The sequence below is a fragment of the Streptomyces avidinii genome (assembly GCF_014650695.1).
Lineage (GTDB): Bacteria > Actinomycetota > Actinomycetes > Streptomycetales > Streptomycetaceae > Streptomyces > Streptomyces avidinii.
This window is the reverse complement of the sequence record NZ_BMVL01000020.1, coordinates 62,553-115,904: the sequence shown is the minus strand read 5'-3', so window position 1 is coordinate 115,904 and position 53,352 is coordinate 62,553. Positions and strand designations below refer to the sequence as shown.

The window sequence follows — 53,352 nt, the reverse complement described above, 5'->3', positions numbered from 1 at the left end:
ACGGACGCGGGAGACCTGATCGGAGATCAGGCACCCATCGCGTGCAGGCCGCCGTCCACGTGGACGATCTCGCCGGTGGTCTTCGGGAACCAGTCCGAGAGCAGGGCGACGACGCCCTTGCCCGTCGGCTCCGGGTCGCTCATGTCCCACTCCAGCATCGAGCGGGAGTTCCAGACGTCCGCCAGCTCCGAGAAGCCCGGGATGGACTTCGCGGCCATCGAGCCGATCGGACCGGCCGAGACCAGGTTGCAGCGGATGTTCTCCTTGCCCAGGTCACGGGCGAGGTAGCGGCTGGTGGCCTCCAGGGCGGCCTTGGCCGGGCCCATCCAGTCGTACTGCGGCCAGGCGAACTGCGCGTCGAAGGTGAGGCCGACGACGGCCGCGCCCTCCGCCGGGAACAGCGGCTTGCACGCCATGGTCAGCGACTTCAGCGAGAACGCCGAGACGTGCATGGCCGTGGCCACCGACTCGAACGGCGTGTTCAGGAAGTTGCCGCCGAGGGCGTCCTGCGGCGCGAAGCCGATCGAGTGGACGACGCCGTCGAGGCCACCGAGCTCGTCGCGGACGAGGCCCTCCAGGCGGGCCAGGTGCTCGTCGTTGGTGACGTCGAGCTCGATCACCTTGACCGGCTTGGGCAGCTTCTTGGCGATGCGCTCGGTCAGGCTCGGGCGCGGCCAGGCGGTGAGGATGACCTCGGCGCCCTGCTCCTGGGCCAGCCGGGCGGTGTGGAAGGCGATGGACGACTCCATCAGCACACCCGTGATGAGGATGCGCTTGCCGTCGAGAATTCCGCTCATGGTGATCAGTGACCCATGCCCAATCCGCCGTCAACGGGAATGACGGCTCCTGTGATGTACGCGGCGTCGTCGGACGCCAGGAAGCTCACGGCTGCCGCGATCTCCTCGGGCTGCGCGTAACGGCCGAGCGGGACCTGGCCCACGATGCCGGCGCGCTGCTCGTCGGTGAGCACCTTCGTCATGTCGGTGTCCACGAAACCGGGGGCGACGACGTTGAAGGTGATGTTGCGCGAACCCAGCTCGCGGGCGAGCGAGCGGGCGAAACCGACCAGCGCGGCCTTGGAGGCGGCGTAGTTGGCCTGGCCCGCCGAGCCCATGAGCCCGACGACAGAGGAGATCAGGACGACGCGACCCTTCTTGGCACGGAGCATGCCACGGTTCGCCCGCTTGACCACCCGGAACGTGCCGGTGAGGTTGGTGTCGAGGACCGACGTGAAGTCCTCCTCGGACATGCGCATCAGCAGCGTGTCCTTGGTGATGCCGGCGTTGGCCACCAGCACCTCGACCGCACCGTGCTTGTCCTCGATCTCCTTGTAGGCCTGCTCCACCTGCTCGGAGTCGGTGATATCGCACCGCACCGCCAGAACACCGAGTGCGGCGAGCGCCTCCGGCGGCTCACCCGACCGGTACGTGATCGCGACCTTGTCGCCGGCCTCCGCGAAGGCTCGGGCGATGGCGAGGCCGATGCCCCGGTTTCCTCCGGTGACGAGAACCGAGCGGCTCAACGGATCACCCTTTCGCTAGCGGTCTTGAATACCAAAAACCTATAGGTCGCATCGCTCGTACGGAGAATCGACCCCCGACAGGGCCTTGCGACGGGCTCTGTCGAATCCCTACAGAAAGATGTAGGCACAAGGGCCCCGATCGCGACATGATCGGTGCGACCGGCTCCGACCACGGGAGGACTTCCGTGCCCCATTCCATCGACGCGGCCTTCACCGCGCTGCCCCTGCGGGCGCTCGCCGACGCGGCGCTCGCCCGGGCCCGCGCGCTGGGCGCCGACCATGCCGACTTCCGGCTGGAGCGGATCCGCAGCGCCTCCTGGCGCCTGCGGGACGCCAAGCCGTCCGGCGGGTCCGACACCACCGACCTCGGATACGCGGTCCGGGTCGTGCACGGGGGCAGTTGGGGATTCGCCTCCGGTGTGGACCTGACCATGGACGCCGCCGCCAAGGTGGCCTCGCAGGCCGTGGCCATGGCGAAGCTGTCCGCCCAGGTGATCAAGGCCGCCGGTTCGGACGAGCGCGTGGAGCTCGCCGACGAGCCGGTGCACGCCGACCGGACGTGGATCTCCGCGTACGACGTGAACCCCTTCGAGGTACCGGACGCCGAGAAGGCGGCGCTGCTCGCCGACTGGAGCGCGCGCCTGCTGGCGGCCGACGGGGTGGCCCACGTGGACGCCTCGCTGCTCGCCGTGCACGAGAACAAGTTCTACGCCGACACCGCGGGCACCTCGACCACGCAGCAGCGGGTCCGGATCCACCCGCAGCTCACCGCGGTCGCCGTGAACGGCACGACCGGCGAGTTCGACTCGATGCGCACCATCGCCCCGCCGGCGGGCCGCGGCTGGGAGTACCTGACCGGCACCGGCTGGGACTGGAACTCCGAGCTGGAGCAGATCCCGGGGCTGCTCGCCGAGAAGATGCGGGCCCCCAGCGTCGAGGCCGGGCGCTACGACCTGGTGGTGGACCCGTCCAACCTGTGGCTCACCATCCACGAGTCCATCGGCCACGCCACCGAGCTGGACCGGGCGCTGGGCTACGAGGCGGCGTACGCGGGGACCTCCTTCGCCACCTTCGACCAGCTGGGCAAGCTCAAGTACGGCTCCCCGATCATGAACGTGACGGGTGACCGCACCGCCGAGCACGGGCTGGCCACCGTCGGCTTCGACGACGAGGGCGTCCAGGCGCAGAGCTGGGACCTGGTCAAGGACGGCACCCTGGTCGGCTACCAGCTGGACCGGCGGATCGCGAAGCTGACCGGCCTCGGGCGGTCCAACGGCTGCGCCTTCGCCGACTCCCCCGGCCACGTGCCCGTCCAGCGGATGGCGAACGTGTCCCTCCAGCCGGATCCGGGCGGGCTGTCGACCGAGGACCTGATCGGCGGGGTCGAGCGCGGGATCTACGTGGTCGGCGACCGCTCCTGGTCGATCGACATGCAGCGCTACAACTTCCAGTTCACCGGGCAGCGGTTCTTCCGGATCGAGAACGGCAGGCTGGCCGGGCAGCTGCGCGATGTCGCGTACCAGGCCACCACCACCGATTTCTGGGGCTCGATGGAGAAGGTCGGCGGTCCGCAGACCTACGTCCTGGGCGGCGCCTTCAACTGCGGCAAGGCCCAGCCGGGCCAGGTGGCGGCGGTCTCGCACGGCTGCCCGTCCGCGCTGTTCCGCGACGTGAACATCCTGAACACCACGCAGGAGGCCGGGCGATGAGCTCGTCGATTCGCATCACCAAGCCCCATGAGATCGTCGAGCGGGCGCTGGAGCTGTCCACCACCGACGGGTGCGTCGTCATCGCCGACGAAGGGTCGACCGCCAATCTGCGCTGGGCGGGCAACGCCCTGACGACGAACGGCGTGACCCGCGGCCGGACCCTCACGGTCATCGCCACGGTCGACGGCAAGGAGGGCACGGCCTCGGGGGTCGTGTCGCGCTCGGCCGTGACCGCGGACGATCTGGAGCCGCTGGTCCGGGCCGCCGAGGCGGCTGCCCGCGGAGCGGGCCCGGCCGAGGACGCCCAGCCGCTGGTCACCGGGACGCCGGCCTCGCCGGACTTCACCGACGCCCCGGCCGAGACGAGCTCGGCGGTGTTCTCGGACTTCGCTCCGGCGCTCGGCGAGGCCTTCGCCCGGGCCCGCGAGGGCGGCCGGGAGCTGTACGGCTTCGCCAACCACGAGCTGGTCTCCACGTACGTGGGCACCTCGACGGGCCTGCGGCTGCGGCACGACCAGCCGAAGGGCACCCTGGAGCTCAACGCGAAGTCCCCGGACCGGCAGCGCTCCGCCTGGGCGGGCCGCTCGACCCGGGACTTCAAGGACGTGGACCCGACCGTGCTGGACGCGGAGCTCGCCGTACGGCTCGGCTGGGCGGAGCGGAAGATCGACCTGCCCGCCGGCCGGTACGAGACCCTGCTGCCGCCGACCGCCGTGGCGGACCTGCTGATCTACCAGATGTGGTCGGCCGCGGCCCGGGACGCGGTGGAGGGCCGTACGGTCTTCTCCAAGCCCGGCGGCGGCACCCGGCTCGGCGAGAAGCTGTCCGGGCTGCCGCTCTCCCTGCGCAGCGACCCGAACGCACCCGGCCTGGAGTCCGCGCCGTTCGTGATCGCGCACAGCTCCGGCGACGACGCCTCGGTGTTCGACAACGGCCTGCCGGTCCCGGCGACCGAGTGGATCGCGGACGGTCACCTGAACCGGCTGACCACGACCCGGCACTCCGCGGGGCTGACCGGGATGCAGCTCTCGCCCGGCTTCGGAAACCTGATCCTGGACGCGGGAGGCGAGAAGTCGCTGGAGGAGATGGTCGCCGGCACCGAGCGCGGCCTGCTGCTGACCTGCCTCTGGTACATCCGCGAGGTGGACCCGGCGACGCTGCTGCTCACCGGCCTGACCCGGGACGGGGTCTACCTGGTGGAGAACGGGCAGGTGGTCGGCGAGGTCAACAACTTCCGGTTCAACGAGTCCCCGGTGGACCTGCTGTCGCGGGCCTCGGAGGCGGGCCGGACCGAGAAGACCCTGCCGCGCGAGTGGAGCGACTGGTTCACGCGGGCTGCGATGCCGGCCCTGCGTATCCCCGATTTCAACATGAGTTCGGTAAGCAAGGGCGTCTGACCACCTAGAATGTGCGGGTAGACCCCTCATCCGCATCCCTACTCACTCCATCTCTCAAGGAGAGTCACGACCGTGACTGACATCGTCGACGAACTGAAGTGGCGCGGGCTCTTCGCCCAGTCCACCGACGAAGAAGCGCTGCGCAAGGCCTTCGCGGACGGTCCGGTCACCTTCTATTGCGGCTTCGACCCGACCGCGGCCTCGCTGCACGTGGGGCACCTGGTCCAGGTGCTCACCGTGCGCCGGCTCCAGCAGGCCGGGAACCGGCCGCTGGCGCTGGTCGGCGGGGCCACCGGGCAGATCGGCGACCCGCGACCGACGGCCGAGCGGACCCTGAACGACCCGGAGACCGTCGCGAACTGGGTGACCCGGCTGCGCACCCAGATCGAACCGTTCCTGTCCTTCGAGGGCGAGAACGCGGCGCTCATGGTGAACAACCTGGACTGGACGGCGGGCATGTCCGCCATCGAGTTCCTGCGGGACATCGGCAAGCACTTCCGGGTCAACAAGATGCTGACGAAGGACTCGGTCGCCAAGCGGCTCGACTCCGACCAGGGCATCAGCTACACCGAGTTCAGCTACCAGCTGCTCCAGGGCATGGACTTCCTGGAGCTGTACCGGCGCTACGGCTGCGTGCTCCAGCAGGGCGGCTCCGACCAGTGGGGCAACCTGACGGCCGGACTCGACCTGATCCACCGGGTCGAGCCGGGCGCGGTCGTGCACGCGTTGGCGACCCCGCTGATGGTCAAGGCGGACGGCACCAAGTTCGGCAAGTCCGAGAGCGGGGCCGTGTGGCTCGACCCGGAGATGACCACGCCGTACGCGTTCTACCAGTTCTGGCTGAATGTGGACGACCGGGACATCTCCACCTACATGCGGATCCTTTCCTTCAAGTCCCGCGAGGAGCTTGAGGAGCTGGAGGCGCAGACCGCCGAGCGGCCGCAGGCGCGCGCCGCCCAGCGGGCGCTGGCGGAGGAGCTGACCGCGCTCGTGCACGGCGCCGACCAGTGCGCGGCCGTGATCGCCGCGTCGAAGGCGCTGTTCGGGCAGGGCGACCTGGCGGAGCTGGACGAGGCCACGCTCGCCGCGGCCCTGTCCGAGCTGCCGCACGCCCGGGTGGAGGAACTCGGCCTCGTGGTGGACCTGCTCGCCGAGACCGGCCTGGTCGCGAGCAAGTCGGCGGGCCGCCGGACCGTGAAGGAGGGCGGCGCCTACGTGAACAACACGAAGGTCACCGCCGAGGACGCGGTACCCCCCAAGGAGGAGCTGCTGCACGGGCGCTGGCTGGTGCTGCGCCGGGGCAAGAAGAACCTGGCCGCGGTGGAGGTCACCGGCGCCTGACGCGCCGTAGGCCACCACGACACGCCGCGGAGCACGGCGGAGGGGCCGGTTCGGACTCAAGGTCCGGCCGGCCCCTTCGTCATGACCCGCGCGTGTCACGTCACTGCCGCTTGCCCTTGATCGCTCCGTACATCATCTCGCCGAGTCCGACGATGACGACCGCGCCGATCAGCTGCAGCAGGTGCCGGGTCCAGTCGATGCCCTTGGTCTCGCCGACGCCGATCCAGGTGGCGACGGCATTGCCGAGGACGGCGCCGGCGATACCGAAGAGGGTGGTCAGCCACAGTGGCTGGTGCTGCTTGCCCGGCAGGATGGCCTTGGCTATCAGCCCCAGCACGAAACCGACGATGATCGCCCACAACCAACTCATGACCAGCCTCCTCCTGGCGCCTTGTGCGCACGTGGGGCCAGTCTCGACCCGTCCGGCGTACGGCGCATTTCGGACGGCGCCGTCGGGGGGTCCCCCCTCTCCTCTCGGCGCGGGGGCGGGCGTACCGTGGGAGGGTCCGGGCCGGGAGTGCCCGGTGGGCGATCGGGTGGTGGAGCGTGGAGCGGACGAAGCGGCAGAAGCGGAACGGGGCCGAGGTCTTCCGGATCACCGGTGCGCGCATGGGTCTCGCCGAGGACGTGCGGGGCCGCCAGCGGCGATACGTGATCTCGATGGGAATCAGGACCCTGTCGGTCATCGCGACCGTGCTGTTGTGGAACGTTCAGCGGCCGGTGGCGATCGTGACGCTCGTCGCGGGCGCCCTGCTCCCCTACATTGCCGTGGTCATCGCGAACGCCGGGCGCGAGTCGACTCCCTCGCTGCCCTCGCACTTCGTACCGGCCCCCGTACGACCGGCACTCGACGCGGGAAACCTCAAGAAAAGCTCAGATCAATCATGAAGTTCCGGTGCACTGCACCGGGTCCTGCGTGACATACTGCTCACGCGCTCCGCATCCCCCGTCGGAGCGACGGACCGACGCCGGGCAGCTCCCCCCGTGGCTGCTCGGCGTCGCCATTCCGTTCTAATGTGGGGCTGTGAATTCCTCCAACGCCCCCGGCTCCGACGAGACTCCCACCTGCTCCGCCAAGGGCTGCCGCGACGCGGCCGAGTGGGTGCTGGCGTGGAACAACCCGACGCTGCACACGCCGGAACGGCGCAAGACCTGGCTGGCGTGCGAGGAGCACCGCGAACACCTCTCCCAGTTCCTGGGGGTCCGCGGTTTCCTCAAGGACGTCGTGAAGCTGGACGAGTGGGTGCAGCCGGAGGGCTCGGAACGCCCCCGCTGAACCGCTCCCGCGCCCGCGCGGCCGACCGGATCAGCCGCCGATCGCGGACATCGGGCGGTCGGGCTGCAGGAACGACGGGTCGTCGAGGCCGGACCCGGCCTTCTTGCCCCACATCGCGACCTTCCAGAGCCGGGCGATCTCCTCGTCCGGGGCGCCCGAGCGCAGGGCGGCGCGCAGGTCCGACTCCTCGGTGGCGAACAGGCACGTGCGCACCTGGCCGTCGGCCGTGAGCCTCGTACGGTCGCAGGCTCCGCAGAACGGGCGGGTGACCGAGGCGATGACGCCGACGGTGGCGGGGCCGCCGTCGACCACCCAGCGCTCGGCCGGGGCGGAGCCGCGCTCGGCGGCGCCCTCCTCGGTGAGGGTGAAGCGGGTGCGCAGGGACTCCAGGATGTCCCCGGCGGTGATCATGCCGTCGCGCTTCCAGCCGTGCTGGGCATCGAGCGGCATCTGCTCGATGAAGCGCAGCTCGTACTCGTTCGCCACGGCCCAGGCGAGCAGGTCGGGGGCCTCGTCGTCGTTGAGGCCGGGCATGAGGACGGCATTGACCTTGACGGGGGTGAGGCCGGCCTCGCGGGCGGCGGCCATGCCCTCGATGACGTCCTTGTGCCGGTCGCGGCGGGTGAGGGTCTTGAAGACCTCGGGCCGCAGGGTGTCCAGGGACACGTTGACCCGGTCCAGGCCGGCGGCCTTCAGGGCCTGCGCGGTGCGCTTGAGACCGATGCCGTTGGTGGTCAGCGACATTCTGGGGCGGGGCTCCAGGGCCGCGCACTGCTCGACGATGCCGACCAGGCCCGGCCGGAGCAGCGGCTCGCCGCCGGTGAAGCGGACCTCGGTGATACCGAGCTGTGTGACCGCGATGCGGATCAGCCGGACGATCTCCTCGTCACTGAGCAGGTCCGACTTGCCGAGCCACTGCAGCCCCTCTTCGGGCATGCAGTAGGTACACCGCAGGTTGCACCGGTCGGTCAGTGAGACGCGCAGGTCAGTGGCCACGCGGCCGTAGGTATCGAGAAGCACTGTGGGCCCCCTCCCCTGTCCGGAAGTAGCGGTACGCGCGGGCATGGGATCTACTTCACGCGTTCTATTTCGAGACTACGTGACGGGTGTGTCATCCAGAGGTCCCCGAATGAACGAGACGTGACGTGGCCGCGTCGTAGGGATCTACGACGCGGCCACGCTGGGTGTTCGGACGATGTCAGTGCGCCCCTGTTCCGGTCAGGGAGCGGACCTCCAGCTCGGCGAACTTCTGGGGGTCGGCCTTTTCCTTGGAGAGGACGGTTCCCAGCCAGCCGAGCAGGAAGCCGAGGGGAATCGAGATGATGCCCGGGTTCTCCAGCGGGAACCAGAAGAAGTCGGCGTCCTTGAACATCGAGGTGGGCTTGCCGGAGACGACCGGGGAGAACAGCACCAGGCCGACGGCCGAGATCAGTCCGCCGTAGATGGACCAGAGCGCGCCCCGCGTGGTGAAGCGCTTCCAGAAGAGGCTGTAGAGGATGGTCGGGAGGTTCGCGGAGGCGGCGACCGCGAAGGCGAGCGCGACCAGGCCGGCCACGTTCAGGTCGCGGGCGAGCGCGCCCAGGCCGATGGCGATGGCGCCGATGACGACGGTGGACCAGCGGGCCGCGCGCATCTCCTCCTTCTCGGTGGCCTTGCCCTTGCGAATCACGTTCACGTACAGGTCGTGCGCGAAGGACGAGGAGGAGGCGAGGGTGAGGCCCGCGACGACGGCCAGGATGGTGGCGAAGGCGACCGCGGAGATCACGGCCAGCAGGATGGCACCGCCGGTGGAGTCGGGGCCGCCGCCGACGGCCTGGGCGAGCAGCGGTGCGGCGGTGTTGCCCGCCTTGTTGGACTTGATGATCTCGGCGCGGTCGAGCAGCGCCGCGGCGCCGAAGCCGAGCGCGATGGTCATCAGGTAGAAGCCGCCGATGATGCCGATGGCCCAGAGGACGGACTTACGGGCGGCCTGGGCGGTGGGCACGGTGTAGAAGCGGATCAGGATGTGCGGAAGCCCCGCGGTGCCGAGGACGAGGGCGAGGCCGAGCGAGATGAAGTCCAGCTTCGAGGTCGAGTCCTTGCCGTACTTGAGCCCGGGTTCGAGGAACTTCACCCCCTGTCCGCTGTTGTCGGCGGCCGTGCCGAGCAGGTCGGAGATGTTGAAGTTGAACTTCAGCAGCACCAGGAAGGTGATCAGCAGGGCGCCCGCGATCAGCAGCACCGCCTTGATCATCTGGACCCAGGTGGTCCCCTTCATGCCGCCGATGGTCACGTAGAGGATCATCAGTACGCCGACCAGGGCGACGACGGCCACCTTGCCGCCGTCACTGGTGATGCCGAGGAGCAGCGAGACGAGCACGCCGGCACCGGCCATCTGGGCGAGCAGGTAGAAGATCGAGACCACGATGGTGGAGGTGCCGGCGGCGGTGCGGACGGGCCGCTGGCGCATCCGGTACGCGAGGACGTCGCCCATCGTGTAGCGGCCGGAGTTGCGCAGCGGCTCGGCGACGAGCAGCAGGGCGACCAGCCAGGCGACGAGGAATCCGATGGAGTAGAGGAAGCCGTCGTAGCCGAAGAGGGCGATGGCTCCGGCGATGCCGAGGAAGGACGCGGCGGACATGTAGTCGCCGGAGATGGCCAGGCCGTTCTGGAAGCCGGTGAACTGGCGGCCGCCCGCGTAGAAGTCGGCGGCGCCCCGGGTCTGGCGGCCGGCCCAGACCGTGATGATCAGGGTGGCGACGACGAACAGCCCGAACAGGGTGATGATCAGCGGCCGGTGCTCGGAGGCTCCCGCGGCGAGTGTCGTCAGGTGGTGCGTGCCGCTCATTCGGCGGCCTCCATCCGCGCCTTGATGGCCTCGGCCTTGGGGTCGAGATTCGCGGCGGCGTGCCGTGCGTAGAGCCAGGCGATCAGGAAGGTCGTCGCGAACTGGGCGAGGCCGAGCACGAGGGCGACGTTGATGTTGCCGAAGAGCTTGGTCCCCATGAAGCCGCCCGCGTAGTTGGACAGCAGGACGTAGAGCAGGTACCAGGCGATGAAGGCCACGGTGAGCGGGAAGGCGAAGGAGCGGTAGGAGCTGCGCAGTTCGCCGAATTCCGCGCTCTGCTGGACGCTCGTGTAGTCATCTGCCGTGGGGCCCGCCAGTGGCGTTCCCGCGCTGCCCGGCGGCGGCGCTGCTTCGGTGGTCACGGGGGGATCTCCTTGTGACGCGGGTGCGGTGGGGACGACGGACAAAACAACCTCCGTGTGGGGGACGGTGGCGCTGAGCCCCCCTGTCAACGGCACGGCCGGCGCGTCGGGACGGTTCAACACCCGGTGATTCTTGAGGGAACTGATTTCTCGAACTGATGGCGCAGAGGGGAACGCCGGCACTAGGTTCGCTTGTCATGCACCCGCCCGACGCGACCGCGTGCGGGCGGCTCTCGAAGATGATCTGGAGAACCCATGGATCAGCTGGGGTCACGTGCGCCCAAGAAGCGCAGTCGTGCTCTCGCCGTACCGGTCGGCCTGGCGCTCACCGCTTCGCTCGCCTTCCTGCCCGCGGTCTCGGCCTCGGCCGCCCCGCTGGGCACCGCGGCCGACGCGGCGGCGGCCTCGAAGGCCGACACCTCCGGCCCCAAGCTGTCGTACGTGGCCAACCTGAACGCCTATGCCACCGTGAAGGCGGCGAAGAAGGCGATCGAGCGGGCCGGTGGAACGGTGGTGACGGCCCATGAGCAGATCGGGGTCGTCGTCGCGCACTCGCAGAACCCGGACTTCGCCAAGCAGCTGCGGGCCCAGCGCGGCCTCTTCGTGTCGGTCGGCGCCACCCGGACGGCCCCCATGTCGGCGGTGCAGACCACCGAGGAGGGGACGACCCAGCAGCTGAGCTCGGCGGATGCCGCGAAGGCGGCGGCAGCGGCCCAGGAGGGTCAGGAGCCGCTGGAGCCCAACCAGTGGGACCTGCGGACGATCAAGGCCGACGAGGCTCACAAGATCAACGATGGCAGCCGGAACGTCACGGTGGGCATCATCGACACGGGTGTCGACGACACCCACCCCGATCTCGCCCCGAACTTCTCCAAGAGCCAGTCGGCCAACTGCGTGGGCGGCGTCGCCGACACCACCGAGGGCGCCTGGCGCCCGTACGCCGACGGCAGCGACCACGGCACGCACGTGGCCGGCACCATCGGAGCCGCGCGCAACGGCATAGGCGTCAGCGGTGTCGCGCCGGGCGTGAAGATCGCCGCGATCAAGGTGAGCGAGCCCGGGACCAGCCTCTTCTACACCGAGGCGGTCGTCTGCGGCTTCATGTTCGCCGCCGAGAAGGGGATCGAGGTGACCAACAACAGCTACTACGTCGACCCCTGGCTCTTCAACTGCAAGTCCGACGACGACCAGAAGGCCCTGGTGGAGGCCATCGGGCGGGCCACCAAGTACGCCGAGCGCAAGGGCACGCTCCACGTGGCCTCGGCCGGCAACTCCAACCAGGACCTGGCGGCCGACTCCCTCGTCGACGAGACCAGCCCGAACGACACCACCCCGGTTCCGCGCACCATCGACCCCAGGGTCTGCCTGGACCTGCCGACGCAGCTGCCGGGTGTGGTGACCGTCTCGGCGACCGGCGACAAGGGCCTGCGCTCGTACTACTCCAGCTACGGCCTCGGCGTCGTGGACGTCGCCGCCCCCGGCGGCGACAAGTGGCAGGTCCCGAACACCCCGGACGCCAACGGCCGCGTGCTGTCGACCGTCCCGGGCGGGCTCTACGGTTACAAGCAGGGCACCTCGATGGCCGCCCCGCACGTCGCGGGCGTCGCCGCGCTCCTCAAGAGCGCCCACCCGTCGGCCACGCCCGCACAGCTCCAGGCGATGCTCAAGGCCCAGTCCACGAAGGCGTCCTGCCCGACGCAGATCTACGACGCCGCGGGCACCCTGATCGACGCCACCACCTGCAACAGCAAGTGGGGCCAGACGGGCTACTACGGCTACGGCGTGATCGACGCGCTCAAGGCCGTGAAGTAGGACCGTCCGCACGGCAGGGGCAGAGCGGACGGGCCGGGCGGGGGATCCCCCGCCCGGCCCGTCCGCTCATCCAGTCACCCGTTCAATGCGGATGCGTTCAGGGCTTGATCATCACCTTGAGCGCGCTGCGGTCGTCCATCGCCCGGTAGCCGTCCGGGACCTCGTCCAGGGACACGGCCCGGTCGAAGACGGGCGCCGGGTCGATCGCGCCGCTGAGCACGTCCTCCAGCAGCTCCGGAATGTAGGCGCGGACCGGGGCCACGCCACCGCGCAGGGTGATGTTGCGGTCGAACATGACCCCGAGGTCGAGGCCGGTGCCGCTGCCGTGCGGAACGCCGACGTAGCCGATGGACCCGCCGTCGCGGGTGATGTTCACGGCGGTGCGCATGGACTGCTCCGTGCCGACCGCCTCGATGACCGCGTGCGCGCCCCGGCCCCCGAGGAGCTCGCGCACGGCCGCCTCGGCCGCCTCGCCGCGCTCGGCGACGACATCGGTGGCCCCGAAGAGCTTGGCGATGTCGGTACGTGCGGTGTGGCGGCCCAGTGCGATGATCCGCTCGGCGCCCAGGCGCTTGGCGGCGAGGACGCCGCACAGGCCCACCGCGCCGTCACCGACGACTGCGACCGTGGAGCCCTCGCGCACGCCCGCGCCCAGCGCCGCGTGGTGACCCGTGCCCATGACGTCGGACAGCGCGAGCAGCCCGGTCAGCAGGTGGTCGTCGGAGACGGCCTCGGCGGGCAGCTTCACCAGGGTGCCGTCGGCGTGCGGGACGCGGACGGCCTCGCCCTGGCCCCCGTCGTGACCGACCGAACCCCAGAAGCCGCCGTGCTCGCAGGAGGTGAACAGCCCCTCGGCGCAGTACTCGCAGGTGCCGTCCGACCACATGAAGGGCGCGACGACGAGGTCTCCGGCGCGCAGGCCGGACACGGCGGACCCGGTCTCCTCGACGATGCCCAGGAACTCGTGGCCGATGCGCTGGCCGGGCTGACGGGCGGCCTCGCCGCGGTAGGCCCACAGGTCGCTGCCGCATATGCAGGCACGCAGGACGCGGACGACGGCGTCCTCGGGGCGCTGGATCGCAGCGTCGGGCACCTCCTCCACGCGGATGTCGAGCGGGGCGTGGATGACGGTGGCGCGCATGGTGGTGCAGTCCTCCGGGTCGGGATTGTTCAGTCTTGTACGACTGTGGAACCGTCCTACCGTACGCCTGCTTCCCGAGTGGTCGCGCCAGTGGCCAGCAGGTACTGGGCGGCCAGGTAGGTGGCCATGATCCAGAAGTCCGGGCGGGGCAGCTGGGGCCAGTCCGCGACTCCGGTGGCGATGAGGGTGTCGGAGAGCAGGAACAGCGCTCCACCGATCCCGGCGCGCAGGCCGAGGGCGCTGGAGCGGAACGCCATGGCGGTGAGCAGCAGGCTGTAGCCGGCCACCGGGATCCGCAGGTCGGCCGGGAGATCGGACCACAGCAGGGCGACGGTGCCGAGGAGCGCGAGCAGGTACGCGCCCCCGAGCAGCGGGTTCGCGGGGCGCTTGCCGAACAGGACGAGGTAGCAGACGTGCCCGACGGCGAAGGAGCCCATGCCGATGAGGAAGGCGGGCTCTGCGTCGAAGAGCAGGGCCAGGTCCCCGCCCCAGCCGAAGAGCAGCGCGGCGAGCAGCAGGCGGGGTGCCCCGCGGGTGGCCATGTGGGTCACCAGCAGCGGCATCAGCAGCGGCTTGGCGATGACGTGGCCGAGGTGCCAGCCGGCCAGCAGTGACCCGAGGTCGACGGCGGCGGCCACGGCGAAGGCCACGAGGGCGAGGCGGCCGAGACGCTGCCGTCCGGCGGGCTCGCGGTCGGCGACCCAGGAGGGAGCGGGCCGGTCGGGGGACTCGGCGGTGCTGTCTGCGGTGCTCACGCGGTGGTCTCCTGCACGGACGGGGTCTCCTGCACGGACGGCCGGGTCTCGGCGGCGGCTTCCCGGCCTGGGGTGGGGGCGGGTGCCGGGGCGGATGCCGGGGCAGGGGCGGATGCCGGGGCGGCGCTCTGCCGGGCCGACGCCGGCTGCCAGCCGGGGCCGCGGAACACCCGGCCGGCGCGCTCGCTCCAGCTCCCGGCGGCGCGTACGTCGCGGGCGATGGCGGCGTACTCGTGGGTGGCCACGCGCAGCGGGTTGTGGGTGGTGATGTTCTTGGTGAGCCCGTAGACGGGCCGGTCGGTCTCCCCGACCCAGGACCCGAACATCCGGTCCCAGACGATCAGGATGCCGCCGAAGTTGCGGTCCAGGTAGCCGCCCTGCGAGGCGTGGTGGACGCGGTGGTGGGAGGGGGTGTTGAACACGTACTCGTAGGGCCGGGGCAGCTTGCCGATGCGCTCGGTGTGGACCCAGAACTGGTAGAGCAGGTTGATTCCGTAGCAGAACGGGATCGCCGCCGGGTGCACGCCGAGGGCCACCATGGGCAGGTAGAACCACCAGGTGGTGGCGCTGGTCCAGGGCTGGCGCAGGGCGGTGGTGAGGTTGAACCGCTTGCTGCTGTGGTGCACCACGTGGCAGGCCCACAGGATGCGGATGACGTGGTGGAGACGGTGCTGCCAGTAGTAGAGGAAGTCCTGGACGAGCAGCATCAGCAGGGCGGTCCACCACAGGAACGGCACGCGCAGCGGGGTCAGTTCGTAGACCGCGGTGAAGACCGCCACGACCGGGATCTTCCAGAGCAGGTCGAACCCGATGCTGCCGAGGCCCATGGTGACGCTCGTGACGGCGTCCTTGGTGTCGTAACCGGCGGCGTCCTCGTCCGGATGGAGCCGGTAGCTCACCACCTCGATGACGGTGAGCAGCACAAAGGCAGGTATGGACCACAGCACGACATCGGGCAGGTTCGGCATGTGGGCACCATAGAGGCGCCTTCCGGGCTGCCGCTAGAGGTTGTTACCGATCGGTATCCATCGGGGTTACCGGCGGTTCAGGAGATGATGTCCGAGCCGAGGGGAGGGCGCGGAATGACGGGCTTCGAGACGGTTCTCTTACGGGTGGCGGGCACGGCGGCAGCGACGCTGGTGAGGTCCCTGCTGGCGCGGGCCCCGGGGGCGGGCCTGACGACCGCCCCGGCCCGGCCGGCCCCGCCCTGGCGCAGGCCCCCGGCGGAACTCGGCGACAGCGAGATGCGGCGCCTGACCGAAACCCTGGCGTCGCGGCTCGGCCCGGAGTGCGCGGCGCTGCCGGAGCACGAGCGTCTGGCCGCGCTGGACGCGGTCGGCGACGGCTTCGCGGCGCTCGGCGCCCTGGACGCGGGGGCCCTCTTCGCGGCGGACCTCGACCCGTCGGCCCTGGCGGCCGCCCTGCCACCGCCCCCGGCGGGCCTCGCTCCCGCCGCCGGGGCCCTGTACGGACGCCTGGTTCGGCTGTGCTGCGCGCACGCGGTGGAGTACGTGACCACCCTGCCGGGCTTCGGGGCCCGGGCGGACGTGGAACTGGTCCGACGGACGGGCGAGTTGGCACGAGCGGTGGACCGGCTCGGCGCCGCCGGGGACGGGGCGGCGTACGCCTTCGAGGAGCGGTACGCCGAGTACATCGCGCGCACGCACGGCCGGCTCCAGCTCTTCGGCCTCACCCTCAGCCGGTCCCGCCAGGAATGGCCGCTGGACGTGGCGTACATCAGCCTCGCGGTCAGCGGTGAGCAGGGACTGCCGGGCGACCCGGAACCCCACCGGACCCAGGTCCGGGCCGAGCAGGCCCTCGCCTCCGCCGACCGCGTCCTGCTGCGCGGCCCGGCGGGCTCGGGCAAGTCCACCCTGGTCCAGTGGCTGGCCCTCAACGCGGCCCGGCAGAGCGACGGACCGTGGAGTACGTGCGTCCCGTTCGTGCTGCGGCTGCGCTCCTTCACCGCGTCCGGTGACCTGCCGCTGCCGGAGGACTTCCTGCGCGCCGGCGGCGTCCCGCTGTCGGCGCCGCCCGGCTGGGTGGAGGACCTCATGCTCAGCGGCCGGGCGCTGGTCCTGGTGGACGGCGTGGACGAGGTCCCGCAGCGGCTGCGCACCCGCACGGAGACCTGGCTGCGCTCGCTGATCTCCGCCTTTCCGAAGGCGCGGTACGTGGTGACCACCCGTCCGTCGGCTGTTCCGGAGGACTGGCTCGCGGGGCTCGGGTTCGCCACGCACGCGATGCTGCCGATGGACCGGCGGGACATCCGCGCGTTCGTGGAGCACTGGCACGCGGCCGCCCGGGCGCAAGGACAGCAGGTGGACGCGTACGAAGCCTCGCTGCTGGAGGCGGTCTCCTCCCGGCGGGACCTGGCCCGGCTGGCCACCAACCCGCTGATGTGCGCCCTGCTCTGCGCGTTGAACCAGGACCGGCGCATGCAGCTCCCCCGGGCCCGCAAGGAGCTGTACGACGCGGCGCTGGACATGCTGCTGGTCCGGCGGGACACGGAGCGGGAGATCTGCGGGGTCGAGGGGGTCTACCTCACCCGGGAGGAGCAGATCGCGCTGCTCCAGCGCCTGGCGTACTGGCTGATCCGCAACGGCCAGCTGGAGGCCGACCGTGTCGAGGCCGTCGACATGGTGGGCGAGTGGCTCGACTCCATGCCGCAGGTACGGGCGCAGGCCGACGCCGAGCAGGTCTTCTCACACCTACTGATCCGCAGCGGGCTGCTCCTGGAGCCGGTGCCGGGCTCGGTGGTCTTCGTGCACCGCACCTTCCAGGACTACCTGGGGGCCAAGGCGGCCGTGGAGTGCCGTGATTTCGGTGTGCTGGTGAAAAACGCCCAGGACGATACCTGGGACGACGTGGTCCGCATGGCCGTGGGCCACGCCCGCCCGGATGAACGCGCCCGCCTGCTACGAGGCCTGCTCCGCCGCGCCGAAAAGGTCAAGGGCGCCCGCAACCGGCTCGTCCTCCTCGCGGCGGCCTGCCTGGAACACGCCCCGGAGCTGGACCCGCACGTCCGGCAGGCCGTCCTCGACCGTACCGCGGACCTGCTGCCGCCGCGCGGCCCGGAGCAGGCCGAGGAGCTGGCCGCGGCAGGCGAACTGGTCCTGGACCTGCTGCCGTACCCGGAGGAAGGCCTCGGCGACCTGGCTGCGGCCGGCGCCATCCGCACGGCGGCCCTGGTCGGTGGGGAGCGCGCGCTGACGGTGATCCGCCGGTTCCGTGCGGAGACCGGCCCGAAGGCCGTGTACGAACTCGACGAGGCCTGGGCCCGTTTCGAGCCCCACGCCTACGCACAGGACGTGCTCGGCGGGGCCGATCTCGGCTACGGCGCACTCACGGTGACCACTGTCGGGCAACTCGCCTGCCTCGGGACGCTCCAGCAGTTCGAACGGCTGCGGCTCGTCGGATTCCCGGAGATCCCCGTCGAGGTCTCGGGGCGGGGCGGCCTGCGCGTCCTCCACGTGGTGGACTCCCCTTTCCTGACCGACGTCGGGCCGCTGGCGGCGCTGCCGCGACTGGAAAGCCTCAGCCTGCACGGCTGTCCGGCCCTGACCGACCTCACCCCGCTGACGGACCTGGAACTGGAACACCTGTTCACCCTGCGCAGCCCCGGGCTCCGGCTGCGCGTCCTGGAGCGGCTGACCGGTCTCCTCTCCCTCGGGCTCGGCTCTACAGGCGGCCACCGATCCGTCGGGGAACTGCCCGGACTGCCGAGACTGACCAAGCTGTGGCTGTTCGAGGGGACCGAGAGCATGTCCCTGGAAGGACTTGAGCGGTGGCCGGAACTCGCTTCCCTGAGCATCGCGGGAGACGACCAGGGCCGTGACCTGTGGGCCGCGGACGATCCCCCCGACCTCACCTACCTGCAGATGATCCACTGCCATGAACTGGTCCCCGAGAACCTCCTGCGGTTTCCCCGGATCAACCACCTGTGGCTTGCCGACTGCCGGTTCGTCACCCCGCCCACCGCTCTGCGGGGCCTGTCGGAACTGGCCACACTCACCCTCAGCTCCTGCGGCACGGTGGACCTCACCGGACTCGCCGGCCTGCCGGGTCTGACCGTCCAGATGTACCAGGACACGGAGGTGCTCGGGACCCACCTGTTCCCTCCGGAGCGGATCCGGATCCTGTGACCCGGACCGCACCGGAGGGAACACGTCACCAGACGCGGACCGAGCCGCCGCGGGCGAAGGCCGGGCTCGTGGCCCTGGGCGGGATCTCCGTCAACGGCTCCGCGATGTCCGTGACCAGCGGGCCGTGCTTCGCCGCGACCGCGTCCAGCAGGGCGAGGTCGAAGCCGTACACGCGGGCCGCGTTGCCGCCGACCATCGCGGCGACCTCCTCCCGCGGGAGGCCCGCGTAGGCGATGCGGAGGCCTTCGCGGGAGAAGGGGGTGGTGCCCTCGTCGTGGGGGTAGTCGGCGCCCCACATGATCTTGTCGAGGCCGATCCGCTCCCGCAGCGGGACCTCGTGGGGGCGCATGAAGCTCGCTCCCACGAAGCAGTTGTCCCGCCAGACCTCGCTCGGGCCCCGGCCCATCAACTCCGCGAGGCCCGCCCCGAACTTGGACTCGGCCGTGGCCGACGCCGCGACCAGGCGGCCGTGGTAGTAGTCCAGCATCTCCAGCACCCCGGGGATCCACCCCGAGCCCTGCTCCGTGAGGACCAGCTTGAGGCCCGGGTGGCGGTGGAATGCTCCGCCGAAGACCAGGTGCCACAGGGCGCGGTGCGAGAACCAGGTCGTCTCCACCATGAAGACGGCCCGGGCCGCCGGTTCGTCGCCCAGCGGCGGCGAGGCGGAGCCGCCGTGGTGGTTGACCGGGACGTCCAGCTCGTCGCAGACCGCCCAGATGGGGTCGTAGGCGGCGGAGTAGAGCTCGGGGACGGTGGAGCCGGGCGGCACGCCGGGCAGCAGGATGCCGCCCGTCAGACCCGCCTCCTTCGTGCGGCGGATCTCCTTCACCGCCGCGTCGACGTCGTTCAGGAGGATCTGGACGACCCCCGCCCGGCGACCCGGCGCGTCCGCGCAGAAGTCCGCCAGCCAGCGGTTGTGCGCCTGGAGCCCCGCCCACCGCATCTCGTACTCGGCTGCCGTCGGCGGCTGGGCCATCAGGGAGGCCTTGGGGAAGAACGGCGGGATGGTGTTGGGGAAGACGACCTCGGCGACGATGCCGTCGGCCTCCAGTTCCGCGAGGCGCCGCGCGGAGTTCCAGTTGCGGTCGGCGGTGTCCGCGAGGAGGTCCTCGTACGGGTTCACGTACGTGGCGGCCCAGGCGTCGAAGTCCTCGTGGAGGCGCTTCTCCAGGTACGGCCTGTAGTCCAGCAGGTCGGCGCCGGCGTGGCAGTCCGCCGAGATCACCGTGTAGCGGTCCTCGGAGGTCACGGGTTCACCCCCAGTACGGGGAAGTCGCTGCCGCTCAGCCAGTGGCGGCCGACCTCGCGGGAGCGGGCCCAGGAGGCCTCCACCGCCGCCTGGTCCGGGGACTGGCCCAGTTCCGCCGGGGTGGGGCCGATCCGGCGGGCGATCGGGGCCAGCTTCGCGGTGTCGAAGCCGAAGACCTCGGCGGCCGCGAGTCCCAGCATCCGGCGGGTCTCCGCGACCGGGATGTCGTGGAAGGTGTTCTTCAGCCAGCTCCGGGTGTTCGGCCAGGTGCCCTCTGGATGCGGGAAGTCGGAGCCCCACAGGATGTTGTCCACGCCGATCTCGTACCGCTGCGCCAGCTCGCGGCGCTTGGTGTTCGTCGCGCAGATGAAGACCTGGCGGTCCAGGTACTCGCTCGGCGGCCGCTTCAGCTCCTCGAACGGCGAGAGCTTCTTGCCTCCGTGCGCGCCGAGGTAGAGCCGGTCCATGAACCACAACTGATTCGGCAGCCACCAGCAGCCCGCTTCGGCGACGCCGAACCGCAGGCCGGGGTGCCGCTCGAAGACGCCGGACCAGAGCAGGAACCACAGCGGCCGGGCCGGCCACCAGGTGACCTCGGAGACGAAGATGCCCAGGTGGTCGCCGTACTCGTGGCGCGGCGAGGACCCGGAGTGGGTGACGATCGGCATCTGTGTCTCGGCGGCCGCAGCCCAGACGGGGTCGTAGCGGCGGTCGTGGTAGGGCGCCTTGTCCACCCACATCGCGGGGATCATCAGCGCGCCCAGCCCGGACTCCTTGGCCCGGTGGATCTCGGCGACGACCTTCTCCGGCTCGCCCGTGACGGGGAGCAGGGCGACTCCGCAGTGGCGCTCGGGGTTCTGCCCCACGAATTCGGCGAGCCAGCGGTTGTGCGCCTGGGCGCCCGCCATGCCGAGCTCGGGGTCCTGGTCGCCGGAGAGGCCGAGCCCGACTCCGAAGGGGGCCGCGGTCTGGCTGTCGACGGCGTCCGCGTCGGGGAAGACGACCTCGGCGGCCACACCGTCGCCGTCGAGTTCCTTCAGCCGCTGCGCCGTGTCCCAGCCGCCCCTGAGGCCTTCCTCGTGGTCGCGGAACCACTTCTCGGCGAAGGCCTCGTTGCGGACGCCCAGGCGGGTGGCTTCCGCGCGGCGGGCGTCGCGTTCGCCGAGGAACTCGTCGAACCGGTGGTGGAAGCGGGAATCCAGGTAGGGCCGGTACTGCTCGGTGGGCAGGCCCGCGTGGCAGTCGGAGGAGATGATCAGGTACGGGTCTTCGTTCGTACTCACCACACACGCCCCTCAGTCGAGGATGAAGCTTTCCAGGTAGGCGGGGTTGGACCGGTCGAGCATCGACTGCGACCGGGCGCGGATCTGCCGGTCGCTGTGCTCGCCGGCCGGGAGCATCCAGAAGCGGTCGGCGCGGATGCCGTCGACGACGTGCTCGGCGACCTCCTCGACCGGGGTGAACCGCACCTCGTGGCCGGCCTTCTTCATCGCCGCCTCGTACTGGTCGAGGCTGCGGTACGGGGCCTTGCGCGGCCGCTGCTTCGCGTACCGCTCGGGCCGGTTGCGGTGCGACTCCCACAGCCCGGTGCGCAGCATGTGGGGTCCGGGGAAGAGGACGGAGGCCCCGACGGCGGCGCCCTCCGCCTTGAGGTGGGCGTAGAGCGACTCGGTCATGGTGACCACGGCCGCCTTGGTGACGGCGTACACGGAGGCGGTGGGCAGCGGGGCGATGCCGCCGTCGCCGGAGGAGGTGTTGACGACGTGGCCGGGGCCGCCGGCCGCGATCATGCGGGGTACGAAGGCCTGGATGCCGTGGAAGACCCCCCACACGTTGACGGAGAAGGCCCACTTCCAGTCGTTGGGCTCGTGCTCCCACATCCGTCCCTCGGCGCCGGAACCGACGCCCGCGTTGTTGCAGAGCACGTGCACGGCGCCGAAGGTCTCGTAGGCGGCGTCGGCCAGCGCGATCACGGAGTCGCGGTCGCTGACGTCGACCGTCCTGGCGAGGACCTGGGCCCCGTCCGCGACGAGTTCGTCCGCGGCCTTGCGCAGGGCGGACTCCTCCACGTCGGCGAGGACCACCTTCAGTCCTTCGGCGGCGAAGCGGCGGGCCATCGCGAGGCCGATGCCACTGGCGGCTCCGGTGACGACGGCCACCTGTCCCGGTTCGAGTCGCATGTCAGCCCCTCCCCCCTGACGATCCCTCCGGGGGCGCGTCGAGGATCTGCATGGGGTCGTCGTAGCGCTGGTGGATGTACGGGAGCAGGGCCTGGGCACTGACCCGCTCCACGACCCGGCCCTTCTGGTCGGTGGTCTTCTCGCCGATGGTGATCTCCACGATCCGGCGGACGGGAAGGTCGGCGACCGGGTCGAACATCGACTCCCGCAGCACGACGTCGCCGGTGATGTGCTCCAGCCTGCGGACCTTCTCGTTGCGCGTGCAGTGCACGAGCACCGGGTCGGTGTCGAAGCCCGAACCGTCCACCGCGGGGAGGAACTTGAAGTAGAAGTCGGTCTTCCTGGTGGGCTCGGGCAGCGGCAGCGCGCGGTCCACCGCGCCGCGCACCTCGACGAAGGCGATGCCGTGCCGGGCGAGCGAGGCGTGCACGACGAGGCCGTCGCGCTCGACGGTGACCTCGCCGAGTTTCTTGGGCTCGCCGAAGACCTCGCGGCCGCCGGTCAGGGCGCGCTCGTGCGTCATCGGCATGACCAGGGGGTACCAGCCCTCGACCCCGTCGTGCCGGGCGGCGACGGCCACCGAGCCGGCGCCGAGCGGGTAGCCGGGCAGGTCGACCTTGCTGATGTTGGCCCGTACGAGGGGCCGGTCGGCCGGTTTGAGCGGCGGTGGCAGGACGGCCGCCACCACGTCGGGATCGCTCTCCCAGACGGCCACGACGCCGGTGGACCAGATGTCGGGGAGCTTCGAGCTCTTCTCGCGCGACGCCGCGATCTCGGCCTCGGTCCGCGCTCCGTACCGTACGCGTGCCATCTATCGCACCATCCCTCATCTCGGGGGGTCGGGTCTGTAACACAGTTACACTGCCACCGATGAAGGGTAAAGACCCCTGCACGGACCAGAATTGACGATCCGACAGATTGGTGGTGGGGCGACCGTGTCCAGAACCGCGCTCACCCGCGACGAGGTGCTGGAGGCCGCCGCCTCGCTGGTCAAGCAGCACGGCCCGGCCGCCCTCACCATGCGCAAGCTCGCCGCCGAACTGGGCACCGCGGTGACGTCCATCTACTGGCACGTCGGCAACCGCGAGTCCCTCCTCGACGCCCTCGTCCAGCGCACCGTCGACGAGATGGGCGCCATCCGGCCGGCCGGCCGCACCCCCGCCGATCGGATCCTGGCCGTGGCCCGGATCCTGCGCCGCGAACTGCGCGCACGTCCGCACCTGATCGCGATGGTCCACGAACGCGGCCTCACCGAGCGGATGTTCCTGCCCGCCCAGCAGGCACTCGTCCACGAGGTGCACGCCGCCGGGCTGCGCGGCGCCCGGGCGGCGGACGCGGTGCGCGCCGTCCAGTTCCAGGTCGTCGGGTACCTCCTCGTCGAACGCAACCGCGAACGCGCTCCCGCGCAGTCCCCGGCCGAGAGCGAGCTCTGGGACCCGGCCGCGGCTCCCCACGATCCGGCCCTCGCCCGCGCCCTGGCCCGCCCGGCCGACCCGGACCGGCTGTTCCTGCTGTCGGTGCGAGCCCTGGTGCACGCCCTGCTCACGCCGGACCCGTAGACCGGCTGCCGCCCGGCCCGGTTGACGGCCGCGGGCTCGAACCGCTCGTCGCGGGCGACCTCGTCACGGCCCGCTCCGACGGCGGGCAGTCGCCGGCGCGGCCACGGCTGTCAGTCGGGGCCGATATCCTCTGTGACCATGCTCGCCGACCGTACGACCGCAGAGACGATGTGGCCGACCGCGTACCCACAGGGGTACGCGGTCGTCGACGTGGAGACCACCGGGCTCGCTCGCGACGACCGGATAGTCTCCGCCGCCGTCTACCGGCTCGACGCCCAGGGCAATGTGGAGGACCACTGGTACACGCTGGTCAACCCGCGGCGGGATCCGGGGCCGGTGTGGATCCACGGGCTGACGAGCGCGATGCTCGCCGACGCGCCGCTCTTCGAGGACATCGCCGAGGAGTTCGCCGACCGGCTCGCGGACCGGGTGCTGGTCGCGCACAACGCCATCTTCGACTGGCAGATGATCGCCCGGGAGTACGCGCGGGCCGCGGCGACCGCGCCGGTCCGTCAGCGCCTGTGCACCATCGCCCTGTCGAAGGAACTGAACCTGCCGCTGCCCAACCACAAGCTGGAGTCCCTCGCCGCGCACTTCGGCGTGGTCCAGCAGCGCGCCCACCACGCGCTCGACGACGCCCGGGTGCTCGCGGAGGCGTTCCGTCCCTCGCTGCACGCGGCCGCGCAGGGGGGCGTGCGGCTGCCCCTGCTGGAATGCCGGCCGCTGACCGAGTGGTCGGACTCCGCCGCCACCCCGCGGGTGGGGTACCAGTCCTCCTACCGCGGCAGCAGCTGGCGGCCCTCGCGCAAGCGGCCGCCGTGCCCGCACCCCAATCCGGGGCGCTTCGAGGACGGCAAGCCGCTGAAGCAGGGCATGCGGATCGCCTTCTCCGGTGACACCTCGGTGGAGCGGGAGCTGCTGGAGGACCGTGCGGTCGAGGCGGGCCTGCACATCGCCACGAGTGTGTCGCGGCTCACCAGTCTGCTGGTGACCAACGACCCCGACTCGGCGACCTCCAAGACGGTCAAGGCGAAGAGCTTCGGCACCCCGGTCGTCGACGAGGCGGCCTTCACCCAGCTGCTGCGGGACGTGGCCCCGGCCGAGTCCTGAACCGAACGGCCGTTGCGCCGGCCGGGTGCAGGCGCGGCGACTCACCCCGCTGGATCTTGTTCCGTTCCGTCTCCGTGCGCAGCATTCGGCCCATGGCACGTTGTGAGGTCTGCGGAAACGATTACGGCATGTCCTTCGAGGTGCACGCGCAGGGCGCCGTGCACGTCTTCGACTGCTTCTCCTGCGCCATCCACCGCATGGCGCCCGTCTGCGAGCACTGCCGGGTCTCGATCATCGGCCAGGGCGTCGAGGTCGCGGGGCAGTGGTTCTGCGGGGCGCACTGCGCCCGGGCGGAGGGGAAGGTGGGCATCGTCGACCGCGTCTGATCCGTCCGGCCCCTCCGACCCGACCGACCCCGGACGGCCACCCGGCTGCCGGGGTCCTTCGCGCTGCGGGTACCGTCGTGGGCGTGTACCGCTTTGTGCTGACCCGGCAGTGGGTGTTCCTCACCCTGATCGCCCTCGCCCTCATCCCCGTGATGATCAAGCTGGGGTTCTGGCAGTACCACCGCCATGAGCACCGGGTCACGCAGAACCAGCTGATCGAGGCGAACCTGCGGGCGAAGCCGGTACCCGTGACCGAGGTCACCTCCCCCGGGCACCGGGTCCCCCGCGCCGACTTCTGGCGCGCGGTCACCGCGACCGGCACCTACGACACCGCGCACGAGGTCGTCGTACGGATGCGCACCGACAACGACGACAAGGTCGGCTTCCACGTCCTGACCCCGCTGGTCCTCTCCGACGGCCGGGTGGTCCTGGTCAACAGGGGCTGGGTGCCGGGCGGCGACGACCCGCGCGCCTATCCGCCGGTGCCGGCCGCGCCCGCCGGTGAGGTCACCGTCACCGGCCGGCTGAAGGCCGACGAGACCAGCGGCGGCAGCGGCATCAAGGACCGCAAGGGCCTGCCGGACCGTCAGGTGATGCTGATCAACAGCGCACAGCAGGCCGAGTACCTGGGCCGGACGGTCCTCGGCGGGTACATGGAGCTCACCGCGCCGCAACCGGCGGACGGCGGCCCGGAGACCATCGCCGACCCCGACCACGACTCGATCGGCCCGCACATGGCGTACGCCGTCCAGTGGTGGCTGTTCACCGGCGCGGTTCCGGTGGGCTGGGTGGTCCTCGTACGCCGCGAGAAGCGCGAGCGCGAGGAGGAGGCGGCCGGTGCCGAAGCCTCCCGGCAGGAGCCGGCGACGGCGTAGCGTGTCGGCATGGATCTTGGACTGAAAGACCGTGTCTACATCGTCACCGGAGCCACGCGCGGCCTCGGTCTCGCCTCCGCCCGGGAGCTGACCGCCGACGGCGCGAAGGTCCTGCTGACGGGCCGTGACGAGAAGCGGGCGGCCGACGCGGCCGCCGGGCTCGGCCCGAACGCGGCCGGGGTGGCCGCCGACAACTCCGACCCGGAGGCCGCCGCGCGGCTCGTCGCGACCGCGCGGGAGCGTTTCGGCCGCCTCGACGGCATCCTCATCAGCGTCGGCGGCCCGGCGCCGGGTTTCGCGGCGGACAACACCGACGCGCAGTGGTCGGCGGCCTTCGAGTCGGTCTTCCTGGGCGCGGTCCGCCTCGCCCGGGCGGCCGCCGCCGAGCTGGGCGAGGGCGGGGTCATCGGCTTCGTCCTGTCGGGCTCGGTGCACGAGCCGATCCCCGGCCTGACCATCTCCAACGGTCTGCGCCCGGGTCTGGCGGGCTTCGCGAAGTCCCTCTCGCTGGAGCTCGGCCCGCGCGGGATCCGGGTGGTCGGCCTGCTTCCGGCACGCATCGACACCGACCGGGTGCGCGAGCTCGACGCGCTGTCGGGGGACGCGGCGGCCGCGCGGGCCGGGAACGAGTCCCGCATCCCGCTGCGCCGCTACGGTGCCCCGGAGGAGTTCGGCCGTACGGCGGCCTTCCTGCTCTCCCCGGCGGCGTCGTACCTGACGGGCGTCATGCTGCCGGTCGACGGCGGCTCCCGGCACGGCTTCTGACCTGCCGAGAGCCCCGCGTGACCGGCAGGACGCCGCCCTACGTCACGCGCTGGGACCGGTGGGACGTCACCTTGAGGCGGGCCTCCGCGGGGAGTTCCGGGAGGCCCGCCGAGGTACGGGCGTGGGTCAGCACCGGGCCCGCCACGGCGGCCAGGGCATCGGCGGGGACCGCGTGCGGTTCCAGTTCCAGCGCGACCCGCAGCGCCGGCGAGCCGCGCCGTCCGCGCAGGGCGACCCGGCAGCCGGCGACCCCCTCCACGGCGCCGGCCTCCGCGGCCACCGCTGCCTCCAGCGCGCGCCCGCGCAGCAGGGCGAACGCCCCGTCCCCGGTGTCCACGACCACCGCTCCCAGCCGGGAGCGCCGCAGTTGGGACAGCAGCCACCACAGCGCCAGCAGCACGCCCACGGCGAGTCCGGCGACCACCGCCCACCACCACCAGCCGTCGGCGTGCCAGTACCGGCTCCGGGTCGCCTCGCTCAGCAGCGGCGCCCGGCGGCCGTGCAGCGGCCACGCACCCGTCAGCACCACGATCCCCGCCGCCAGCAGCACCGTTCCGGCCACCGCCAGCAGGATCCGGTTCACCGTCCCGAGCACCCCGTCACCTCCTGACCCGTACCCGCGGCTGCGGCGGGTGCGCGAGCCCCAGTTCCTCGATTCCGACGGCCAGGACCGCGTCCAGGTCGGCCCGTACGTCGTCCAGCTCGCGGAAGTGCGAGGTGGCCCGCACCCCCACGTGGGACCGGCGCACCTTGACCCGAACGGACCGCACCCCGGACACCTCCATGGCCCGGTCCCGCAGGATCTGCGCGGCGTCCTTGCGGCCGAGCCCGGCCCGTACGCGCGCCGCCGTGTCCGGGCCGTCGGGCCCGTACGGCCCGTCCGGGGGCCGCATCGGCAGGATCCCCCGGAGTCCGGGGGCGAGCGCCAGCAGCAGGAGCACCGCCCCGGCCAGGGCGGCGGCCCCGGCGATCAGCTGCACGCCCAGGTCCGCGGGGGTGTGCGTCGCGAGGCCGTCGGCGAGATCGCGGCGCCAGCTCATCCCGGGCCGGCCGGCCCGAACCGCGGCCAGGTCGTACAGGAACAGGCCCGCCACCCCGAGCACGACCAGGGCGGTGAGCGCGGCGGGGATGCGCCGGGCGGAGCGGAACCGGTGGACCCGGCCGGAGCGGCGGGCCGTCACCGCAGCCGCCGGTCCCGCCCGCGGGCGGTCCGGGTGTGGGTGGTCCGGGTGTGGGTGGAGTGCAGGTGCTCGATGTCGATGTCCACCTCGGGTACGGACATCGACGCGCACTCCTCGACACGGAGCGCGACCTGGCGGCGTACGGCCGCGCACTGTGCGGCCAGGTCGGAGGGGTAATCCACCTCCAGGCTCACCCGGACCCGCGCGATGTCGTGGTGCACGGTGACGGTGGCGTGTGCGGGCGCGCCCGAGGTCGTGCCGAGCACTTCCCGGGCGGCCTGGGCCGCGATCTTGGCCACGACCCGGTCCGCGATGCGGGTGGCCCCGCGGTCGGCGGCGGCGACCCGGGGCGCGCCGGATCGCGGCGGGCTGCTGCTGGTGCTGTCGGTGCTGCTGCTCATCGGCGCCTCACCCGCGCCGGTCGCCGCGGCGGCGGAACAGGTCGCCGGGTTCCAGGTCCCCGTCGAGGAACCGGCCCGCGACGAAGCCGATGGCGCCGAGGGCGGCCACCAGCAGGAAGGCTCCGAAACCGCCGAAGTAACCGGCGAACGCCAGGGCCATGCCGGCGAACAGTCCGGCGATCGCCATGCTCATGCGGACTCCTCTCGGCTATTGGAGACGGGACTCCGGCTCCTCGTCGGGCTCGTCCGGCAGCTTGACGTCGCTGACCGCGATGTTGACCTCGACGACCTCCAGGCCCGTCATCCGCTCGACCGCCGAGATGACGTTCTCCCGGACCGCCCGTGCCACGTCGCGGATCGAGACGCCGTACTCCACGACGATCTCCAGGTCGAGGGCCGTCTGGACCTCGCCGACCTCCGCCTTGACCCCGCGGCTGACGCCGGCCTTGCCGCCGGGCACCCGGTCGCGGACGGCTCCGAAGGTACGGGAGAGGCCGCTGCCGCTGCCCATGGCGTGCACACCGACCACCTCGCGGGCGGCCAGTCCGGCGATCTTTTCGACCACCCCGTCGGCGATCGTCGTGCGTCCCCGTTCGCCGGGCTCCCTGCCTGAGCCCCCTGATGCGGTTTCGGTCATCGCGTGTCCCTTCACGTGGATAGCGGACTCACTCCGCACCACGTTAGGCGCCGGGCCGCGCCCGCGCCTCGGGACTACGCCGGTCGGCTGGCCGACTTTCGCCGGGGCGCCGACCGGAACGCGGCCGTCAGTCGGAGAGACCCGCCAGATCCCGCAGGCGGCGGGCCTGCGCCGCGCGCTCGGCGGCGCGCTGGTCGTCGTACGGGCGGGACGGGGCGGAGCGCAGCAGCGTCTTCGTCTCGATCACTGCGTCCCGCGGCGGGGCGAGCAGAGCCGTGGTGAGGTCCTGGACGGCTGCGTCGAGCTCGTCCGCCGGGACCACGAGGTTGGCGAGGCCGACCCGCTCCGCCTCCTCGGCGTGCACGAAGCGGCCCGTCGCGCAGATCTCCAGCGCGCGGGCGTAGCCGACCAGGGAGGTCAGGGGCTGGGTACCCGCCAGGTCCGGGACCAGACCGAGGCTGGTCTCGCGCATGGCGAACTGCACATCGTCCGCGACCACGCGCAGGTCGCACGCGAGCGCGAGCTGGAAGCCGGCGCCGATCGCGTGCCCCTGCACGGCGGCGACGGAGATGATGTCGTTGCGCCTCCACCAGGTGAATGCCTCCTGGTACTCGGCGATCGTGGAGTCGAGCAGTTCGTCCGAACCGCGTGCCAGATCGAGGAAGGACGGCTCGCCCTCGAAACCTTCGGGGGTGAACGCCTGCCGGTCGAGCCCTGCGGAGAAGGACTTGCCCTCACCGCGCAGCACGACGACCCGGACGGTGCCCGGCAACAACCTCCCGGCCTCGGCCAAAGCCCGCCAGAGCGCGGGGGATTGGGCATTTCGCTTGGCCGGATTGGTCAGTGTCACCGTGGCGACCGTGTCGTCGACGGTGAGTCGTACGCCGTCCTTGTCGAGCAGAGCCATCTTTCATGCCTCCGGTGTGCAGTCGGCCGCAAGCTCGGCCTAAGTGACTGCACAGTAACCACCCAGCCGACCGGAAGGCCGACCGGGGGTCACCGAAGGAACCGTCGGATCATGATGAACCTTGAATCCGTTGACGCGTCGGAACCGATGGGGCCGGGGTCAGGCCGTAGCCGCCTTCTTGCCGCGCGTCGCGCCACCGCGGCCACGCAGCGATACCCCGGACTCACTGAGCATCCGGTGGACGAATCCGTAGGACCGGCCGGTCTCTTCGGCCAGCGCCCGGATACTCGCACCGGAGTCGTACTTCTTCTTCAGGTCTGCCGCGAGCTTGTCGCGCGCGGCGCCGGTTACCCGGCTGCCCTTCTTCAGAGTCTCGGCCACCCGTGCCTCCTCATGGGAAGTGCGCTCTGGACTTCTCATGATCACCCCTCCCACGCTTCCTGGCCACCCATTCAGCAAGGTCGGTACGACGGCATTTCCCGAGGGGTGGACGCCCGAGCAGAACGGAATCTCCTCTTCCGCCGCATGACTTCCATCACACTCCGCTGCCCTCGCCGGGAATCGCCAGGTCAGGGGCGCGGAACCGGAAAACGAACAGCCCCGGTCGCGCACCTTCACGGGTGCGGCCGGGGCCGTCGTACGACGCGCAACGGTACGAGACCGTCTCACTCAGATGATGGATCACCCGTGAGCCGAATGATCCATAAGGAATTGGATCAGAAGCGGAACCGGAACCGGAACCCGGTCAGGCGAGGGCCACCAGGTCCCGGTAGTCCGGTCCCCACAGGTCCTCGACGCCGTCCGGGAGCAGGATGATCCGCTCCGGCTCCAGTGCCTCGACGGCGCCCTCGTCGTGCGTGACGAGGATGACGGCGCCCTTGTACGTGCGCAGCGCGCCCAGGATCTCCTCGCGGCTGGCCGGGTCGAGGTTGTTCGTCGGCTCGTCGAGGAGGAGCACGTTGGCCGAGGAGACCACCAGCGTGGCCAGGGCGAGACGGGTCTTCTCGCCACCGGAGAGCACCCCGGCGGGCTTGTCCACGTCATCGCCGGAGAACAGGAACGAGCCGAGGGTCTTGCGCACCGCGACGAGGTCCAGGTCGGGCGCGGAGGAGCGCATGTTCTCCAGCACGGTGCGCTCGGGGTCGAGCGTCTCGTGCTCCTGCGCGTAGTAGCCGAGCTTGAGGCCGTGGCCGGGGACGACGGTGCCGGTGTCCGGCTTCTCGGTGCCCGAGAGCAGCCGCAGCAGGGTGGTCTTGCCGGCGCCGTTGAGGCCGAGGATGACGACGCGGGAGCCCTTGTCGATGGCCAGGTCGACGTCGGTGAAGATCTCCAGCGAGCCGTACGACTTCGAGAGGCCCTCGGCGGTCAGCGGGGTCTTGCCGCAGGGCGCCGGGTCCGGGAAGCGGAGCTTGGCGACCTTGTCGTTGACGCGGACGGCCTCCAGGCCGGCGAGGAGCCGGTCGGCGCGCTTGGCCATGTTCTGCGCGGCCACGGTCTTGGTGGCCTTGGCGCGCATCTTGTCGGCCTGCGAGTTCAGGGCCGCGGCCTTCTTCTCGGCGTTCTGGCGCTCGCGCTTGCGGCGCTTCTCGTCGGCCTCGCGCTGCTGCTGGTAGAGCTTCCAGCCCATGTTGTAGACGTCGATCTGGGAGCGGTTGGCGTCCAGGTAGAAGACCTTGTTGACGACGGTCTCGACGAGGTCGACGTCGTGGGAGATGACGATGAAGCCACCGCGGTAGGTCTTCAGGTAGTCCCGCAGCCAGACGATCGAGTCGGCGTCGAGGTGGTTGGTGGGCTCGTCGAGGAGCAGGGTGTCGGCGTCCGAGAAGAGGATCCGGGCGAGCTCGACGCGGCGGCGCTGACCACCGGAGAGGGTGTGCAGCGGCTGGCCGAGCACCCGGTCGGGCAGGCCCAGCGCGGCCGAGATGGTCGCGGCCTCCGCCTCGGCGGCGTACCCGCCCTTGGTCAGGAACTCCGTCTCCTGGCGCTCGTACTGCTTCATCGCCTTGTCGCGGGTGCCGCCGGAGCCGGTGGCGATGCGCTCCTCGTTGGCGCGCATCTTCTTGATCAGCACGTCGAGACCGCGCGCCGACAGGATCCGGTCGCGGGCCAGTACGTCGAGGTCGCCGGTGCGCGGGTCCTGCGGGAGGTAGCCGACCTCGCCCGAGCGGGCGATGGAGCCGGCGGCGGGCTGGCCCTCGCCCGCGAGGCATTTGGTGAGGGTGGTCTTGCCCGCTCCGTTGCGGCCGACCAGGCCGATGCGGTCGCCCTTGGCGACACGGAAGGAAGCGGACTCGATGAGGACTCGGGCGCCGGCGCGCAGCTCGACGCCGGTGGCGGTGATCACGGAAATACTCCAGGGCGGGTGGGGACGGCGGAAGGGGGGCAGGACGCGAAGCTTCGACGCCGCTAATCCGCGAGGAGATTTGCCATGAGAGACATTCTACCGGGGGTGTGCAACTGGTTTCCGGGCGCGGGCCGGGCCGCCCGGCGGCCGGCCGCCGGCTCTCCCGTGTCCCCCGTCCGGCCCAGTGGCTCCCGGGGGTGGCCGAGGCGCGTATCAGGATGAATGGGTTGATACTCGCCGCATGGGCGGAGAGGCGACCGCCCCTGTTTCACGTGTGGAGGGCGGTGCGGGATGCAGTTCGACGACGACGCCAGACTCGACGGCTCCGAGGTCGAGGACAGGCGCGGCGGCGGCAGCCGCATCCCGGGCGGCAAGGCCACGGTGGGTGGCGGCATCGTCGGCCTCATCGCCCTGGTCATGGGACTGCTGTTCGGTGTGGGACCGGACCAGCTGGGACTGTCACCCGTGGACACGGAACCGGCCCCGGCCTCCTCGTCGCTCGGCGAGGTGCAGCAGGCCTGTACGTCGGGGCGGGACGCGAACACCCGGGAGGACTGCCGGCTGGTGGCGGTCGTCAGGAGCACCCAGGCCTTCTGGAAGCAGGAATTCGCCCGGCGCGGCGGCCGGTACAGCCCGGCGAACACGGTGTTCTTCGAGAACCGGGTGAACACCGCGTGCGGGATGGCGACCGAGGCGGTGGGCCCCTTCTACTGCCCCGCGGACCGCAAGGTCTATCTGGACCTCGACTTCTTCAACGACCTGCGGACGAAGTTCGGCGCGACCGGCGGCCCCTTCGCGCAGGCGTACGTGATCGCCCACGAGTACGGGCACCACATCCAGAACCTGACCGGAACCCTCCAGCGGGCCCAGGACGGTCGGCAGGGTGCGAACAGCAACGCGGTCAAGGTCGAGCTGCAGGCCGACTGCTACGCGGGGGTGTGGGCGCACAACGCCACGAACGTCGCGGACGCCTCCACGGGGCGTCCGCTGATCAAGACCCTCACCGAGGACGACATCAGGGACGGGCTGGACGCGGCCGCCGCGGTCGGCGACGACCGGATCCAGGAGAAGTTCCAGGGCCGGGTGACCCCGGAATCCTGGACCCACGGCTCGGCCGAGCAGCGGCAGCAGTGGTTCTACCAGGGCTACCGGACCGGCGACATGGCCCAGTGCAACACCTTCCGCTGACTGTCGGCGGCGCCTGCCATGCTGTGTGACGCGGGTCACCGTCACGAGAGGGAGTGATCGTCATGGCAGGCGTTCCGTCCATCTGTCCCACGCTGGTCTACCGCGACGCGAAGGCGGCCATCCGGCTGCTGACCGAGGCGTTCGGGTTCAGTCAGGTCGCCGTCTACGAGGGTGAGGACGGCGCGGTGATGCACGCCGAGCTGGCGTACGGCAACGGCATGGTGATGCTGGGCAGCTCGGGCAGTGGCGGGGCCTTCGACAAGGCCATGCAGGGCGCCGGCCCCTCGGGGGTCTATGTCGTGGTCGAGGACGTGGACGCCCACCACCGGCGGGCGGTCGAGCACGGCGCGGAGATCCTGATGGAACCCACCGACCAGGACTACGGCTCCCGCGACTACATGGCACGCGACGGCGAGGGCAACGTCTGGAGCTTCGGGACGTACGCGCCGCAGGTCTGACCCCTGCCGACGCGCACGCCCCTTGCCTGCGGAGTCACTCGCCGCCGGTGTGGACCTGGAAAGCGGCCCGGCGGACGGCCTTGGCCAGCGTCGGGTCGGGGTGGGCGGCGGCCAGCGCGACCAGGACCTGGACGGTGCGCGGATGGCCGACCGCGCGGACCTCGTCCAGCAGCCGGGGAACGGTGGTCCGGACGGCCGAGTCCAGGTGGCGGGCCAGCAGCTCGGCCTCGCCGTGGTCGGCGATGGCGGCCGCGGTGTCCACCCACAGCCAGGTCGATTCCTCGGCGGTCAGGACGTACTGAGCCTCGTCGGGGTCGATCCCGTCGTGCTCGGCGAGCCAGAGCAGGGCGTAGGGACGCAGCGCGGGCTCGCGCACGGCGGCGCGCACCTCGGGCTCGGCGGGGGCGCCGACCACGCGGAGCGCCTCGAAGGCGAGGCCGCGCAGCAGGGCGTCCTCGCCGCGGGCCGCCTGCAGCAGCTCGGCCACGGCGTGGCCGACGGGCCGGGCGGCGAGCCAGGCCTGGTACTCGGCACGGGCCGGGCCGGGGGTGAGCCGTGCGCAGCCGTGCAGCATGGCGGCGGCGGACTGCTCGATGTTCCCGGCGGGGCTCTGCGCCGCGACGCAGATCTGCTCCAGCTTGACCCAGACGGCCCAGCTGCCGAGCGGGGTGAGCGTGGCCCGGGCGGGGCCGAGGGTGACGGCGTCCACGGCCGCGAGCCCGCCGAGCGCCCAGCGCAGCAGCCGGGCGAGCGGGACGGGGCGGGCCTCGGCGGAGCCGGCCGCGGACGTCAGTGCCGTCGCGGGCTCGGCCTCGTAGGGGATCTCGCACCGCTCGTCGCGCAGTTCGGTGACGCGCTGCCCGAGCAGGTCGAGCAGGTCGGGGACGGTCACCGGGCCGGCGGAGAGCTGGAGCAGGGAGAGGAGTTGGGGCATCGCCTCGACCACCTCGGCAACGGCCGAGGGGGCGATGTCCGCGGGTGCGGGATGGACCAGCGACCAGGCGTCGAAGAGGGCGACCCAGCCGCGCAGTACGGCGGTGTCGTCGCGGTCCCAGGCGCGCAGCCGCCAGCCGGGGCGGGCGTGGCCTCCGTGCACCTCGACCAGTCCGGCGAGCCGGGCGCGGTCCCAGCCGACCCGGATCTGGCCGTGCGTCAGTCCCAGTTCTCCGGCGGCGCGTTCGACGTCGGCGGCGGGCAGGGCTCCCGTGGGGGCGGGCCGGCCGCCGTCTCCGGCACCGAGGTTCAGCTCGGCCCAGCGGGTCAGGCGTACGGCGTCGGCGAGCGAGGCCCGGGCCCGGTTCGCGAGGTCGGCCGTGGCGGGCGTACCCGCCGGGGGCCTGGGCGCGGGCCGGGTACGTCGGTCGGTCACCGCCTTGCGGGCCGCGGCGACGGAGCGCGGCGAGACGAGTCGGAGTCTGGAGTCGCGAGCCAACTGCTCATCAGGCTTTCGGGACGTCACGGAAGCAGTCTCGCCCGTCACTGGCCGAAAGCCCAAACGGAACCGGGCGTTGCCGCCGTCCGCCCGCAGTGCAGACCGGGACAAGCCGCCCGCAGGACTCCGTCCGTCACAGGGCCTTCACATGACGGACCTCGGCACATGGCTCTTCACAGCCGTTCGCGCGGCCGTCCGCCCGGCCCCTCGCCGGAGCCTCGCTCGGCCCTCGCCCGACCTTCACATAAGAGGGGTGAGGAAGCGGCGCAGGGCCTCCTCGTAACCGGCCGGGTCGGCGTTCCACATCGCGCCGTGCCCGGCCCCGCCCACGGTGTGAAGGGTGACGAGATCCGGGCGGGCGGCGGCGAGTCGGCGGGAGGGCTCCCAGGGGGCGAGCGCATCGTCCGGGCCGTGGAAGATCAGTACGGGGACGCGCAGCGCGCCGGGGTCCGCACCCGCCGGCCGGCGGTCGGCGCGCAGGCCGGCGCGGCCCTCGGCGGCCCGGACCGCCAGCGGCAGCACCACGGCAGGAGTGCCGCGCGCCGCCGCGAGCCCGCGCAGGGTGGTGTGCCAGTCGAGTACGGGCGAGTCCAGCACCAGCCCCGAGATCAGGTGGGCCAGCGCCGAGCGCTCGGCCGCGTGCAGGGCCATGGTGGCGCCGGTGGACCAGCCGTGCAGGATCACCCGGCGGGCTCCGTAGCGCGCGGCGTAGCGGATGGCGGCGTCCAGGTCCCGCCATTCCGATTCACCGAGGTGGCCGAGGCCGTCCGGGGAGGCGGGGGCGCCGAGGTCGCCCCGGTAGCCGAGGTCCAGGACGGGGAGCCGGTAGCGGTGCAGCAGGGGCATGACCACCATCGGGTGCTCACGGCTGCTGCCGAGCCCGTGCACGGTGATCACCCAGGTGTCACGGATCCCGGGCACGAACCAGGCGGGCAGGGCGCCGAGCTCCCCGGGGACGTCCACGTCCGCGTGGTCGAGCCCGAGGGCGGTGCTCGGGTTCCCGACGTGGACCTGGGGGGTGAGGGAGACGCGGGTCCCGGGGTGGAGGACGCCGTGGGTGACGGAGACGAGCCGCCGTACGACGGCGTCCGGGGCGGGGTCGGCGTCGGGGAGCACCGGGCCGACGACGGCGTGCACACCGGGTGCGACCAGGCCGTAGGTGCCGGGGCGCAGGGAGGCGAGCGAGCGGGTCAGCGTGATCGTGCCGGCGCCGGTGGAGTGGACGCTGAGCTTCGGCCCGCCGGGGAGCGGACGTCCGGGCTCGGGCCGCAGGGCCGCATCGGCGGCGTACCGGCCGACGGCGACGGCGGCCGCGCCGGCACCCAGGAGGGTCGTGGTGACGGCCGCAGCCGTTGCTGTCGCGGTTCGCACGGCTCCAGTGTCGGGGCGCGACCGTCGGCGGGCCACCGGAGGAGATCCTTCCGCCATGGGCACGGAGGGAGTGATCTAGGTCTCATTCGAGGTTGGGGGGCGGGATCGTATGCACGGCGAGCCCTCTGCGGAGGGGTTCATTCACCCGGCTTTGACGTGCATTAATGGCGTTATCTACGCCAGAATCAGGACGAATGGCCCGATCGCACCCCGTCCCAGTACACCGGTCCGCCCGAGTCAGTTCACCTTCCGTTCATCCAGGTTGCCTACGGTCGCCGAGCCACTGACGTCAAACAGAAGCCTGGGTAAATGGAGCACATAACGCTTCTCCTCGGGATCGTGATCATTACCGCTCTCGTGTTCGACTTCACGAACGGTTTCCACGACACGGCCAACGCGATGGCCACCACCATCTCGACCGGCGCCCTCAAGCCCAAGACGGCGGTGGCCATGTCCGCCGTGCTCAACCTCGTCGGCGCGTTCATGTCCGTGGAGGTCGCCAAGACGATCTCCAAGGGACTGGTCAACGAGGAGGGCATTCAGCCAGAGGTGATCTTCGCCGCCCTGGTCGGAGCCATCCTCTGGAACCTCGTCACCTGGCTGGTCGGCCTCCCCTCCAGCTCCTCGCACGCCCTGATGGGCGGCCTGATCGGTGCCGCGGTCGCTTCGGCCGGCATCGGCGCGGTCAACGGCAGCGTCGTCGTCACCAAGGTCCTCATCCCCGCGATCGCCGCCCCGCTGGTGGCCGGCATCGCCGCGTACCTGGCCGCCAAGCTCACCTACAAGCTGGGCAACAGGGTCGGGGAGAAGACCTCCGCCAAGGGTTACCGCGCCGGTCAGATCGCCTCGGCCGGCCTCGTCTCCCTCGCGCACGGCACCAACGACGCGCAGAAGACGATGGGCATCATCACCCTGGCCCTCATCGCCGGCGGCGCGATCGCGCCCGACGCGAACCCGCCGGTCTGGGTCATCGTCTCCGCCGGTATGGCGATCGCGATGGGCACCTACCTGGGCGGCTGGCGCATCATCCGCACCATGGGCAGCGGCCTGACCGACCTGCACCCGCAGCAGGGCTTCGCCGCCCAGACCTCGGCCGCGTCCGTCATCCTGGCCTCCTCGAACCTGGGCTTCTCGCTCTCCACCACCCACTCGTGCTCCGGCGCGGTCATGGGTGCGGGCCTGGGCCGCAAGGGCGGTGTGGTCCGCTGGTCCACCGCGACCCGCATGTTCGTCGCCTGGGGTCTGACCCTGCCGGCCGCCGCGCTGGTCTCGGCCGGTGCCGAGCTGGTCATGCGCATCGGTGACGTCGGCATCGCCGCGGTCACGCTCTTCCTGATCGGCTCGTGCCTGGCCATCTGGCTCATCTCGCGCCGCCAGGTCGTCGACCACAACAACGTCAACGAGGTGGAGCCGGCCCGCGCCGAGGAGCCGGGTGTCGTCACCACGGCGATCGCCGCGGTCACCGTCCCGCCGACCGTTGCCGCCGCCGGCACCATCCCCGCCGGTACGACCGCCGCGGCCACCACCGCCGAGGTCACGGACGACGCACTCAAGGCCACCATCCCGGCCGCGACGCAGACCCCGGCGGCTCCGGCCGCCGCGGTCTGACCGAGACACCCGGACCCGGACATTCAGAAAGCGGCAGTATGAAGATCGACTGGGAAGCGCTCGGCTCCGTCTTCGGGGTCAGCCTCCTCGCCACCGTCGCCCTCGTGGCCCTCTTCACCCTGGGCCTGGTGGGCCTGTCCAAGCACGAGACCGCCACCGAGCAGGGCGGCACCGCCACCCTCGCCCGCAGCGGCGCCTACGCCTGCTTCGCGCTCGTCGCGGCGGCCGTGGGCTACGCGATCTACCTGATCGTCGCCTGATCCGCCGCCTCGCGGCCGACCGCGCGTGAAAGCTCCCTCCGGGTTTGTCCCGGAGGGAGCTTTTCGCATCCCGTGCCCCTACCGCGCCGCAGGTCAACGGCGAGTTGACGGGCTTCGCGGTGCATGGTGGACTGCCCGAGCCAATACGGCGGCATGGAGAGGAAGTCCGGTGCGAATCCGGCGCGGTCCCGCCACTGTCACCGGGTGCGCACGCCGCGCGTGCCTCCCGGGAGCCAGGAACTCTCGCCGCCGGACACGTCGAACCAGGGCGCGGACCCTGAGTGAGGACATACCTGCCACCATGCGTGCCGATCGCGTCTTCGCGTACGGCGTCACGGCGGGCCTGATCGGCGACCGGATCCTCGGTGATCCGCGCCGAGGGCACCCCGTGGCCGCCTTCGGACGGGCCGCCGCCGCCGTCGAGCGCTCCCTGTGGCGCGACGACCGCGCCCGGGGCCTCCTGCACACCCTGGTGTGCGCCGGGGGCGCGGCCGCCGTCGGAGCGCTGGGCGCCCGCGCCGTGCGCTCCCGGCCCGCTGCCGTCCGTGTCGCCCTGACCGCCGCCGCCACCTGGGCCGTCGTGGGCGGCACCTCGCTGGGCCGGGAGGCCCGCGCCATCGGCGGCGCCCTCGCCGCCGGGGACACCGAGGTCGCCCGCGAGCGGCTGCCACACCTGTGCGGGCGCGACCCGCAGTCCCTGGACGGGCAGCAGATGGCCCGCGCCGTCGTGGAGTCCGTCGCCGAGAACACCTCCGACGCGGTGGTGGGGGCCCTGGTGTGGGGCGCCGTCGCCGGAGTCCCCGGGCTGCTGGCCTTCCGCGCCGTGAACACCCTGGACGCGATGGTCGGCCACAGGTCCCCCCGCTACCTGCGCTACGGCTGGGCCTCCGCCCGGCTCGACGACCTGGCCGGCTGGCCCGGGGCCCGGCTGACGGCGGTCGCCGCCGTACTGGCCGGACCCGACCGGCGGGGCGCCGTACGGGCCTGGCGCGCCGACGCCGCCGCTCACCCCAGCCCGAACGCCGGCCCCGTCGAGGCCTCCTTCGCCGGGGCGCTCGGCGTCAGGCTGGGCGGGACCCTCGCCTACGGCGGCCGGGTCGAGCACCGGGCCGTACTGAACGGCTCCGCCGGGCGGCCGGTGGAGGTGGCGGACATCGAGCGGGCCGTACGGCTGTCGCGGCAGGTGACCTGGCTGGCACTGGGCGCCTGTGTGGCCGCCCGGCTGCTGGTCTCGCGTACGACACGGAGAGGGCGGCGCGCATGAGCGGCGCGAAGCGCGGCGGGGGTCTGCTGGTCGCGGGCACCACGTCGGACGCGGGCAAGAGCGTGGTCACGGCGGGCATCTGCCGCTGGCTGGCGCGACAGGGCGTGAAGGTGGCGCCCTTCAAGGCGCAGAACATGTCGCTGAACTCCTTCGTGACCCTGGAGGGTGCCGAGATCGGGCGCGCCCAGGCGATGCAGGCCCAGGCGGCCCGCGTGGAGCCGACCGCGCTGATGAACCCCGTGCTGCTCAAGCCGGGCAGCGACCGCAGCAGCCAGGTGGTGCTCCTGGGCAAGCCGGTGGGCGAGATGAGCGCCCGCGGCTACCACGGCGGGCGCCAGGAGCAGTTGCTCGGCATCGTCACGGACTGTCTGGAGCAGCTGCGGGGCACGTATGACGCCGTGATCTGCGAGGGGGCGGGGAGTCCGGCCGAGATCAACCTGCGCCGGACCGACATCGTGAACATGGGGATAGCGCGGGCCGCGCGGTTCCCGGTGGTCGTGGTCGGGGACATCGACCGCGGCGGGGTCTTCGCGTCCTTCTTCGGGACGACGGCGCTGCTGTCCCCCGAGGACCAGGCCCTGATCGCCGGGTACATGGTCAACAAGTTCCGCGGCGACGTGTCGCTGCTGGAGCCGGGCATGGAGATGCTCCGCGGCCTGACGGGCCGGGCCACGTACGGGGTGCTGCCGTTCCGGCACGGGCTGGGCATCGACGAGGAGGACGGCCTGCGGGTCTCGCTGCGCGGTGCGGTACGGGAGTCCGTGGTGGCGCCGCCGGTCGGCGCGGACGTGCTGCGCGTCGCTGTGTGCGCGGTGCCGCTGATGTCGAACTTCACGGACGTCGACGCGCTCGCGGCGGAGCCGGGGGTCGTGGTGCGGTTCGTGGACCGGGCCGAGGAACTGGCCGACGCGGACCTGGTCGTCGTACCGGGCACCCGCGGCACGGTCAAGGCCCTGCAGTGGCTGCGGGAACGCGGGCTCGCGGACGCGCTGCTGCGGCGGGCCGCCGAGGGACGACCGGTACTGGGCATCTGCGGCGGGTTCCAGGTGCTGGGCGAGCGGATCTCGGACGAGGTCGAATCCCGGGCGGGCGAGGTCGACGGCCTCGGACTGCTCCCCGTACGGGTCCGCTTCGAGCGGGAGAAGACCCTGGCGCGGCCCTCCGGGACCGCGCTCGGCGAGGACGTCTCCGGCTACGAGATCCACCACGGCGTGGCCGAGGTGCTGGGCGGTGAGGCCTTCCTGGACGGCTGCCGGGTCGGGTCGGTGTGGGGCACCCACTGGCACGGTTCCCTGGAGTCGGACGGCTTCCGCCGGGCATTCCTCCGGGAGGTGGCGGCGGCCGCGGGGCGCGCCTTCGTCCCTGCGCCGGACACCTCGTTCGCCGCGCTGCGGGAGGAGCAGCTGGACCTGCTCGGCGACCTGATCGAAGAACACGCGGACACGCATGCACTGCTGGGGCTGATCGAGTCCGGCGCCCCTGCCGGGCTGCCGTTCCTCCCCCCGGGTGCCCCGTGACGGGCCGCCGGGCCCTGCGGGGCTCTCCCCCACCCCGCCCCTTCCCGAAACCGGGCTCTGCCCGGACCCGCGCCTCAAACGCCGGCGAGGCCGAATCCCCGGCCCCGCCGGCGATGGGGGCGCGGGGGCCGGGGGCAGAGCCCCCGTCCCGCCGCACCGGCCTGCACAACAGCCCGCCCGCACAGACCCGTACCCGCACCGAGAGAGGCATCGCATGAGCACGCCCTATCCGTTCACCGCAGTGGTCGGCCAGTCCGACCTGCGGCTGGCGCTCCTGCTCAACGCCGTGAGCCCAGCAGTCGGCGGGGTGCTCGTGCGCGGCGAGAAGGGGACCGCCAAGTCCACCGCCGTCCGCGCCCTGTCCGCGCTGCTGCCGCAGGTCGACGTCGTGTCCGGCTGTCGGTTCAGCTGCGCGCCCGCCGCTCCCGACCCGGCCTGCCCGGACGGCCCGCACGAGACCGGCTCCGGTGCCCTGCGGCCCGCCCGCATGGTGGAGTTGCCCGTCGGTGCCTCCGAGGACCGCCTCGTGGGCGCCCTCGACATCGAACGGGCCCTCGCCGAGGGAGTGAAGGCCTTCGAGCCCGGGCTGCTCGCCGACGCCCACCGCGGGATCCTCTACGTCGACGAGGTCAACCTCCTCCACGACCACCTGATCGACCTGCTGCTGGACGCCGCCGCGATGGGCGCCTCGTACGTGGAGCGCGAGGGCGTCTCCGTCCGGCACGCCGCCCGCTTCCTGCTCGTCGGCACGATGAACCCCGAGGAGGGCGAGCTGCGCCCGCAGCTCCTCGACCGGTTCGGGCTGACCGTCGAGGTGGCCGCCTCCCGCGAGCCCGCCCAGCGCGTCGAGGTCGTCCGCCGCCGACTGTCCTACGAGGACGATCCGACGGGCTTCGCGACCCGCTGGGCCGGTGACGAGCACGAGGTCCGCGCCCGTGTGGTGGCCGCGCGGGCACTGCTGCCGAAGGTCTCGCTGGGCGACACCGCGCTCCTGCAGATCGCGGCGACCTGCGCCGGTTTCGAGGTCGACGGGATGCGCGCCGACATCGTGATGGCGCGGACGGCGACCGCGCTGGCCGCCTGGGCTGGGCGGACCGAGGTGCGCAAGGAGGACGTCCGGCAGGCCGCTCTGCTGGCGCTCCCCCACCGGCGGCGCCGCAACCCGTTCGACGCGCCCGGCCTCGACGAGGACATGCTCGACCGGATCCTGGACCAGTTCCCCGACGAGGAGCCGGAGCCCGACCCGGAGCCCGAGCCGGAGCCGGAGGGTCCCGACGACGGCGGCCCCGAGGACGGCGGCCCCGACGGCGGCCCCGGTGGCACGCCCCCGCAGGGCGGTGGCCCCGACGTCCCGGAGACCGAGCGGCAGCCCGAGTCCGATGCCGCCGACGCACCGGAGGCGCCGGAGGCACCCGAAGCTCCGCAGTCCCCCGAGCCGCAGCCCTCCGCCCAGGAGAGCACCGGGCCCGAACAGGCCGCCGTACGCGCCGCCGAGCCGTTCCGGACCAAGATGCTCAGCGTGCCCGGCCTCGGCGAGGGCGCGTCGGGCCGCCGCTCCCGCGCCCGCACCGCCCACGGCCGAACCACCGGCGCCACGCGCCCGCGCGGGCACCTGACGAAGCTGCACCTCGCCGCCACCATCCAGGCCGCCGCGCCGCACCAGAAGGCCCGCGGCCGCGCCGGACGCGGTCTGGTGATCCGCAAGGACGATCTGCGTCAGGCCACGCGGGAGGGCCGCGAGGGCAACCTCGTCCTGTTCGTCGTCGACGCCTCCGGCTCCATGGCCGCCCGGCAGCGCATGGGCGCGGTCAAGGGCGCCGTGCTCTCACTGCTCCTGGACGCCTACCAGCGCCGGGACAAGGTCGGCCTGATCACCTTCCGCGGGGCCACGGCCGAGCTGGCCCTGCCGCCGACCTCCTCGGTGGACGCGGCCGCGGCCCGGCTGGAGCAGCTGCCGACGGGCGGCCGCACCCCGCTCGCCGCCGGGCTGCTGAAGGCCCACGAGGTGCTGCGGATCGAGCGGTTGCGGGATCCCTCGCGCCGGCCGCTGCTCGTGGTCGTCACCGACGGGCGGGCCACGTCGGCCGGGAACGCCGGGGGTCGTACGGACAGCACCCCGCGCGAGCTCGCCGGGCACAGCGCGCGGCTGCTGCAGGCCGGGGGCGTCGCGTCCGTGGTCGTGGACTGCGAGTCCGGGCCGGTCCGGCTGGGGCTGGCCGGCGTACTGGCCCGGGACCTCGGCGGTCCCGCCGTCACGCTCGACGGGCTGCGGGCCGACTCGCTGGCCGGGCTCGTGAAGAACGTACGTACGGCAGTGGCATCCACTGCATCAACCGACAGCAACAGGAGGGCCGCGTAATGCCCCAGGGACAGCCGTCCGTCGTTCCGGACGACGGGCTCACGACGCGCCAGCGCCGCAACCGTCCGCTGGTCTTCGTCCACACCGGCCCCGGCAAGGGCAAGTCCACGGCGGCCTTCGGGCTGGCGCTGCGCGCCTGGAACCAGGGCTGGCCGATCGGGGTGTTCCAGTTCGTCAAGTCGGCGAAGTGGAAGGTCGGCGAGGAGAACGCGCTCAAGGTGCTCGGCGCCTCCGGCGAGGGCGGCTCCGTCGTCTGGCACAAGATGGGCGAGGGCTGGTCCTGGGTCCAGCGGGACGCGCAGCTCGACAACGAGCAGGCGGCCAAGGAGGGCTGGGAGCAGGTCAAGCGCGACCTGGCCGCCGAGACGCACAAGCTGTACGTCCTCGACGAGTTCGCCTACCCGATGCACTGGGGCTGGATCGACGTCGACGAGGTCATCGAGGTGCTGCGCAACCGCCCCGGCACGCAGCACGTGGTGATCACGGGCCGCAACGCGCCGGAGAAGCTGGTGGAGTTCGCGGACCTCGTCACCGAGATGACCAAGGTCAAGCACCCGATGGACACGGGGCAGAAGGGCCAGAAGGGCATCGAGTGGTGACTTCGTACCCGTTCAACGTGCCTCGTCTGGTCATCGCCGCTCCGTCGTCCGGCAGCGGCAAGACCACCGTCGCCACGGGCCTGATGGCGGCCTTCTCGGAGCGCGGCCTCGCCGTGTCCCCGCACAAGGCCGGGCCCGACTACATCGACCCCGGCTACCACGCGCTGGCCACCGGCCGGCCGGGACGCAACCTCGACGCCTTCATGTGCGGGCCGGAGCTGGTCGCTCCGCTGTTCGCGCACGGGGCGGCCGGGTGCGATCTCGCCGTGGTCGAGGGCGTGATGGGGCTCTACGACGGCGCCGCGGGCCGGGGTGAACTGGCATCGACGGCGCAGGTGGCGAAGCTGCTGCGGGCGCCGGTGGTGCTGGTGGTCGACGCCTCCTCGCAGTCGCGGTCGGTGGCGGCGCTGGTGCACGGCTTCGCATCCTTCGACCCGCAGGTGCGGCTGGGGGGCGTGATCCTGAACAAGGTCGGCTCCGACCGGCACGAGGTGATGCTGCGGGAGGCCCTGGAGGAGGCGGGGATGCCGGTCCTCGGCGTCCTGCGACGGGCTCCGCAGGTGGCCACGCCCTCGCGCCACCTGGGCCTTGTGCCGGTTGCCGAGCGACGCTCCGACGCGCTCACCGCCGTCTCGGCCCTGGCCGCCCAGGTCCGTGCCGGCTGCGACCTGGACGCCCTGATGGCCGTGGCCCGCACGGCCCCGCCACTGGACTGCGAGGCGTGGTCTGCGGCTACTGCGCTGACGCGCAGCCGGGGCGCAGCCCCGGACCCCGCTCCTCAAACGCCGGAGGGGTTGGGCACTTCAGCCTCGCCCGCGTTTCAGGCGCGGGGGTCCGGGGGCGGCGCCGCACCGGTCATCGCCGTCGCGGGCGGGCCGGCGTTCACCTTCTCCTACGCCGAGCACACGGAGCTGCTGCAAGCCGCCGGGGCGGAGGTCGTCACCTTCGACCCGCTCCGGGACGAGGAGCTCCCCGCCGGAACCACCGGCCTGGTGATCGGCGGCGGCTTCCCCGAGGTGTACGCGCCGGAGCTGTCCGCCAACGAACCGCTCCGCAAGGCCGTGGCCCGCTTCGCCGAGGCCGGCGGCCCGGTGGCCGCCGAATGCGCCGGGCTGCTGTACCTCGCGCGGTCGCTCGACGGCAAGCCCATGTGCGGCGTGCTCGACGCCGATGCCCGGATGTCGGAGCGGCTCACCCTCGGCTACCGCGAGGCGGTCGCGGTGTCGGACAGCGCGCTCGCGCAGGCCGGGACCCGGCTGCGCGGGCACGAGTTCCACCGCACGGTGATCGAGCCGGGCGCCGGGGCGGCCCCGGCCTGGGGGTTCACGCACCCCGAACGCCGGGTCGAGGGCTTCGTACAGCAGGGCGTGCATGCCAGCTACCTGCACACGCACTGGGCGGCGGAGCCGTCCGTCGCGCTCCGCTTCGTCGAAGCGGCGGCGGCTCGGCCGTGAGATCAGTCCGCGATGCCCACCACGAGCCAGATCCCGGCCACCCCGCCCACGGTGCACATCAGCGTGGACAGGGCGGGGTGCTTGTGGTGGGCCTCGGGGAGGATCTCGGCGGACGCGAGGTAGAGCAGCACCCCTCCGAAGAACCCGAGGTACGCCCCGAGTGGTTCCTCCGGAAGGGTGAACAGCAAGGTGGACGCCGCGCCCACCACCGGCGCGACGGCGTCGGCGAAGAGCATCAGCAGCGCCTTGCGGCGGTCGTTGCCGTAGAGGCTGGTGAGCGTGTACGTGTTGAACCCGTCGGCGAAGTCGTGGGTGATGACGGCCAGCGCCACGGCCACGCCCATGCCCCCGCCGACCTGGAAGGCCGCGCCCAGGGCCACGCCGTCGGCGAGGCTGTGGCCGACCATGGCCGCGGCGGCGGTCAGTCCCACCTGGGGGACGCGGGCGCCGTCCTCGGCTCCGTGCGCGGCCTGGCGGACGGCGAGCAGCCGCTCCACGACGTGAGCGACGAGGAAGCCGCCGACGAAGAGCAGCAGGGCGAGCGGTACGCCGAACACCTCGTCGCCCGCGGCGTGGAGGGCCTCCGGGAGCAGGTCGAGGCCCACGACGCCGAGCATCAGCCCGCCGGCCAGGCCCAGCACGAGGTGGCGGCGGTCGGTGACGCGCTGCGCCGCCCATCCGCCCGCCAGGGTCATCAGGAACGCGCCCAACGCCACGATCACGGCCATGTGCCCCTGAATACAGACTCCTCGCCGCGCGTGCACGTCCGCGCGCGGGTGGCGGGCGGCGGACTGTTGACGACGGACCGACCCGGGCAGGCGAAGTGCTGGTGGCGGTGGCGGTGACGATGACTACGGAGGGAGGACCCCCGGTGGGCGAGTACACGACGCAGGTGGTGGTCGGGGTCGGCGGGCGCGCGGGGGTTTCCGTCGCGGAGGTCTGCGCGCTGGTCGAGGAGACGCTGCGGGGGGCCGGGCTCGCCGTGGAGGCGGTGAAGTCGCTGGCCACCGTGGAGTCGAAGGCGGACGAGCCGGGGCTCACGGGCGCGGCGGAACGTTTCGGCGTGCCCCTGGTGAGCTACCCGGCCGCACGGCTGGCCGCCGTCGCCGTGCCGCACCCCTCGGAGGCGGTGCGCACCGCCACCGGGACCCCCTCGGTGGCCGAGGCCGCTGCCCTCGCGGGCGGCGGGGAACTCCTCGTGCCCAAGCGGCGGTCGATGGCGGCGACCTGCGCGGTGGCCACGGCGCACGCGCACGACCTGCGCCACCACGGTGACGCCGAGGTGATCGACGCGGGCTCCGCGCTGGTGGACCTGGCGGTCAACGTACGTGCGCAGACTCCCCCGGACTGGCTCAAGCAGCGGATCGCCGCCTCCCTCGGGGACCTCGCCGCGTACCCCGACGGGCGGCCCGCCCGTGCGGCGGTGGCGGCCCGGCACGGGCTGCCGGTCGAGCGGGTGCTGTTGACGGCCGGGGCCGCGGAGGCCTTCGTACTGATCGCGCGGGCCCTGGGAGCGGTACGGCCGGTCGTGGTGCATCCGCAGTTCACCGAGCCCGAAGCCGCCCTGCGGGATGCGGGGCACCGGGTGGAGCGGGTGGTGCTGCGGGCGGCGGACGGCTTCCGGCTGGACCCGGCGGCCGTGCCCGAGGAGGCGGACCTGGTGGTGGTCGGCAACCCGACCAATCCGACGTCCGTGCTGCACCCGGCGGGAACCCTGGCCGCGCTGGCCCGGCCGGGCCGGATCCTGGTCGTCGACGAGGCGTTCATGGACGCCGTCCCGGGCGAGCGGGAGGCCCTGGCGGGACGGATGGACCTGCCGGGGCTGGTGGTGCTGCGGAGCCTGACGAAGACATGGGGGCTGGCGGGGCTGCGGATCGGCTACGTGCTGGCCGAGCCCGAGGTGATCGCGAAGCTGGCGGCCGCTCAGCCGCTGTGGCCGGTGTCGACCCCCGCGCTGGTGGCGGCCGAGGCCTGTATGGCTCCGGCGGCGCTGGCCGAGGCGGAGGATGCGGCCCGGCGGATCGCGGTGGACCGGGCGCACCTGCTGGCCGGGCTCGCGGAGTTCGACGAGGTGACGGTCGTCGGGGTGGCGGAGGGACCGTTCGTCCTGATCCGGGTGGCGGGCGGGGCCGAGGTCCGCACCCGGCTGCGCGCCCTCGGCTTCGCCGTCCGCCGCGGGGACACCTTCCCGGGGCTGGACCATTCCTGGCTGCGGCTGGCGGTGCGCGACCGGGCGACGACGGGCCGGCTGCTCCAGGCCCTCGACCACGCGCTCGCGCTCGTCGGGCGGTGACCGCGGGCCGCGAGGCCCCCTCCTGACCCGAATGGCCCCCCTACGATGGCTGCGGGGGCGGGGACCGGGTGACGATCCCCGCATCGGGGCACGACATCGGGGGTCGGAAATGAAGGCATCCGCCAGGTCGGTCGCGGCGCTGGCCGCGCTGGCGGTCGTGGGCGGCGGGATCTACGCCGTGCCACGGCTGCTCGACAGCGGCGCGGCGCCCGCCGCGGAGCAGCGCCTGCGGGGCGGGCCGGGGCAGGGCGAGCCGGGGCAGGGGAAGTCGGAGGCACCGCAGGCCGCCGCCCCGGGGAAGCCGTTCACGCTGGTGGCGACCGGCGACATCATCCCGTACCCCTCGATCGTGCAGCGGTCGGCGGCCGACGCGGACCGGGCCGGGGAGTACGACTTCCGGAAGATACTCGCGGGGGTCAAACCCCTGGTCTCCGCCGCCGACCTGGCGATATGCCACCACGAGATACCGTACGGGCGCCCCGGCGGCCCCTACACGGGCTATCCCACCTTCAAGGCCCCGCACCAACTGGCGGACGCCCTCAAGGACGCCGGGTACGACAGCTGCTCCACCGCCTCGAACCACACCCTGGACGACGGCTACGAGGGCCTCGCCCGCACCCTGGAGCACCTCGACCGGGTCGGCATCCCCCACGTCGGCTCCGCCCGCAGCGCCGAAGAGGCCAAGGCCCCGGCCCTGCTCACGGCGGGCGGCGCGAAGGTCGCCCAGCTCTCCTACACGTACGGCACGAACGGCATCCCGCTTCCGCAGGACAAGCCCTGGGCCGTCAATCTGATCGACCGGGACCGGATCCTCGCAGACGCCCGGGCGGCCCGGGCGGGGGGCGCGAACGTGGTGGTGCTCAGCGTCCACTGGGGCACCGAGTGGCAGACCGCGCCGGACGAGCAGCAGAAGGAACTGGCGCAGGCGCTCACCGCCTCCCGCTCGGCCGACGGCCTCCCCGACATCGATCTGGTCATCGGCACGCACAACCACGTGCCGCAGCCCTACGAGAAGATCAACGGCACCTGGGTGGTCTTCGGCATGGGCGACCAGGTCGCCAGCTTCGTACCGGCCGACAAACTGCGCGGCAACCAGTCCTCGGTCCCCCGGTTCACCTTCGCCCCGGCTGCCGGTCATCCGGGCCGCTGGGAGGTGGCGAAGGCCGAATACCTCACGCAGTACTCGGACATGGGGCCGCCGTTCCGCGTCGTCTGCGCCTCCTGCGCCGCCTCGGACGCCTCGCTCCCGGCCACGAAGCGCAGCGAGTACGCGCGGATCGACCAGCAGGTCACCGGTGCCGTGATGTCCCGCGGCGCGGGCGAGCAGGGGCTGGAGCACGCCACCCGCTGAGCGCCCCGTCCCGCCGAGCACGGCGCCTGCCGAGCACTCCCCTCCGGGTGCTCCTCGGCACGCGTACTCCTCGGGGCGGGTGCTCCCCGGCACGGGCACACCGCCCGCCCGCGCCCGCCACCCCGTGAGCACTCCCCTCCGTGTGCTCCCCGGGGCGGGCGGACCGGGCGGTGGCCCGGGGCTCCCGCCCGCCCTACGAAGCGGCCTTGCCCCGCCGGGTGAGCAGGAGCGCGCCCCCGCCGATGGCGAGCAGCGTCAGCGCCCCGCCCGCGACATAGGGAGTGAGTGAACCGCCGCCGGTCTCGGCGAGGTTGGCGTTCGCCCGGGCACCGGACGCCTCCGCGCCGGTGCCCGTCGCGGTCTGGGGCTTGATGTCCTGGTTTGCGGGCGGGGTCGAGGCCGGCGCCGCGCCCTTCGGGGACTCGCAGCGGGCCTCGGCGAGCACGATCTCGCCGTCGACCTGCGCCACGTTCAGGTTCAGCGGGTTCACCGACACCTTCAGGCGGAGCGCTGCCGCGGCGGCCGTGGTGGAGGTGGTCTCCGTGCCGGACAGCTCCAGCAGGACCTGGCCCACTCCGGGGACGTCCACCTTGGTCGGACCGCCCGCCGTCAGGGTGACCTTCTTGCCGAGCGCCGTCACCTTCCCGAGGACGTTCGCGCTGGCCACGGGCTTCTTGCCGGCTTCGCAGACGGCCTTGGAGGTGACCTTCTCCACCTCGACGAGGGAGAGCAGCGGCAGGCCCGGGACATGGATCTTGGCCTTGGCCAGGTTCGCCTCCGCCTCGGCCCGGTTCTTGTCGGCGGTCGCCTTGGAAGTGGCCACCTCGGCGCGCAGCACACTGACCGGCTTGTTCCCCTCGACCCCGTCCAGGGTGACGGTCAGTGCCGTCTTCTCGGCCGCCGCCGGGGCGCTGACCTCGTTGAGGGTCGTCTTCAGCGGGACGTGGACGGCCTTGTTGAGCAGGCCCACGTCCAGTCCGGCGCGCAGGACGACGGCACCGGCCCTGCCCTCGCCCCCGGCTCCACCGCCTCCCGTGGCGAAGGCGGGCGGCGCGGTGAGCAGGGCGACCGCTCCCGTGGCGAGCAGGACGGCCGCGGGCATGCGGAAGGTATGGCTGTTCACGGTGGTGGTACCCCCGGGGAGTTGGGTGCCGTCACGCCGCCAATGGGGGACATCGCGCGCGCCGACGGTCTCGACCCCGGAATCTTTACGCACTGTGGGTGAACGAGGGGCAACCTGACGCTACTTCACCCCAAAGGGTGGTTTCCGGGCGGATATTCGAATCGTTTCGCCTCACGAAGAACGAGAGTTCTCGCCCGTCACGGACGCCGGGCCCACACGGCCTTTTTCAACGACCGGCGGCTCCCGACGTCACGCGGCGTCAACAAGGCGCCGACGCCCGGCTCAGCCCCGGCCCGGACCTGGCTCGGGCACGGCTCAGCCCCGGCTCAGGCCCGGATCCCGCCGTTCACGACGACCCTCAGCGGCTCCGCGAGCGCACGTACGTCGGCCCGCGGGTCGGCGGCGTAGACAACGAGGTCTGCGGGCGCCCCTTCGCTCAGACCCGGCCTGCCGAGCCACTCGCGGGCCGCCCAGGTCGTCGCGGAGAGCGCGTCGATCGCCGGGATGCCGGCCCTGACGAGCTCGGCGACCTCCGCCGCGACCAGGCCGTGCGGGAGGGAGCCCCCCGCGTCGGTACCGACGTAGACCCGGATGCCCGCGTCGTAGGCGGCGCGGACGGTGTCGTACCGCCGCTCGTGGAGCCGTCGCATGTGCGCCGACCAGCGCGGGAACTTCGTCTCGCCGCCCGCCGCCATCTTCGGGAACGTCGCGATGTTCACGAGGGTGGGGACGATCGCGACCCCGCGCTCCGCGAACAGCGGGATGGTGTCCTCGGTGAGGCCGGTGGCGTGTTCGATGCAGTCGATGCCCGCCTCGACCAGGTCGCGCAGCGAGTCCTCGGCGAAGCAGTGCGCCGTGACCCGGGCGCCCAGCCGATGGGCCTCGGCGATGGCCGCCTCGACCTCGGCGCGCGGCCAGCAGGCCGCGAGGTCCCCGGCGTCGCGGTCGATCCAGTCGCCGACGAGCTTGACCCAGCCGTCGCCGCGCAGCGCCTCGCGGCCGACGTACTCGACGAGGTCGGCGGGCTCGATCTCGTGGGCGTAGTTGCGGATGTAGCGGCGGGTGCGGGCGATGTGCCGACCGGCCCGGATGATCTTCGGAAGATCCTCGCGGCCGTCGATCCAGCGGGTGTCCGAGGGCGATCCGGCGTCCCGGATGAGGAGGGTGCCGGCGTCGCGGTCGGCGAGGGCCTGCCGCTCTGCGGTCTCGGCGTCGACCGGGCCGTGGGAGTCCAGGCCCACATGACAGTGCGCGTCGACCAGCCCGGGCAGGGCCCAGCCGGTCACCGTGGTGGTCTCGCGGGCGCCGCGCGGGCGCTCGTAGGAGATCCGGCCACCGACCACCCAGAGCTCGTCGCGGACCTCGTCGGGCCCGACCAGCACCCGCCCCTTCACGTGCAGCACGTCACTCGCGCCGCCCACGTCGCCCACGCGCACATCGCTCACATCACTCATGGCGGCACTGTACGCGCGGGCCCCGCGGCGTCAGGAGGCGGAGAGGGCGTCCAGCAACCGGTCCACGTCCGCCTCGGTGTTGTAGAGGTGGAACGAGGCCCGCAGGAGGCCCGCACGGGCGGAAGTGGCGATGCCCGCCGCCTCCAGGGCGGGCTGCCGATCGGCGAGACCCGGAACGGAGACGATGGCCGCATCACCGGGGACGGGCTCGTGGCCGAGGCGCGCGAGTCCGGCCCGGTAGCGGGCGGCCAGGGCGGTGTCGTGGGCGTGGACGGCCTCGATGCCGATGCGCTCCAGCAGGGCCAGGGCGAGCTCGGACGCGTGGTAGGCCAGGAAGGCCGGGGACTCGTCGAACCGCCACGCCCCGGGGGCGAGCCCCGACATCGGCCCGTAGGTTGCGTCCCCGTCGGCCACCGCCGGTACCCAGCCGGCGTGCAGCGGGGTCAGCGTGTGCTGGGCCTCCTGCGACACGGTCAGGTACGAGGCTCCGCGCACGCCGAGCAGCCATTTGAAGCCCACGGCGACCGTGTACTCGTACGGCGAGGCGTCGAAGGGGAGCCAGCCGGCCGCCTGGCTGGCGTCCACGAGCATCCGGGATCCGTGGGCGGTTGCCGCCTCGCGCACCGCGGCCAGATCGGCCGTGCGGCCGTCCGCGGACTGCACGACGCTCAGGGAGACGAGGGCGGTATCGGCGCCGACGGCCTCGGCGAGGGACTCCAGCGGGGCGAAGCGCATCTTGAGGTCGCCGCGCGCCACGAAGGGGTTGACCACGGAGGAGAACTCGCCCTCGGGGCAGAGCACTTCGGCGCCCGACGGGAGCGAGGCGGCGACGAGGCCGACGTGGGTGGAGACCGCCGAGCCGACGGACACCCGGTCGGCACCCACCCCGACGAGGCGGGCGAAGGCCGCCCGGGCGCGGTTGACCCGGTCGAAGTCGCCGAAGCCGGTGGGGAGCCCGGCCCCCGCCGCCTCGGCCAGCTCCCGTACGGCCGCGACGGCGGAACGCGGGACGACCCCGCACTTGGCGCTGTTGAGGTAGGTGGTGGTGTGGGCGAACTCGGCACGGGTCGCCTCGGCGAGGGGAAGATCCATGCCGTCAACTCTGCGCCAGGAACGACCCAAAGTCCATTGCCGGGTTCACTGCGCCCACCCCAAGTAATCCTTATGCCTGCGGGACCGCGCACGCCCCGTCGGGCTCGCACGCCTCGGCGCCGGCGGCCGGTTCCTCGACCTCGCGCCCGGCCCAGGCCTGCTCCAGGGCGCGCGTGAACACCTCGGCCGGCTGCCCGCCCGAGATCCCGTAGCGGCGGTCCAGGACGAAGAACGGGACGGCGTTCGCACCCAGTTCGGCGGCCTCGCGCTCGTCGGCCCGCACCTCGGCGGCGTAGGCGGAGTCGTCGGCGAGGACGGTGCGCGCCTCGGTCTCGTCCAGCCCGGCCTCGACGGCGAGCGCGATCAGCACCTCGGGGTCGAAGACGGAGCGCTCCTCGCCGAAGTTGGCCCGGTAGGCGAGGTCGAGGAGCTCCTCCTGACGTCCGCGGGCGGCGGCCAGGTGCAGCAGCCGGTGGATGTCGAAGGTGTTGCCGTGGTCACGGCCCTCGGTGCGGTACGTGAGGCCCTCGGCGCGGGCGCTGGCGGCGACGTGCTCCTCCATGCCGCGCGCCTCGTCGAGCGTGCGGCCGTACTTCTGGGCGAGCATCTCCACGACGGGAGCGGTGACCCCCTTCGCACTGCCCGGGTCGAGCTCGAAGGACCGGAAGACGATCTCCACCTCGTCGCGGTGCGCGAACTCGGCCAGTC

The 53,352-nt window shown here is 72.4% G+C and carries 50 protein-coding genes, 1 pseudogene and 1 riboswitch (1 of these 52 cut by a window edge); of the genes and pseudogenes, 23 read left to right on the top strand and 28 right to left on the bottom strand.

What is annotated here, in order from left to right:
• Positions 1-26 precede the first annotated feature (26 nt).
• Entirely contained in the window at positions 27-797 is a 771-nt protein-coding gene (gene fabI, locus IE257_RS34955; RefSeq protein ID WP_030386475.1) for an enoyl-ACP reductase FabI, read from the bottom strand.
• Positions 798-802: 5 nt separating this feature from the next.
• Complete coding sequence (gene fabG / locus IE257_RS34950; RefSeq protein ID WP_189973864.1) at positions 803-1,522, bottom strand: 3-oxoacyl-[acyl-carrier-protein] reductase; 720 nt, start codon at positions 1,520-1,522, stop codon at positions 803-805.
• A 185-nt stretch (positions 1,523-1,707) separates the two neighbouring features.
• Between fabG and IE257_RS34945 the strand changes: the two genes are divergently transcribed.
• The 3 genes from IE257_RS34945 (at position 1,708) to tyrS (ending at position 5,969) form a co-directional block, all read left to right on the top strand.
• Positions 1,708-3,231 (top strand): TldD/PmbA family protein, encoded by a 1,524-nt coding sequence (locus IE257_RS34945; RefSeq protein WP_189973863.1) that lies wholly within the window; start codon positions 1,708-1,710, stop codon positions 3,229-3,231.
• The gene (locus IE257_RS34940) at positions 3,228-4,628 is read left to right on the top strand and encodes a metallopeptidase TldD-related protein (protein WP_189973862.1); all 1,401 of its coding nucleotides are present in this window, start codon (positions 3,228-3,230) and stop codon (positions 4,626-4,628) included. The genes IE257_RS34945 and IE257_RS34940 overlap by 4 nt, the downstream gene beginning before the upstream one ends.
• A 72-nt stretch (positions 4,629-4,700) precedes the next feature.
• On the top strand, positions 4,701-5,969 hold the full coding sequence (tyrS, locus tag IE257_RS34935) for a tyrosine--tRNA ligase (protein ID WP_189973861.1): 1,269 nt from the start codon (positions 4,701-4,703) through the stop codon (positions 5,967-5,969).
• Positions 5,970-6,069: 100 nt separating this feature from the next.
• On the opposite strand, the gene IE257_RS34930 is transcribed toward tyrS, so the two are convergent.
• The gene (locus IE257_RS34930; protein WP_189973860.1) at positions 6,070-6,339 is read right to left on the bottom strand and encodes a GlsB/YeaQ/YmgE family stress response membrane protein; all 270 of its coding nucleotides are present in this window, start codon (positions 6,337-6,339) and stop codon (positions 6,070-6,072) included.
• A 239-nt stretch (positions 6,340-6,578) separates the two neighbouring features.
• On the opposite strand from IE257_RS34930, the gene IE257_RS34925 reads away from it, so the two are divergent.
• Together IE257_RS34925 and IE257_RS34920 are read left to right on the top strand one after the other, a co-directional pair.
• Positions 6,579-6,857, top strand: coding sequence for a DUF3099 domain-containing protein (locus tag IE257_RS34925; protein ID WP_189973890.1), 279 nt, complete (start codon positions 6,579-6,581; stop codon positions 6,855-6,857).
• Positions 6,858-6,993: 136 nt separating this feature from the next.
• Complete coding sequence (locus IE257_RS34920) at positions 6,994-7,245, top strand: hypothetical protein (protein ID WP_189973859.1); 252 nt, start codon at positions 6,994-6,996, stop codon at positions 7,243-7,245.
• 30 nt (positions 7,246-7,275) lie between these two features.
• Here the strand turns inward: IE257_RS34920 and moaA are convergent, their stop codons facing one another.
• From moaA to IE257_RS34905, 3 genes are all read right to left on the bottom strand, one after another.
• On the bottom strand, positions 7,276-8,265 hold the full coding sequence (moaA, locus tag IE257_RS34915) for a GTP 3',8-cyclase MoaA (RefSeq protein WP_229920844.1): 990 nt from the start codon (positions 8,263-8,265) through the stop codon (positions 7,276-7,278).
• Positions 8,266-8,443: 178 nt separating this feature from the next.
• A complete protein-coding gene (locus IE257_RS34910; protein WP_189973857.1) occupies positions 8,444-10,072 on the bottom strand; it encodes a monocarboxylic acid transporter in 1,629 nt (542 codons plus the stop codon).
• A complete protein-coding gene (locus tag IE257_RS34905) occupies positions 10,069-10,434 on the bottom strand; it encodes a DUF485 domain-containing protein (RefSeq protein ID WP_189973856.1) in 366 nt (121 codons plus the stop codon). Before IE257_RS34905 ends, IE257_RS34910 begins: the two co-directional genes overlap by 4 nt.
• A gap of 255 nt (positions 10,435-10,689) precedes the next feature.
• On the opposite strand from IE257_RS34905, the gene IE257_RS34900 reads away from it, so the two are divergent.
• Positions 10,690-12,246 (top strand): S8 family serine peptidase, encoded by a 1,557-nt coding sequence (locus tag IE257_RS34900; protein ID WP_189973855.1) that lies wholly within the window; start codon positions 10,690-10,692, stop codon positions 12,244-12,246.
• A gap of 97 nt (positions 12,247-12,343) precedes the next feature.
• Here IE257_RS34900 and IE257_RS34895 read toward each other — a convergent pair whose 3' ends face one another.
• Genes IE257_RS34895 through IE257_RS34885 form a run of 3 tightly spaced genes read right to left on the bottom strand, consistent with a single transcriptional unit; the run spans position 12,344 to position 15,110 of the window.
• Positions 12,344-13,387: a zinc-dependent alcohol dehydrogenase family protein gene (locus tag IE257_RS34895; protein WP_189973854.1), complete on the bottom strand. Its 1,044-nt coding sequence runs from the start codon at positions 13,385-13,387 to the stop codon at positions 12,344-12,346.
• A 56-nt stretch (positions 13,388-13,443) separates the two neighbouring features.
• Positions 13,444-14,142, bottom strand: coding sequence for a lysoplasmalogenase (locus IE257_RS34890; protein WP_189973853.1), 699 nt, complete (start codon positions 14,140-14,142; stop codon positions 13,444-13,446).
• Positions 14,139-15,110: a sterol desaturase family protein gene (locus IE257_RS34885; protein WP_189973852.1), complete on the bottom strand. Its 972-nt coding sequence runs from the start codon at positions 15,108-15,110 to the stop codon at positions 14,139-14,141. Before IE257_RS34885 ends, IE257_RS34890 begins: the two co-directional genes overlap by 4 nt.
• A 114-nt stretch (positions 15,111-15,224) precedes the next feature.
• Here IE257_RS34885 and IE257_RS34880 point away from each other — a divergent pair, with 114 nt between their 5' ends.
• Complete coding sequence (locus IE257_RS34880) at positions 15,225-18,287, top strand: NACHT domain-containing protein (RefSeq protein WP_189973851.1); 3,063 nt, start codon at positions 15,225-15,227, stop codon at positions 18,285-18,287.
• A 25-nt stretch (positions 18,288-18,312) separates the two neighbouring features.
• On the opposite strand, the gene IE257_RS34875 is transcribed toward IE257_RS34880, so the two are convergent.
• From IE257_RS34875 to IE257_RS34860, 4 genes are read right to left on the bottom strand one after another with little or no spacing between them, the layout of a single operon-like run.
• Positions 18,313-19,536, bottom strand: coding sequence for an amidohydrolase family protein (locus IE257_RS34875; RefSeq protein ID WP_189973850.1), 1,224 nt, complete (start codon positions 19,534-19,536; stop codon positions 18,313-18,315).
• Positions 19,533-20,819 carry an amidohydrolase family protein gene (locus IE257_RS34870; protein WP_189973849.1) on the bottom strand — a complete coding sequence of 429 codons (1,287 nt, stop codon included), beginning with the start codon at positions 20,817-20,819 and terminating at the stop codon, positions 19,533-19,535. The genes IE257_RS34875 and IE257_RS34870 overlap by 4 nt, the downstream gene beginning before the upstream one ends.
• Before the next feature lie 12 nt (positions 20,820-20,831).
• The gene (locus IE257_RS34865; RefSeq protein WP_189973848.1) at positions 20,832-21,716 is read right to left on the bottom strand and encodes an SDR family NAD(P)-dependent oxidoreductase; all 885 of its coding nucleotides are present in this window, start codon (positions 21,714-21,716) and stop codon (positions 20,832-20,834) included.
• Position 21,717: 1 nt separating this feature from the next.
• Positions 21,718-22,527 carry an acetoacetate decarboxylase family protein gene (locus tag IE257_RS34860; protein ID WP_189973847.1) on the bottom strand — a complete coding sequence of 270 codons (810 nt, stop codon included), beginning with the start codon at positions 22,525-22,527 and terminating at the stop codon, positions 21,718-21,720.
• Between the two features lie 124 nt (positions 22,528-22,651).
• On the opposite strand from IE257_RS34860, the gene IE257_RS34855 reads away from it, so the two are divergent.
• From IE257_RS34855 to IE257_RS34835, 5 genes are all read left to right on the top strand, one after another.
• Complete coding sequence (locus IE257_RS34855) at positions 22,652-23,275, top strand: TetR/AcrR family transcriptional regulator (RefSeq protein WP_189973846.1); 624 nt, start codon at positions 22,652-22,654, stop codon at positions 23,273-23,275.
• Positions 23,276-23,407: 132 nt separating this feature from the next.
• On the top strand, positions 23,408-24,385 hold the full coding sequence (locus IE257_RS34850) for a DEDDh family exonuclease (RefSeq protein WP_189973845.1): 978 nt from the start codon (positions 23,408-23,410) through the stop codon (positions 24,383-24,385).
• A 92-nt stretch (positions 24,386-24,477) separates the two neighbouring features.
• Positions 24,478-24,711, top strand: a complete 234-nt coding sequence (locus IE257_RS34845; RefSeq protein WP_030009585.1) for a metallothionein — start codon at positions 24,478-24,480, stop codon at positions 24,709-24,711.
• Between the two features lie 83 nt (positions 24,712-24,794).
• Positions 24,795-25,586, top strand: coding sequence for an SURF1 family cytochrome oxidase biogenesis protein (locus IE257_RS34840; RefSeq protein WP_189973844.1), 792 nt, complete (start codon positions 24,795-24,797; stop codon positions 25,584-25,586).
• Between the two features lie 9 nt (positions 25,587-25,595).
• On the top strand, positions 25,596-26,351 hold the full coding sequence (locus IE257_RS34835; protein WP_189973843.1) for an SDR family oxidoreductase: 756 nt from the start codon (positions 25,596-25,598) through the stop codon (positions 26,349-26,351).
• A 37-nt stretch (positions 26,352-26,388) separates the two neighbouring features.
• Here IE257_RS34835 and amaP read toward each other — a convergent pair whose 3' ends face one another.
• The 8 genes from amaP to IE257_RS34795 form a co-directional block, all read right to left on the bottom strand.
• Positions 26,389-26,946: an alkaline shock response membrane anchor protein AmaP gene (gene amaP, locus IE257_RS34830; protein ID WP_189973842.1), complete on the bottom strand. Its 558-nt coding sequence runs from the start codon at positions 26,944-26,946 to the stop codon at positions 26,389-26,391.
• 4 nt (positions 26,947-26,950) lie between these two features.
• Positions 26,951-27,532 carry a DUF6286 domain-containing protein gene (locus IE257_RS34825; RefSeq protein WP_189973841.1) on the bottom strand — a complete coding sequence of 194 codons (582 nt, stop codon included), beginning with the start codon at positions 27,530-27,532 and terminating at the stop codon, positions 26,951-26,953.
• Positions 27,529-27,933, bottom strand: a complete 405-nt coding sequence (locus IE257_RS34820) for an Asp23/Gls24 family envelope stress response protein (protein WP_189973840.1) — start codon at positions 27,931-27,933, stop codon at positions 27,529-27,531. The genes IE257_RS34825 and IE257_RS34820 overlap by 4 nt, the downstream gene beginning before the upstream one ends.
• 7 nt (positions 27,934-27,940) lie before the next feature.
• Positions 27,941-28,126 carry a hypothetical protein gene (locus tag IE257_RS34815; protein ID WP_189973839.1) on the bottom strand — a complete coding sequence of 62 codons (186 nt, stop codon included), beginning with the start codon at positions 28,124-28,126 and terminating at the stop codon, positions 27,941-27,943.
• A 15-nt stretch (positions 28,127-28,141) separates the two neighbouring features.
• Positions 28,142-28,570, bottom strand: coding sequence for an Asp23/Gls24 family envelope stress response protein (locus IE257_RS34810; protein ID WP_189973838.1), 429 nt, complete (start codon positions 28,568-28,570; stop codon positions 28,142-28,144).
• 127 nt (positions 28,571-28,697) lie between these two features.
• Positions 28,698-29,477, bottom strand: coding sequence for an enoyl-CoA hydratase/isomerase family protein (locus tag IE257_RS34805; RefSeq protein ID WP_189973837.1), 780 nt, complete (start codon positions 29,475-29,477; stop codon positions 28,698-28,700).
• 159 nt (positions 29,478-29,636) lie between these two features.
• Positions 29,637-29,858, bottom strand: a complete 222-nt coding sequence (locus IE257_RS34800; protein WP_030010789.1) for a helix-turn-helix domain-containing protein — start codon at positions 29,856-29,858, stop codon at positions 29,637-29,639.
• Between the two features lie 364 nt (positions 29,859-30,222).
• Positions 30,223-31,821, bottom strand: a complete 1,599-nt coding sequence (locus tag IE257_RS34795) for an ABC-F family ATP-binding cassette domain-containing protein (protein ID WP_189973836.1) — start codon at positions 31,819-31,821, stop codon at positions 30,223-30,225.
• Positions 31,822-32,112: 291 nt separating this feature from the next.
• On the opposite strand from IE257_RS34795, the gene ypfJ reads away from it, so the two are divergent.
• Together ypfJ and IE257_RS34785 are read left to right on the top strand one after the other, a co-directional pair.
• Positions 32,113-33,009 (top strand): KPN_02809 family neutral zinc metallopeptidase, encoded by an 897-nt coding sequence (gene ypfJ / locus IE257_RS34790; RefSeq protein ID WP_189973835.1) that lies wholly within the window; start codon positions 32,113-32,115, stop codon positions 33,007-33,009.
• Positions 33,010-33,071: 62 nt separating this feature from the next.
• Positions 33,072-33,467 carry a VOC family protein gene (locus IE257_RS34785; protein ID WP_189973834.1) on the top strand — a complete coding sequence of 132 codons (396 nt, stop codon included), beginning with the start codon at positions 33,072-33,074 and terminating at the stop codon, positions 33,465-33,467.
• A gap of 34 nt (positions 33,468-33,501) precedes the next feature.
• On the opposite strand, the gene IE257_RS34780 is transcribed toward IE257_RS34785, so the two are convergent.
• Together IE257_RS34780 and IE257_RS34775 are read right to left on the bottom strand one after the other, a co-directional pair.
• On the bottom strand, positions 33,502-34,926 hold the full coding sequence (locus tag IE257_RS34780; protein ID WP_372453162.1) for a hypothetical protein: 1,425 nt from the start codon (positions 34,924-34,926) through the stop codon (positions 33,502-33,504).
• Positions 34,927-35,139: 213 nt separating this feature from the next.
• A complete protein-coding gene (locus tag IE257_RS34775) occupies positions 35,140-36,270 on the bottom strand; it encodes an alpha/beta hydrolase family protein (protein ID WP_189973833.1) in 1,131 nt (376 codons plus the stop codon).
• A gap of 309 nt (positions 36,271-36,579) precedes the next feature.
• Between IE257_RS34775 and IE257_RS34770 the strand changes: the two genes are divergently transcribed.
• From IE257_RS34770 to IE257_RS34740, 7 genes and pseudogenes are all read left to right on the top strand, one after another.
• Positions 36,580-37,878: an inorganic phosphate transporter gene (locus IE257_RS34770; RefSeq protein ID WP_189973832.1), complete on the top strand. Its 1,299-nt coding sequence runs from the start codon at positions 36,580-36,582 to the stop codon at positions 37,876-37,878.
• Between the two features lie 38 nt (positions 37,879-37,916).
• Positions 37,917-38,138, top strand: a complete 222-nt coding sequence (locus IE257_RS34765; protein ID WP_030386568.1) for a hypothetical protein — start codon at positions 37,917-37,919, stop codon at positions 38,136-38,138.
• Positions 38,139-38,238: 100 nt separating this feature from the next.
• A riboswitch (cobalamin riboswitch) is annotated at positions 38,239-38,403 on the top strand.
• A gap of 36 nt (positions 38,404-38,439) precedes the next feature.
• Complete coding sequence (locus tag IE257_RS34760; RefSeq protein ID WP_189973831.1) at positions 38,440-39,402, top strand: cobalamin biosynthesis protein; 963 nt, start codon at positions 38,440-38,442, stop codon at positions 39,400-39,402.
• Positions 39,399-40,916, top strand: a pseudogene (locus IE257_RS34755) (cobyric acid synthase); the annotation flags it as partial. The gene IE257_RS34760 and the pseudogene IE257_RS34755, both read left to right, overlap by 4 nt.
• Before the next feature lie 217 nt (positions 40,917-41,133).
• A complete protein-coding gene (locus IE257_RS34750) occupies positions 41,134-43,278 on the top strand; it encodes a putative cobaltochelatase (protein WP_189973829.1) in 2,145 nt (714 codons plus the stop codon).
• Complete coding sequence (gene cobO / locus IE257_RS34745; protein WP_030013115.1) at positions 43,278-43,877, top strand: cob(I)yrinic acid a,c-diamide adenosyltransferase; 600 nt, start codon at positions 43,278-43,280, stop codon at positions 43,875-43,877. The genes IE257_RS34750 and cobO overlap by 1 nt, the downstream gene beginning before the upstream one ends.
• Positions 43,871-45,331 (top strand): cobyrinic acid a,c-diamide synthase CobB, encoded by a 1,461-nt coding sequence (locus tag IE257_RS34740; protein ID WP_189973828.1) that lies wholly within the window; start codon positions 43,871-43,873, stop codon positions 45,329-45,331. Before cobO ends, IE257_RS34740 begins: the two co-directional genes overlap by 7 nt.
• Positions 45,332-45,333: 2 nt before the next feature.
• Here IE257_RS34740 and IE257_RS34735 read toward each other — a convergent pair whose 3' ends face one another.
• Positions 45,334-46,059, bottom strand: a complete 726-nt coding sequence (locus IE257_RS34735; protein WP_053702761.1) for a ZIP family metal transporter — start codon at positions 46,057-46,059, stop codon at positions 45,334-45,336.
• Positions 46,060-46,178: 119 nt separating this feature from the next.
• On the opposite strand from IE257_RS34735, the gene cobC reads away from it, so the two are divergent.
• Both cobC and IE257_RS34725 read left to right on the top strand, forming a co-directional pair.
• Positions 46,179-47,624 carry an Rv2231c family histidinol phosphate aminotransferase CobC gene (cobC, locus tag IE257_RS34730; protein ID WP_189973827.1) on the top strand — a complete coding sequence of 482 codons (1,446 nt, stop codon included), beginning with the start codon at positions 46,179-46,181 and terminating at the stop codon, positions 47,622-47,624.
• A gap of 109 nt (positions 47,625-47,733) precedes the next feature.
• A complete protein-coding gene (locus tag IE257_RS34725) occupies positions 47,734-48,975 on the top strand; it encodes a CapA family protein (RefSeq protein ID WP_229920841.1) in 1,242 nt (413 codons plus the stop codon).
• A gap of 193 nt (positions 48,976-49,168) precedes the next feature.
• Here the strand turns inward: IE257_RS34725 and IE257_RS34720 are convergent, their stop codons facing one another.
• The 4 genes from IE257_RS34720 to IE257_RS34705 form a co-directional block, all read right to left on the bottom strand.
• Complete coding sequence (locus IE257_RS34720; RefSeq protein WP_189973826.1) at positions 49,169-50,098, bottom strand: SCO1860 family LAETG-anchored protein; 930 nt, start codon at positions 50,096-50,098, stop codon at positions 49,169-49,171.
• A 326-nt stretch (positions 50,099-50,424) separates the two neighbouring features.
• Entirely contained in the window at positions 50,425-51,552 is a 1,128-nt protein-coding gene (locus tag IE257_RS34715) for an amidohydrolase family protein (RefSeq protein WP_189973825.1), read from the bottom strand.
• A gap of 30 nt (positions 51,553-51,582) precedes the next feature.
• Positions 51,583-52,644 (bottom strand): aminotransferase class V-fold PLP-dependent enzyme, encoded by a 1,062-nt coding sequence (locus IE257_RS34710; RefSeq protein ID WP_189973824.1) that lies wholly within the window; start codon positions 52,642-52,644, stop codon positions 51,583-51,585.
• Between the two features lie 70 nt (positions 52,645-52,714).
• A protein-coding gene (locus IE257_RS34705) for a DsbA family oxidoreductase (RefSeq protein ID WP_189973823.1) crosses the window boundary here: on the bottom strand, positions 52,715-53,352 show its 3' portion. The gene runs 70 nt beyond the window's last position; 638 of the gene's 708 nt are visible here — the last part of the coding sequence; the start codon falls outside the window, past its right edge — the gene reads right to left on this strand; its stop codon occupies positions 52,715-52,717.

Coding starts and splice junctions, on each gene's coding strand:
- IE257_RS34715 (WP_189973825.1), bottom strand. CDS start 51,552: ATGAGTGATGTGAGCGATGTGCGCGTGGGCGACGTGGGCGGCGCGAGT.
- IE257_RS34845 (WP_030009585.1), top strand. CDS start 24,478: ATGGCACGTTGTGAGGTCTGCGGAAACGATTACGGCATGTCCTTCGAG.
- cobO (WP_030013115.1), top strand. CDS start 43,278: ATGCCCCAGGGACAGCCGTCCGTCGTTCCGGACGACGGGCTCACGACG.
- IE257_RS34785 (WP_189973834.1), top strand. CDS start 33,072: ATGGCAGGCGTTCCGTCCATCTGTCCCACGCTGGTCTACCGCGACGCG.
- IE257_RS34895 (WP_189973854.1), bottom strand. CDS start 13,387: ATGCGCGCCACCGTCATCCACGCCCCGCTCGACATCCGCGTGGAGGAG.
- fabI (WP_030386475.1), bottom strand. CDS start 797: ATGAGCGGAATTCTCGACGGCAAGCGCATCCTCATCACGGGTGTGCTG.
- IE257_RS34865 (WP_189973848.1), bottom strand. CDS start 21,716: ATGCGACTCGAACCGGGACAGGTGGCCGTCGTCACCGGAGCCGCCAGT.
- IE257_RS34835 (WP_189973843.1), top strand. CDS start 25,596: ATGGATCTTGGACTGAAAGACCGTGTCTACATCGTCACCGGAGCCACG.
- IE257_RS34810 (WP_189973838.1), bottom strand. CDS start 28,570: ATGACCGAAACCGCATCAGGGGGCTCAGGCAGGGAGCCCGGCGAACGG.
- IE257_RS34900 (WP_189973855.1), top strand. CDS start 10,690: ATGGATCAGCTGGGGTCACGTGCGCCCAAGAAGCGCAGTCGTGCTCTC.
- IE257_RS34735 (WP_053702761.1), bottom strand. CDS start 46,059: ATGGCCGTGATCGTGGCGTTGGGCGCGTTCCTGATGACCCTGGCGGGC.
- IE257_RS34770 (WP_189973832.1), top strand. CDS start 36,580: ATGGAGCACATAACGCTTCTCCTCGGGATCGTGATCATTACCGCTCTC.
- IE257_RS34925 (WP_189973890.1), top strand. CDS start 6,579: ATGGGTCTCGCCGAGGACGTGCGGGGCCGCCAGCGGCGATACGTGATC.
- IE257_RS34930 (WP_189973860.1), bottom strand. CDS start 6,339: ATGAGTTGGTTGTGGGCGATCATCGTCGGTTTCGTGCTGGGGCTGATA.
- ypfJ (WP_189973835.1), top strand. CDS start 32,113: ATGCAGTTCGACGACGACGCCAGACTCGACGGCTCCGAGGTCGAGGAC.
- IE257_RS34820 (WP_189973840.1), bottom strand. CDS start 27,933: ATGAGCAGCAGCACCGACAGCACCAGCAGCAGCCCGCCGCGATCCGGC.
- IE257_RS34760 (WP_189973831.1), top strand. CDS start 38,440: ATGCGTGCCGATCGCGTCTTCGCGTACGGCGTCACGGCGGGCCTGATC.
- IE257_RS34765 (WP_030386568.1), top strand. CDS start 37,917: ATGAAGATCGACTGGGAAGCGCTCGGCTCCGTCTTCGGGGTCAGCCTC.
- IE257_RS34910 (WP_189973857.1), bottom strand. CDS start 10,072: ATGAGCGGCACGCACCACCTGACGACACTCGCCGCGGGAGCCTCCGAG.
- IE257_RS34750 (WP_189973829.1), top strand. CDS start 41,134: ATGAGCACGCCCTATCCGTTCACCGCAGTGGTCGGCCAGTCCGACCTG.
- IE257_RS34940 (WP_189973862.1), top strand. CDS start 3,228: ATGAGCTCGTCGATTCGCATCACCAAGCCCCATGAGATCGTCGAGCGG.
- IE257_RS34710 (WP_189973824.1), bottom strand. CDS start 52,644: ATGGATCTTCCCCTCGCCGAGGCGACCCGTGCCGAGTTCGCCCACACC.
- cobC (WP_189973827.1), top strand. CDS start 46,179: ATGACTACGGAGGGAGGACCCCCGGTGGGCGAGTACACGACGCAGGTG.
- IE257_RS34815 (WP_189973839.1), bottom strand. CDS start 28,126: ATGAGCATGGCGATCGCCGGACTGTTCGCCGGCATGGCCCTGGCGTTC.
- IE257_RS34725 (WP_229920841.1), top strand. CDS start 47,734: ATGAAGGCATCCGCCAGGTCGGTCGCGGCGCTGGCCGCGCTGGCGGTC.
- IE257_RS34880 (WP_189973851.1), top strand. CDS start 15,225: ATGACGGGCTTCGAGACGGTTCTCTTACGGGTGGCGGGCACGGCGGCA.
- IE257_RS34885 (WP_189973852.1), bottom strand. CDS start 15,110: ATGCCGAACCTGCCCGATGTCGTGCTGTGGTCCATACCTGCCTTTGTG.
- IE257_RS34805 (WP_189973837.1), bottom strand. CDS start 29,477: ATGGCTCTGCTCGACAAGGACGGCGTACGACTCACCGTCGACGACACG.
- IE257_RS34860 (WP_189973847.1), bottom strand. CDS start 22,527: ATGGCACGCGTACGGTACGGAGCGCGGACCGAGGCCGAGATCGCGGCG.